A 54997-nucleotide genomic window follows, 5' to 3' on the forward strand; every position below is an offset into this window, starting at 1 on the left:
CGAGGCGGCTCGTCTTCAGTCATTCCCTGACGATTGGATGCTCTGCGGGCCAAAGACGATTCAGGGTCGTCAGATTGGCAACGCGGTCCCGGTAAACCTCGGCGAGGCCATAGGATTGCATCTCGCCGCTTTGCTGGAATCGCAGCACGCCCATGAGACCGTACTTGCCTGACAGCTCACCTAGTCCTGACCTGGCTATCGGTTTGCGAAGCCCGGTCGCCGAAGTCAAGTACCGCTGCGATTGAGTCCGCCACTTCTGCCGGATCCTCATGCTCCCAGAACCGGAGCACGGTCCATCCGGCAGCTCGCAGTAACTCATTTGTCTCTTGATCTCGGTCGCGATTTCGCTGAATCTTCGGTCCCCAGTACTCGACGTGGGAGCGGGGCATCGCGAGGTGAGTGGGACAGCCATGCCAGAAGCATCCGTCGATGAAGACTGCCACGCGTCGACGTGTGAAGACCACGTCTGCTGTTCGCCGGAGGGTCCGGTCAGGCCGGAAATTGGTGCGGTAACGCAGGCCGCGCGCGTGTAGCAGAGACCGGACTGCCAGCTCGGGGGCAGTGTCCCTTGAACGGTTCGCAATCATGGTTCGGCGTGCCCGTTCGCTCGTCGCCCACGAGTTCGTCACACTGACAGAGTACGTTAGAGATCTGGCGAGCCCAACCTCCTGGAGGCTCCAGAGCTGGGGTAACGTCTTCGGAGTCTCGGTTCCCCGCCCGTCCTTCGCTGTGGCATAGGACGAAGGCGGATACACGAAGTTTGCCCTCGGCGCCGAGTGAGGCGCATCGAGGCCCGTTGGCATCTTCGCGGGGCGCTCGGCTATTCGGCGACACTGCTGCCGCTAGCCACGGCTCTGGCTGTCGCCTCTACCAGTGAGATCGCCCGGCTGATCAGGGAGAAGCTCATGCGCCCATAGAATCGGTGCGAGGATAGTCCCGATCACGAAGCGGAAGCCGAGTCAGTCAAAGGAGCGCATGGACGAGTTGACTCGCTGGTTTACCGAGATGTCGCTCAACCTTATTCTCGGCATTGCTACTCTCGCGGCGTTGTGGGTTGCGCTGGTTCAGGTGAGGCACGCGCGATCGGAATCAGCAGCCGCCAAGATCGCAATTTCCCGTGAACGCCGCCTCACATTCGAATTGAGTCTTCTTTCGGATATCTACGAGCAGTGGAGTATGACGGACACTGCCCACTTGGCAGGGTACATCAACGCCCTGATTACCAATCAAGATGACGATAGGGATATTCCGCTTCTTCGTGTCGCGACGGGTGCGAAGTCACCATACCTGGATAGTTCCTTGCTCGACCAATATCCTCGAGACTCGGTGGCGTTCAAAATCCAGACCAGGTCAGAACTCGACGCAGCGATTCAGCGACGATTGGAGCGTGAAGGATGACCCAATCCGATTCGGAATTGGACGCCCATGTAAATGAAAATTGGGGTAACGCCGAACGACTGCTGGAGTACTTGGGTGATCGGCGACTATTGACCGAAGATCATGCTCGTGAAGATCCGGCATTCTGTGTGGAATCGGCCATTGCGATCCGTTCGACGATGGGTGTCCTGATGGGAGCGTCGACTGTGGGTCCTTTGAAGACGGCCCTTCGCGACATCCAGCGCTTCTGTCGTGAGTTCGTCAGCGCAGCTGGGCCGCACGGAGCGCACTTCCAGCAGGATTCAATTTCGTTCGCGACAAATCTTGTCGCGCTACGAATAGGCGTCGCGAGACAGGTTTACGAAGTCATAACACTCTTCAAGATTCATCCCAACCGAGAGATAAGTCTTCTCCTGCAGTTAATCGATTCCGACCGCCGCAGTCCGTAGCCCGCCGTTCGAACTCCGGTGGTAACCCGCAGCGATGGCGACTCGGATCTGGGGCGGCGAAACTCTGATGCCTCGTCGCTTCCGGTGAATGAGCAGAAGTGACTGTCCGTGGCTGAGACCCAGGGTGGTACTTGTAGTCGTAGTAGCGCGGCGGCTTCCGTGGGATGTGAGAGACGGCGCACTCGGCGATACCAGCGGGACGGCCACGAGCCTTAGCCGGCTGGTCCAGCTCTACATTAGGAGACAATTTGCGCACCGGTCTCACGCCTCACCCCGCAACGCGGCCGCTTGCCCCGCAGCACCCGCTGCTGCGCCGCATCGTGCACAGCGCCGCCGCCGTGAGAAGTTCGGCCCGCGCCTCGTCGACCCGCCTCAGCTGCGCGAGCAGCTCGCCGCGCACGCTCGGCACCAGGTGCGAGCCGCGCAGCGCACCCGACTCTTCGAGCTCGTCCACGATCGCCAGCGCCTCGCCCGGGCCCTGCGTCATCGACACCGCCACCGCCCGGTTCAGGTCCACGACCGGGTTCGGCGCCACCCGTCCGAGCACTTCGTACAGCGTGACGATCCGCGCCCAGTCCGTCTGAGCGACGCTCGCCGCCACGGCGTGGCACTGGGCGATCGCCGCCTGCAGCGCGTACGGGCCACGACCCGTGCCCCGCGCCGCAGCTGCGGCATCCGCCCGCTGCAGCAGCCCGATCGCACGCTGGATCTGCCCGCGGTCCCACCGCGACCGATCCTGATCGGCCAGCAGCACCGGCATCCCCGATCCGTCGACACGCGCCGCGAACCGCGAGCGCTGGAACTCCATGAGTACGAGCAGCCCCAGCGGCTCCGCTCCCGCGGCAGCAGGCCCGCCACGAGTAGACCGGGAATGCGGTTTCGAATGCGCGTCCGCTCAGCGTCCCGCGTCATACCCGAGCAGATCAGCGGCGACGCGGCGATCGCGCTTGTCAGTCACCCGTAGCGTGCGCATAATGACCGCGCTGTACAGTTTGCGTCGAGCGAGGTCGCTGCCGACTTCTCCCTTATGACCGGCGCGTCTCAGCCGCGAGCCAGCGGCGAGTAGAACGTGAGCCCGTTGCCCTGGCTGTCGTACCCGACCGCACGGCGTTCGTGCGCATCGTTGTACGGGCCCTTGGCGATCCCGCCGCCGTTGTCGTCGAGCGCCTTGGCATCGGCATCCACGTCATCGGTCTTGATGCCGACGACCACCTGACCCGGGATCGGGTGGTCGAGAGCGGTTGCCAGTGCGAGCGTGATCGTTCCGCCGTCGAGTGCCGCGAAGTGATTGCCGTCGCGGAACTTCAGCGGGAAGCCGAGTGTCTCGGTGTAGAACCGGATCGATTCGTCGAGATCCTCGGTCGAGAGGACGATCATCTTCACTTGGCGGTCGGTCATGACGACTCCTTCGGCCACGTGGTGCTCCCGACGCTACTCGTCGCCAAAGGTGCCCCGCCGCTGTCCGCATCATGAAGTGCACTCGGTCTCTCGGCCGAATACGCTGTGGCCGTGCACCAACCGTCAGACAAGGGCCCGTTCTACCACGGCACGAAAGCCGACCTTGAGGAGGGCGACGTCCTCTCCGCCGGATTCCGGTCGAACTATCGCCCGGACGTGGTGATGAACCACATCTACTTCACCGCGCTGCCCGATGGTGCGGGCCTCGCCGCGGAGCTCGCGCCGGGCGATGCTGCGCCTCGCGTCTACATCGTCGAGCCGACCGGGCCGTTCGAGGACGACCCGAACGTGACGGACAAGAAGTTCCCCGGCAATCCCACGCGCTCCTATCGCAGCTGCGACCCGCTCCGCGTGGTGGGCGAAGTCACCGACTGGACGCGGCTGACGCCCGAGGCGCTGCAGATGTGGAGCGATCGGCTGGCGGCGATTCGAGAAGACGTGCGGGGCGAGATCATCAACTGATTGACCGCGGACGAGCCGCTGTGCCCCTCACTCCATGGGCATCACGAGCGAGATCCGCTGCGCGGCGTCTTGTAGCGCCGGCAGCCATCGGTGCAGAGTGTCGACCGTCGCGCGGAATGCCGGCGCGGCAATCGAGATCGCCGCGCGGGCAAGGGGAACCGGGTCACGCATCACGGGCGCCGCGATCGCCCGGATGCCCACTTCATGCTCTTCGTCGGCGATGGCCCAGCCCTGCTGGGCGACTTTCGTCAGTTCGCGACGGAACTCTGCCCGGTCCGTGATGCTCTTCGCCGTGAACGCGGTCAGATCGAGGGTGTCGACGAGGTGGCGTTGGGTCTTCTCGGAGCTCATCGCGACGAGCACCTTGCCCTGGGCGGTGCAATGCAGCGGGCCGAGCGTACCGGGGCTGCCGGTGACGCTGACGGAGTGAGGACCGCGGACATAGTGCACATAGAGCTGATGGCTCCCGCTGAGCACCGCCATCAGCGTCGCCTCGCCGGTCTCCGCCGCCAGCTCCTCGAGAATCGGTCGCGCGACGCCCGTGAGCCCACGCGCCTGGGCCACGGTCTGGCCCAGCACGAACGTCTCGAGCCCCAGCGTGTACCGACGGGTGCGCTTGTCCAGCACGGTGTACCCGCGTTGTGTCAGCGACGTGAGCAGTCGGTAGGCGGTGCTCAACGGCACACCGCACTCTTCTGCGAGCTCAGCTGCCTGTCTGCCCGCGGCATCCACCGACACCGCATGCAGCAGATCAAGCGCCTTGTCTAGCATGTTGCGGTGGCCGCCCAGCGGCTGAGCACCCAGTTCAGTCATAGCTTCATAGCCTCAGAGAACCTTATCCAAGAACGCCTGCGTACGTTTGTGCTGCGGATGCTCCAGCACCTGCGCCGGGGTGCCCTGCTCGACGATGACTCCGTCATCCATGAAGACGACGCGATCGGACACCTCTCGCGCAAACCCCATCTCATGCGTGACGATCACCATGGTCATGCCCGCGAGTGCCAGATCACGCATCACGCCGAGCACTTCACCGATGGTCTCCGGGTCGAGCGCGGATGTCGGCTCGTCGAAGAGCATGAGCTCAGGATCCATTGCCAGCGCTCGTGCGATCGCCACCCGCTGTTGCTGACCGCCCGACAACTGCCGCGGGAACGCGTCCCCGCGCCCTTCGAGTTTGACCCTCGCCAGCAGCCGCTCGGCCTCCGCCTTCGCCTGGGCAGTGCCGATCTTCTTGACCTTGCGTGGCGCCAGCATGATGTTGTTGATCACCCGCAGATGGGGGAACACGTTGAAAGACTGGAACACCATGCCCATCTGCTCCCGCGCCGCACGCAAGTCAGTGCGGGACACTCCGATGTGATGGCCGAGCACCGTTACGGACCCGGAATCGAACGTCTCCAAGCCATTGAGGCAGCGCAGGAGCGTGCTCTTGCCCGAGCCCGACGGGCCGATCACGCAGACGACCTCGTTGCGGCGGACGGCGAAGTCGATCCCCTTCAGCACCTCCACGGAGTTGAAGGCCTTGCGCAGCTCGCGAACCGATATCGCGAACGTGCTGTCGCCCCCGGGTCGGGACACGATCGGCTCGTTCTTCATGCGAGCCTCCTTTCCAAGCGGCGGCCGAGCAGCGCAAGCGGGTACGAGATCACAAAGTAGAGCGCAGCCACGATCAGGAAGACCGTCAGCGGTTCGTTGTTGATCGTGCTCACGATGTGGCCCTCCGAGGTGAGCTCGGTGACGCCGATCACCGAGGCAAGCGACGACGCCTTCACCAGAGAGATGAGGAATCCGATTGCTGACGGCATCGCGATCTTCAGGGCCTGCGGCAGGATCACGTGGCGCATCTTGGTGGGATAGCTCATCGCCAGGATGTCCGCCGCCTCGGACTGGCCCTGCGGAATCGCGAGGATGCTGCCACGGAAGATCTCGCCGACGTAGGCCGCCGCGTAGATCGACAGGCCGATGATCCCCGTCGTGATGGCCGAGAGAGTCAAGGCCGGCAGTACCAGCGGCAGGGCGAAGTACATGAAGAACAGGATGATCAACGGGGGGATGCCGCGGATGACGTTCGTGTAGATGTTGCTGATCCAGCGGGCCACGGCCAGGGGCGAGGTCGCGGCGACACCCAGCAGCAACCCGACGATGCTGCCGATGATCGCCGATGCCACCACCAGGATCACCGTCAGCACCAGCCCGGTAAGCAGAGCGGGTATGACACTGACCAGGTCAGTCATGTGTCCTCACACCTCCCCGGTCACCAACGGAACAGCGTTCGCTCGGCCAGCCGCGATGCCCCCGCCAGGATGGCCGAGACCACGTAATACATAGCGGCCGCGAAGGCGAACAGCTCGATCGTCAGCTGGGTCTGCGACACCAGCTGGTTCACTTCGTTCGTCAGCTCGTTGAGCGATATCACCGACGCGACCGAGGAGAACAGGAACAGGACGATGAACTGGTTGGTCAGCGCCGGCAACACGTTGCGCAGAGCCGGCTTGAGTGACACATGCACGAGCGTCTGCCACCTCGACAGGCCCAGCACCGCCGCCGCCTCGTGCAGGCCGACCGGGACCGATTCCAGCCCGGCGCGGAAGATCTCCGCCGTGTAGGCGGCGTTGTTCAGCGTCAGCCCGAGAAGCGCCGAGGTGAACGGATCCAGGTTGATGCCGAGCTGCCCCAGCCCGAAGAAGAACAGGTACAACTGGACCAGCAGGGGCGTGTTCCGAAAGATCTCGATGTAGATCCTGCTGGCCCAGTTGGCGACCGGATTCCTTCCCGACTTCGCGACCGCGAGCGGTACACCCAGGATGGATCCCGCGATGAAGCCGACCACCGCGATGAGGACGCTCATTCCGAGCGCGCTCAACATCTGCGGCAGGTAGGTGGCGGCGATCGCGAAGTTCATCGTGACGGGTTACGGCTGGTTGGTGATGATCGCCGGCAGATCCTCGTGGAACCACTTCTGATAGAGCTGGGCGTCCTGACCGGAGGCGATGAGGTTGCGGATGAAGTTGTTCAGATAGTTCAGCCAGATCTGCTGATCGGGCAGGACGCCCATGGAGATGAGGTCCGGATCGATCGGCGGGATGTTCAGCGTCGCCAGGTCGGGGTTCTTCGCGGTGATGTCCTTGACGGTCGTCGACTCTTCCATCGCCACATCCGTCTTGCCCGACTTCAGGGCCTGGAGTGCGTCGGCGATGTTGTCGAAACGGACGGGCTTGGCCTTGGGGAAGCTGTTCGTGATGATCGTGTCGTTTGTGCTGCCTCTGGCCACAGCGACGGTCTTGCCGTCCAGATCCTTCAGGCTCGTGATCGGGTTGTTCTTGCGGAACAGCACGCCCGCGCCCTGCGCCTTGTAGGGGATCGTGAACGCGACCTTCTGGGCACGCTCGTTGGTCGCCGTGTACGACGAGATGTTGACGTCTGCCCGCTTGGACTGCATGGCGGAGAGCCGTGCCGTGCCATCGACCGGGACGAGCTGAGGTTTGACGCCGAGAGACTTCGCCAACGCTGCGGCGATGTCCGGCTCGTATCCCACGATCTTGCCGTCTGGCTGCTTCACGCTGCTGGGCGGAAAGTCCGGAAGCACGGCCACGCGCAGAGTGCCGCGTTTCAAGACCTGCTGGAGGGTGTTCGAGGCGCTTGGACCCGCTGCGGCACCGCTGCCGCCGTCTGCCGTGCACGCGGTGAGCGTCAGCGGAACGACGGCGAGGGTCAGCGCGAGCAGTGTGAGTCCGGTCTTATGTCTGATCTTCATCGATGACTCCTTCTCACAATGAGAGAGTGACTGTCACGTCACAAGAAAGAGTTTCCGCCGGTCCGCGCCGCATGTCAACGGGTCAGGATGCTGATCGGTCGATTCGGTTCTGGATCGTGCCGTCACCGCCCAAGGCGCGAAGGTTTCGTTCGATGAGGCGTTCAGCGCCGACCGGCCGACCGCCGGCGGCATGCGGCGTGATGATCAGATTGGGCGCATCCCACAGCGGGTCGGTCGTCGGCAGCGGCTCGGGAGTCGTGACATCCAGCGCCGCGCCGCTGATGGCGCCCGTGCGCAGGGCTGAGATCAGCGCACTCTGGTCGACGACGTCTCCGCGGCCGACACTGACGAAGAGTGCCCGCGTGGGGAGGGCGTCGAAGACGTCGGCGCCGACCACGCCGCGGGTGCTTTCGGTCGCGGGAAGAACGCTGATCAGCACGTCCGTGGCCGGCAGCTCGTCTTGCAGACGGCCGGCTTCGACGACGCCGAATCCGGCGCGTTCACCGGGGTGCCGGGCCACCCCGGTCACGGTCGCGCCGAGCGCGGTGAGGATGGGTGCGAGGGTCTGGGCGATGCTGCCGAATCCCCAGATCAGGATGCGGGCGTCCAGCAGCGTTGTGACCCGGTCGCCCGGGTGCAGCTTCTGGATGCCGCCGAGCTCGCGCGACCAATCGTGGCGCTGCTGATGCTCCAGTGCGGTCGGCAGTCGCCGGACAAGTGCGAGGAGGAGGGCCAGCGTGTGCTCGGCCACGGTCCGGTTGTGCAGGCCCGCCCCGTTCGCGATCACCGTCTCGGGCCGAAAGCCCCGGCGGAGAATCGCCTCGACGCCCGAGGACAAGGACTGCACGAGCTGCAGAGCGCGCAGATTCTCCGCCGCCGAATCAAGATGCCGGGCCGACGGACCCCACGTGGCCAGGGCGTCGGCATCCCAGTGCTGTCGGGGGATCTCCTCTGCGCTGTCGACGACGACCGCATCCCACCCGGCCGGCAGTTGTAAGGAGAGGGAGACCGTGTCGGGCAGGAGAAGCTTCATGGTCTCATGATATGGGAGCTGCTCTCGCAAAATCCGGGCGGGATTCGCCGTGCTGCGGGCCCGTAGCGGTCCCGGCGGTTTCACCTCGCGTCGCGCGATCAACCGTCGGGTGCTCGGAGCGCGGCGGCCTTACCTCTGAGCACTCGCTGCTGCGCCGCATTCGCGCATAGCGCCGCCGCCGTGAGCAGCTCGGCCCGCGCCTCGTCGACCCGGCCGAGCTGTGCGAGCAGCTCGCCGCGCACGCTCGGCACCAGGTGCGACCCGCGCAGCGCACCCGACTCTTCGAGTGCATCCACGATCGGCAGCGCCTCGGCCGGCCCCTGCGCCATCGACACCGCCACCGCTCGGTTCAACTCGACCACCGGGTTCGGCGCCACCCGTCCGAGCACTTCGTACAGCGTGACGATCCGCGCCCAGTCGGTCTCGGCGACGCTCGCCGCCACCGCATGGCACTGCGCGATCGCCGCCTGCAGCGCGTACGGGCCACGACCCGTGCCCCGCGCCGCAGCCGCGGCATCCGCCCTCGCCAGCAGCCCGACCGCCCGCCGGATCTGGCCGCGGTCCCACCGCGACCGATCCTGATCCGCCAGCAGCACCGGCATCCCGGAGCCGTCGACCCGGGCGGCGAACCGCGAGCGCTGGAACTCCATGAGCGCCAGCAGCCCCAGCGGCTCCGGCTCGCGCGGCAGCAGCCCCACCACGACCCGTCCCAGCCGGATCGCCTCGTCGGCCAGATCCGGCCGCACCCACCGATCGCCCGCGGTGGCCGCGTACCCCTCCGTGAACACGAGGTACACGACCCCGAGCACCGCGCCCAGGCGTGCCCTCCACTCGCTCGGATCGGGCGTCTCGAACGGCACCCGCGCGGCGGCCAGCGCCTTCTTCGCCCGGGTGATCCGCGCCTGCACCGTCGGGACGCTCGTCAGCAGCATCCGGGCTATCTCCTCCGTCGACAGCCCCGCGACCACCCGCAGCGTCAGCGCCACCTGCGACTCGCGCGACAGCGTCGGGTGGCACGCGGTGAACACCAGCCGCAGCACGTCGTCGTCGATCGGCTGCCACGCGTCGTCGGACGCCTCATCCAGTGTCCGCGCGATCGCCGCGTACCGCTCGTCCAGCCGCTCCCGCCGCCGCCACGCGTCGATCGCGCGGCGCTTCGCGACCGCGGTCAGCCACGCTCCCGGATTGTCCGGGATGCCGCTGCCCGGCCACGCCGCCAGTGCCTCGAGCACCGCCTCCTGCGTGACATCCTCGGCGAGGCCGAGGTCGCCGGTCATCTTGGCCACGGATGCCGTGATCCGCGGCCCTTCGATGCGCCAGACGGCCTCGAGCCTGCGCCGGGTGTCGTCGCTCATGGCGGGCTCACTCGGTGCCGAGCTGGGCGCGCCACTCCTTCTCCTTCTGCACGTACTCGTTGTCGGCGAACGCGTCGAAGTCGGCGTCCTCGTGCACGCGGCGGACCTCGAGCTTCGCGCCCGGGCCCAGCGGGCAGCGCTTCGCCCACTCGAGCGCCTCGTCGGCCGTCGCGGTCTGGATGATCCAGAACCCGTTGAACATCTCGTGCACCTCGCCGTAGGGGCCGTCGCTGACGACCGGCGGCTGGCTGCCGAAGTCGACCACGAACCCCGGCTCGTCGGCCAGGCCCTCCCCGGCCACCATCACGCCGGCCTTGATCATGGACTCGTTGTACGCGCCCATCGCGTTCAGCATTTCGTTGAAGTCGATCTGCTTGGACGCCTCGACCGCCTCGGCCGTGGCCCGCATGATCAGCATGTGCTTCATCTCGATACTCCCTGGTCGGTGGGGATCCATCATCCCCTCTCACTATCGCGTCGAACGGGCGGAAGCGGAATCGACATGACGTGCGACCTTTTTCGAGGCGGACACAGGCGGGCGCGACCGATCGAGGGCACGCAAGGGTGACGCGCGTAGTACCTATACTCGCAAGCCGCGTCTTCAGAGGTAATGGACCACATGATCGCGGGTAGCGTCAGCAGGCCGCAAACGTCGTGGCGTTCCACCCCTGCGGACGTGCACGACGGTATCCTCCTGACGTCGAGTCGTCCCGGGGGAAACATGGAATTTCAGGATCGTGTCGCTGCGCTCGCGACGAAGGTGGCCAATCAGGCATCCGCGATCGGCACGGAAGAGGCGACGAAGAATGCCTTTGTCATGCCGTTCATCTCCACGATTCTCGGGTACGACGTCTTCGACCCGCTCGAGGTCGTTCCGGAGTTCACCGCCGACGTCGGCGTCAAGAAGGGCGAGAAGGTCGACTACGCCATCATGCGGGATGGCGAAGTGCAGATCCTGATCGAGTGCAAGGCGTCGACCGGCGTACCCCGGATCGAGCACGCTTCACAGCTGTTCCGCTATTTCGCAACGACGAATGCGCGCATAGCGGCGCTGACCAACGGAGTCGTCTGGCAGTTCTTCACCGACCTCGATGCGCCGAACCTCATGGACGCCAAGCCGTTCCTCGTCCTGGATCTGCTCGACATCGACGAGACGCTGATCCCCGAAGTGCAGAAGCTGAGCAAGGGAAGCTTCGACCTCGACTCCATCATCAGCGCCGCAGAGGAACTGAAGTATGTCGGAGCGCTCAAGCGTGAGATCGCTTCCCAGTTCCGGGAACCGACCGACGAGTGGATCAAGTTCTTCACGCAACGCGTATACGACGGTTCGTACACTGCTCGTGTCCGCGAGCAGTTCACGGCACTGGTGACGAAGGCGACCCGCCAGTTCCTTACCGAGAGCGTAAACGCCCGGCTCAAGACCGCTCTGGGGGCCGGCATCAGTATTCCCGGGGATGGTGACGGGCAGGATGTCACGAGCCACCCGGTCGTGGCGAAAGACCTGAATCGTGACACGGAGATCGAGACCACGCTCGATGAACTCGAGGGGTACCAGATCGTCAAGGCGATCGCGTGTCGTGAGGTCAAGCCGCATCGGATCACCCAGCGGGATGCGAAGAGCTACTTCGCGGTGCTCCTCGACGACAACAACCGGAAGCCGATCGCCCGCCTTCACTTCAACGGCCGGCAGAAGTACCTCGGGCTGATGGACGCCGAGAAGACAGAGACGCGGCATCCGATCGACACACTTGACGAGATCTATCTGCACGTGGAGGAGATTCGCGAGGCCGTGCTCCGCTACGCCTGACCCGGCCCGAAGGGGGGCGCACTGCGCCCTGCTCTGTGCCCGAACCCACCCCGTGCTGCCGAGCCCACCCGCTATATCCGGTGGGTTCGGCAATGACGGGTGGGTTCGGCGCGCCGCGAGGGGCGCGGGATGTCGCCGCTCGCGCGCTGACGCGGCGGCGGAGTGGACGCGATTCCACGTCCCGTAGGTGTCCGGTGTGGGATGTCGCCCACTCTGCGGGGCTTGACACTCGCATCCCGTGGCGGCTACCGTGATGGAAACGGTTCCATGGAATCGATTCCATTGCAGGACTCCCGCCCGCACGAAGAGGTGAAGATGCCGACGACGCCGTCCGAGCGCCGCCATGCGGTCACGATCGAAGAGGTCGCCGCGCGCGCGGGGGTCTCCAAGGCCACGGCATCCCGCGTGCTGTCCGGGCATCCCGCGACCTCCGAGCAGTCCCGCGCCCGCGTCACCGCGGCCGCCCGCGAGCTGGACTTCCAGCCGAACGCGCAGGCCCGGTCGCTGCGCTCCGCGCGCACCGGCACCATGGGAGTGCTCATCCCCGACGTCCGCAACATGTTCTTCGCCGAGCTCGTGCACGGCGTCGAGCAGGAGGCCCTGGCCCGCGGCTACGTGAACGTACTCGGCAACGCCGACGAGAGCGTGTCGCAGCAGGACGCGTTCCTCGAGGCGCTCATGCGCCAGCGCGTCGACGGCGTCATCATCGCCCCCATCGGCGACGGCAGCGGCGCCATCACCCGGCTGCTGAGCCGGCGCATCCCCGTCGTCTTCGTCGACCGGGTCCTCCCCGGCGTCGGCGGCGCGGTCCCCGCGATCACCACCGACAGCGCCCAGGGCCTTGGCGAGGCCATCGCACACCTGCGCGCGCACGGGCACCGCCGGATCGGGTTCATCGCCGGTCCGCAGGCCACCTCGACCGGCCGCGAGCGGCTCGAGCTGTTCCGCCGCCTGATGGCCGAGAACGCGTTACCGCTGCGCGAGGACCACATCGTCATCGGCGACTTCCAGCCCGCCAGCGGCGCGCGGGGCATCGACATCCTCCTCGGCACCGCCGAGGCGCCCACCGCGATCATCACCGCCGACAGCCCGATGACGGCCGGCGCGGTCTCGCGCCTGCACGAGCGCGGGATGCGCCCCGGCCACGACATCGACCTGGTCGCGTTCGACGACATCGACTGGTTCGCGCTGCTCGACCCGCCGCTGAGCGTCATCGCGCACTCGGCGCCCGAGATGGGCCGCCGCGCCGTGCAGGCGCTGTGCGATGTGATCGAGGGCCGCACCCCCGACTCGCACGTCCTGCCCAGCACGTTCATCGCCCGCGGCCCGCTCGCCGAGGCCCCCACCGGGAAGGCGCACTGATGGCCGAGCTCCCGACGCCGGTGGTCTCGGTCCGGTCGGTGAGCAAGTCGTTCGGCCCGGTGACCGTGGTGCGGGATGTCTCCTTCGACCTGCACGCCGGGAAGGTGCAGGTGCTGCTGGGCGAGAACGGCGCCGGCAAGTCCACCATCATCAAGATGATCGCCGGGGTGCACGAACCCGACAGCGGGCAGATCCTGCTGGACGGCGTGCCCGTGCGCATCCCGCACGCCCGCGCCGCCGAGGCGCTCGGGATCGCGACGATCCACCAGGAGCTGAACCTGGTCCCCTCGCTCAGCGTCGCCGAGAACGTCCTGCTCGGCCGCACCCCCGAGCGGCTCGGCATGGTCGACCGGCGCGAGCTGCGTCGCCGCGCCCAGGCCGCGCTCGACAAGATCGGGCTCACCGTCGACCCGGCCACCCCCGTCTCCGATCTCGGCATCGCCCAGCAGCAGCTCGTCGAGATCGCCAAGGCGCTCAGCGTCGACGCGCGCGTCCTCATCCTCGACGAGCCGACCGCGGCGCTGACCAAGCACGAGACCGCGCAGCTGTTCCGCGTCATCGGCGACCTGCGCGCGCACGGCGTGGCCATGCTGTTCATCAGCCACCACCTCGAGGAGATCGCGCAGATCGGCGACAGCGTCGTCGTCCTCCGGGACGGCGAGCGGGTCGCCGAGGTGCCCGGGTCGACCCCCGAACCCGAGCTCGTGCACCTCATGGTCGGCCGTGACATCGGCGACCAGTTCCCACGTCGTCGCCCCGACCTCACCGCCGCCGCCCCGCTGCTGCAGGTCGAGGGCCTGTCCGCCGCAGGCCGGTTCACGGACGTCGACCTCACCGTGCACGCCGGCGAGATCGTCGGCATCGCGGGCCTGGTCGGCGCCGGACGCACCGAGCTGCTGCGCGCGATCGCCGGGATCGACGCGTACGACGCCGGCGCCGTGACCGTCGACGGCCGGACTCTGAAGCCCCGACGCATCCGGACCGCGATCCGGTCCGGCATCGGCCACGTGCCGGAGGACCGCAAGCGCCAGGGGCTCGTGCTGCAGGCCTCCGTCAACGACAACCTCGGCTTCGCCACGCTCGCCTCCACTGCCCGCGCCGGACTCGTCGACTTCGCCGGGCAGCGCCGCCGCGCCGCCGCGGTCGCCGAGAAGCTGCGCGTGCGCATGCACGACATCGGCCAGGACGTGGCATCCCTGTCCGGCGGCAACCAGCAGAAGGTCGTGTTCGGCCGTTGGATCATGGCCGGCTCGCGCGTGCTGCTGCTGGACGAGCCTACCCGCGGGGTGGATGTCGGCGCGAAGGTCGAGATCTACGAGCTGATGAACGCCATCACCGACGCCGGCGGCGCGGTGCTCATGGTGTCCAGCGAGCTGCCCGAAGTCCTCGGGATGAGCGATCGCATCCTCGTGATGCGCGGCGGTCGCATCCGCGGGCAGTTCTCCGCCGGCGAGGCGACGGAGGACACGATCATGGATCTCGCCGCGCGCGGCGGGGACGAGCGAAGGACGATGCAATGACAACCGCAACGGCGACCAAGCGCTCCACCGGCCGGTTCAGCACGAAGAAGTTCCTCGCCGAGAACGGCGCCCTCGTGGGCCTGGTCGTGCTCAGCCTGCTGCTGTTCATCGCCACCCCCGCGTTCTTGACCGGGCAGAACATCCTGAACATCGGCATCCAGGCCTCCACCGTCGCGATCCTCGCGTTCGGCTCGACGTTCGCGATCGTCGCGGCCGGCATCGACCTGTCCGTCGGCTCGGTCGCGGCCCTGGGCGCGATGGCGTCGGCGTGGATGTTCGCCGACGCGCACTTGCCGGGCTGGCTCGCCCTGATCGCGGGCCTTGCCACCGGGCTCGTCGTCGGCGCCGTGAACGGCATGGCGAACGCGTACGGCAAGCTGCCCTCGTTCATCGCGACGCTGGCCATGTTGAGCGTCGCGCGCGGGCTGACGCTGGTCATCTCCGACGGCATCCCGATCAAGACCCCGCCGATCGTCTCGTTCCTCGGCGGCAGCATCGGCCCGGTGCCGGTGCCGATTCTCGTGCTGATCCTGGCGGCGCTGGTCGCCTCGTTCATCCTGAACCGCACCGTGATCGGCCGCAGCATGTACGCGGTGGGCGGCAACGCCGAAGCCGCCGAGCTGTCCGGCATCAACGTGCGCCGCGTCCGGGTGATCGTGTTCGCCCTGTCCGGCCTGTTCGCCGCGGTGGCGGGGCTGCTGCTGGCCGGCCGGCTGGATTCCGCCCAGCCGCAGGCCGCCGTCGGCTACGAACTGGATGCCATCGCCGCCGTCGTGATCGGCGGAGCGTCGCTGATGGGCGGCTACGGCAAGATCTCCGGCACGTTCATCGGCGCGCTCGTGCTCGTCGTCATCCGCAACGGCCTGAACCTGCTGAATGTCAGCTCGTTCTGGCAGCAGGTCGTGATCGGCATCGTGATCGCCCTCGCCGTCGGATTCGACGTCATCCGCCGCAAGACCCGCAGCAGCTGACCGCCGCGTACGACTCGCGCATGCTGAGCGCCGCGCACCCTGTATCACCCAACAAATCCGAGAAGAGAGTTCCCATGAAGTCCGTGACCAAGATCACCCTGGCCAGCCTGTCCACCGCGCTGCTGGTGGTCGGTCTGTCCGCCTGCAACCGCGGCCCGTCCACTGACAGCGCCGCCGCTCCCACGCAGAAGATCACGCTGTCTCTGTCGACGCTGAACAACCCGTTCTTCGTCGAGGTGCGCGACGGCGCGAAGGCCGAGGCGCAGAAGCTCGGCGTGCAGCTGGACATCCTCGACGCGCAGAACGACTCCGCGACCCAGGCCAACCAGCTGCAGACCGCCGCCACGAACGGCTCGAAGGCCGTCATCATCAACGCCGTGGACTCGGATGCCGCCGGCCCCGCCGTCACCGCGCTGAACAAGGCCGACATCCCCGTCGTCGCCGTCGACCGCACCGTCAACAACGCGAAGCTCGCCTCGTTCATCGCCAGCGACAACGTCGCCGGGGGCACGCAGGCCGCGCAGCTGCTGGCCGAGGCGATCGGGCAGAAGGGCAAGATCCTCGTGCTGCAGGGCGTCGTGGGCACTTCGGCCAGCCGCGACCGCGGCCAGGGCTTCACCGAGGGCCTGAAGGCGTTCGCCGGGATCTCGGTGGTCGGCAAGCAGACCGCCAACTTCGACCGCGCCACCGCGCTGAACGTCACGACGAACCTGCTGCAGGCGCACCCCGACATCGTCGGCATCTTCGCCGAGAACGACGAGATGGCGCTCGGCGCGATCCAGGCCCTCGGCGACCGCGCCGGCAAGGACGTCAAGGTGGTCGCGTTCGACGGCACCGACGACGGGCTGAAGGCCATCAAGGCCGGCACCATGGTGGGCACGATCGCCCAGCAGCCCGGTGAGCTCGGCAAGCTCGCCGTCGACCAGGCCGTGAACGCGCTGACGGGCAAGAGCGTCGAGGCGACCGTCCCGGTCAAGGTGGTCTCGGTCACGGCGAAGAACGTCGACGAGTTCCTGAAGTGACATCCGCTCACGCGGACAGTGCCGTACCGGCGGGGGATGCCCCCGCCGGTACGGCCGGGGGCGGTGGCGGCGGCTCGCGCTCGGCTGGCGTCACCGTCGTCGGCTCGATCAACGTCGACGAGATCGTCGTCGTGCCGCGGCATCCCGAGCCCGGGGAGACGCTGTTGGCGACCTCGTCGGCGCTCGCGCCCGGCGGGAAGGGCGCGAACCAGGCCGTCGCCGCCGCGCGGCTGGGCGCGGACGTGCACATGGTGGGCGCCCTCGGCGACGACGACCGTGCCGCCGTCGCGCTGAGCCTGCTCGCCGACGCCGGCGTCGACCTCGCGGGCGTGTCCCGCGCCGACGCGCCCACCGGCATCGCCCGGATCACCGTGGACGCCGGCGGTGAGAACACGATCATCGTGATTCCCGGCGCGAACGCGCGCGTCGATGCGGCTTTCGTCGCCGCGCACGAGCAGGCGATCGCCGCGGCGGCCGTCGTGGTGCTGCAGGGCGAGATCCCCGCCACCGGATCCGCGCGCGCAGCCGAGCTGGCGACCGGCCGGGTGCTGCTGAACCTCGCGCCCGTGGTCGAGATGCCCGACGCCGTGCTGCGTACCGCCGACCCGCTCGTGGTCAACGTGCACGAGGCGCGGCTGCTGCTGACGGCGTGGGGCGATGACGGGGGCGATCCCGACGACGGAGAGGCTGCCGGGCGGCTGCGCCGGCACGGGATCCGCTCGGTCGTGCTCACTCGGGGCGAGCACGGGGCGGTGTGTGTGGATGCCGCGGGCGTGACATCCATCTCGTCACCGCGCGTCGCGGCGGTCGACACATCGGGCGCTGGCGATGCCTTCGTGGGGGCGCTCGCGGCGCGACTGGCCGCGGGCGACGACCTGCGCACGGCGGCGGCTTTCGCCGTGCGGGTCGGCGCGTTCGCGGTGCGCGGCGCCGGGACACAGCCGTCGTATCCGTGGGCGGGCGACGCTTTGCCGGAGTCTGGCGAGGCCGCGCAATGAGGAAGCACGGCATCCTCAATGCCGAGCTGGCCGCGGCGGTGTGCAGGCTGGGCCACACCGACACGGTCGTCGTCGCCGATTGCGGACTCCCTCGCCCGGCCGGCGTGCCGGTCGTCGACCTCGCCGTCGTGTTCGGCGTGCCGCGATTCGTCGACGTGCTCGATGCGCTGATCGCCGAGTGCGCGTTCGAGGGCTGCACCGCGGCATCCGAGTCCCGCGGCTCCGCCGTCGAGGACGTCGTGCTCGCGCGGTTCTCGGATGCCGCGTTCGTGCCGCACGAAGAGCTCAAACAACTCTCGTCCACGGCCACGCTCATCGTGCGCACTGGGGAGGCGACCCCGTTCGCGAACGTGGTGCTGCGCTGCGGCGTCCCGTTCTGAGGGTCGTTCGGTGGGTGTGGCGCAGCCACGTGCAGTGGCTCGCGCGGCACGACTTGGCATCCGCGCCACGGAAAGACGGACGCGGCGTGCCGCCCTGCTGTCGCGCTACACGTTTCTGCATTCGCGCCAGTGGATGAGTAGCGCGGACGCGGAACCGTGTAGCGCGACGGCCACCGCGGGCTCGTGATCGGTGTGCAGGCAGCCGCTGGCGCGACTGACGCTGATGGGGTGCAGCGTTGGTTCGGCACGCCCGACGGCGGGGGTCGATGGACTCGCGCTGCACTTTTCCGTGTCCGCGCCACGGAAAGACTGGCGCGGATGTCGAATCGTGCAGCGCGACGGTGATGGCCGGCCCGCGGCCTGCTCCGATTTTCCCGGTACAATCGGGGATAATCTTGCGCCGCCCTGCCGCGCCCGTCCGCGCGGTACCGACCCGAACGCATGAGGTGACAGATATGCTCCGTGACGATGCGCGGCGCACCCGCGCCACCGTCCTCCGCTCGGTGTGGCAGCTGATGAGCGACACCGGCACCGCGAAGATCAGCGTGGACGACATCGCCGGCCGCGCCGGGGTGAGCCCCGCCAGCGTCTACCGGCATTTTGGCAGCAAGCAGGCGCTCATCGACGAGGTCTCGGTCGACCGCTGGCGCCGCGCCGCGTCGTGGGCCGCCGGGTCCGGCAAGCCCGAGCGCGCCCTCGCCGACATCGTCACCACGCTCGACCGCTTCTCGCTCATGGTCACCGACGACGCCGAGTTCATCGCCGCCGCCGGCGTGGATGTCGGCCAGACGCCGGCCGCGATCCTTCCGGTCCGGCAGGAGTTCACGCAGCGCTTCCAGGCGCTGTGGGCCACCGCGTCCGCCGCCGGCCACGTCGTGCCGTGGGCCGAGCCGATGGACATCATGGACCTCGTCGGCGGCATCCGCGACAAGGGCCGCCGCATCCCGAAGATCATGACCGTGATCAACGGGTTCTGCGCCCCCCGTATCGACGCCCAACACCTCGCGCACGCCGTCCTCACCCGCTGACGCACGACCCCAGCCGCGCAACTGCGAGGAACCGGCCGCATTCCTCTCATTTCGCCGTCGACGCGCTCGCCGTTTTCGTACGGTGTGCGCATGGCGCATCCCGACACCCACCCGCTCGACGCGGGACTTCACGTCCTGAGCACCAGACTGCGCACCGGTGAGCTGACCGCGGCCGACCTCGCCCAGGCGATGCTCGACCGCATCGCCGACCGCAACGGCGGCGCCCCCTCGTACGACGGCGCCCCCGACGCCGTCAACGCGTGGGCGCACCTCGACCCGGACGCCACGCTGCGGCAGGCCGCGGCCGCCGACCGTCGGATCGCCGCGGGCGACGCGTCGCCGCTGTGCGGCATCCCGATCGGCGTGAAGGACCTCTTCGCCGTCGCCGGCCAGCCGCTGACCGCCTCCAGCCGCGTGCTCGACAGCGAACCCGCCCCGCACGACAGCGCCCCCTGGGCGGCGCTGGCCGCGGCCGGCGCCGTGTACGCCGGGCACACCCACACGCACGAGTTCGCCGCCGGCGGCACCACCGACCAGGTCGGCAACCCGTGGAACCTCGCCCACAGTGCGGGCGGCTCCTCCGGGGGCGCGGGCGCGGCCGTCGCCGCGGGCATGGTCCCCGCCGCGATCGGCACGGACACGGCGGGCTCGGTGCGCATCCCCGCGGCCCTGTGCGGCGTCTCGGCGTTCAAGCCCAGCTACCATCGCGTCCCGATGGACGGCGTCATCCCGCTCTCGCCCACCCTCGACCACGTCGGCCCGATCGCACCCACGCTCGCCGACTGCGCCGTGCTCGTCACCGCCCTGTCGGCGGCGCCGGCCACGCGCGACCCGTGGGGCGTGTTCGGGGGACCGGCCATCGCACAGCCCGAGCGGGTCACGCTCGCCGGCGCCCGCATCGCGATCACGTCCCGTGCCGACCGTGCCGAGGTCGACGACGACGTGCGTGCCGGATACGAGCGCATGCGTGACCTGGCGCGTGACCTCGGCGCCGAGCTCGTCGAGCTGCCCGCTCCCGACGATCTGCCCGCCGCCGACTACGACACGATCCTCATCGCCGAAGCCCGCACGTACCACGCGCAGCACCGGGATCGCCTCGACCGGTACCGGGCGTCGGTGCGCGCTTTCGTCGACCCGGATGCCGCGCCGCTACCGGTCGACGCGTACCTGCGCGCGCAGGGCCGGCGTCGCGCGGTGACCGCGCGGTGGGACGCCTGGTTCCGCGAGCACCGGATCGATGCCCTCCTCGAGCCGACCAGCGCGATTCCCGCACCGCTGCGCGGCACCGGCTACGACGCCGGCAAGCCCGCCGGCGGCACCGACCCGCTCACCGTGTTCACCGCCACCTGGAACGTCACCGGCTTCCCGGTCGCGGCCATGCCCGCCGGTGTCGGCGCGCGTTCGGGCCTCCCTGTCGGGGTGAGCCTGATCGGCGCCCCCGACACCGACGCCCGCCTGCTCGCCCTGGGCATCGCCCTGCAGGATGCCGCCCCGCCGCCCGGCCGCGACGTCGACAGCGCCCGGCAAGGCGCCACTGCCTAAGACACCGCACCGGCGCGTGCGCCGGATCGCGGCATCCCGACCCCGCATCACCCGAGAGGAATCACCAATGAACACGAAACGACGCGCACGGGCGCTGATCGGCGCCGTCGCCGTGGCCTCGGCCGCCGCCCTCGTCCTGGCCGGCTGCGCCCGCACCGACACCGGCGGACGCGGCGGCGCCGCCTCGCCCGGCATCACGGACGACACCGTCACGATCGGCATCAGCTCCCCGCTCAGCGGCCCGGTCGCCGGCCCCGGCACGTGCACCGCCGACGGTGCCATCGCCTACTTCGGCGGCAAGAACGCCGACGGCGGCGTCGCGTTCGGCGACGGCAAGACCCGCAAGGTCAAGGTCGTCGCGCTCGACGACCAGTACGACCCGCAGAAGGCCAAGGCCAACTACGACCAGTTCAAGGGCAGCGCGTTCGCTATCGCGATCGGACTCGGCACGCCCACGAACCGCGCGTTCCGCGACGCGGCGATCGCCGACGGCGTGCCGCAGGTGCTCACCGGCACCGGCGACCCGCTGTTCAGCGACCGCACCAAGTCGCCGATGCAGCTGGACGCGTTCCCCACGTACGTCGAGGAGGGCCGCGCGTTCGGCGAGATGCTCGTCGCCTCCGGCACCCACAAGGTCGCCGTGCTGTCGCAGAACGACGACTACGGCAAGGACTACCTCACCGGCTTCAAGGAGGCGGTGAAGGATGCTCCGAACGTGACGATCACGAAGGAGCTCACCTACGAGGTGCCCGACACCTCGCTCGACGCGCAGATCACGACGCTCGCCGCCACCGGCGCCGACGTCATCTTCAACGCCGTCTCGCAGCCGCACCTGACCGTGTCGGCGATGAGGAAGGCACAGACCCTCGGCTGGCTGCCGGACTGGTTCCTGCCGTCGAACACGTCCGGCGTCGCCCCGATCCTGAAGCCCGCGGGCGCGGATGCCTTCCCCAACGTGTACACGATCGGCTACCACAAGACACCCGACGACCCCGCGTACGCCGGCGACGCCGATGTGAAGCGGTTCCTCGCCGACATCGCCGCGCACACGAAGCAGCCCGAGATCCCCGAGTTCCCGCACTGCATGTGGGGCTACATGGCCGCGGCGATCCTCGACAAGACGTTCCAGCAGATGACCGAGCCGACGCGTGCGGAGTTCATGACCCAGCTCCTGCAGATCAAGGGCTATCAGACCCCGCTGATGCTCGCCGGGGCCGAGGTGGACACCACGATCGCCGGCGAGCCCGCGATCTCGTCGGTGATCCTCGAACGGTTCACCGGCACCGGCTACGCGCCGATCGGCTGAGCGGAGGATGCCGCGGCCCGGTGACCCGGCCGGGCCGCGGCATCCTGATCCAGGCGTATCGTGCACAGGAGACCCCGCACCTGAGGAAAGGGGAGGTCACCATGGGCACAGGCTCCCGGATACGGCTGCGCGACATCCCGACCCGGCTCGCCACCGGCGCCTACATCCTGCACTCGGGAATCACGAAACTGAAGGCGGGACCCGAGCAGGCCGCGGGCCTGCACGGCGCCGCGGCCGGCGCGTTCCCGGCGCTCAAGCGCATCGCGCCCGAGCGGTTCGTGCGCTCGCTCGCGATCGCGGAGATCGCGGTCGGCTCGCTGCTGCTCGTGCCGTTCATCCCCACCGCGATCGCCGGTGCCGCGCTCACGGCGTTCTCGTCGGGCCTGGTTGGGATGTACCTGCGCACCCCGATGTTGCGCAAGCCCGGAAGCGTCTGGCCGAGCCAGGCCGGAACCGCGATCAGCAAGGACTCGTGGATGCTGGCGATCGGCCTGGGGATGCTGCTGGGCGCCGCAGACGACGACCGGCGCTGACGGCGCGCACGTCGTCACGCGGCCCCCTATCCCTCGGCGCGCCGACTGGGTAGCGTTGCGGCATCGACCGGCCTGCGCCCGTCGTGGACGGACGCCGGTGAGGTCATCCCGCGACAGGAGGGCATCATGCGTGCAGTGGTTTTCGAGCAGTGGAAGACACCGCCCACCCTGAAGGACGTCGAGAGACCCGCACCCGGACCGGGGGAGGTGCTGCTGAAGATCGCCGGTGCCGGCGCGTGTCACTCGGACATCGCGGTGTTCCATGACTATGACGAGAGCATGGGGATGCGGCAGCTGAACCCGAGCTACGTGCTCGGCCACGAGAACTCCGGGTGGATCGAACAGATCGGTGAGGGCGTCACCGGACTGGAGGTCGGCGACGCGTTCCTCGTGTACGGCCCGATCGGGTGCGGGCACTGCCCGGCGTGCTCCCGGGGCCAGGACACGTACTGCCAAAACGTCGCCGATATGCCGTACCTGGCCACCGGTCTCGGCCGCGACGGCGGGATGGCCGAGTACATGACCGTGCCGGCGCGCAACCTCGTGCCGCTCGGCGACGCCGACCCGTACGCGGCCGCACCGCTGGCCGACGCCGGGCTCACGCCGTATCACGCGATCAAGCTGTCGCTGCCGAAGCTGGCGGGCGGCGGCAAGTCGGCGCTCGTGATCGGCCTGGGGGGCCTCGGCCTGGTCGCCGTGCAGATCCTGCGCGCGATCACCGGCGCCACGGTGATCGCCACCGACATGAAGCCCGAGGCGATGGCCCGCGCCGAGGAGTTCGGCGCAGTGACCGTGCCCGGCGGCGACGGGCAGGCCGAGCGGATCCGCGAGCTGACCGGCGGCGACGGGGTCACCGCCGTCTTCGACTTCGTCGGCGTCGCTCCCACGATCGCGCTGGCCGCGGCATCCGTCGCCCGCCAGGGCCGGGTCACGATTGTCGGGATCGCCGGCGGCGTGTTCGAGTGGAGCTTCTACAAGGTGCCGTACGAGGTCGACTTCACGAGTACCTACTGGGGCACGATCGAGGAGCTGCACGAGGTCGCCGCGCTCTACCGGGCCGGCCAGATCGCGCCGGACGTCGAATACTTCGCGATGGATGACGCGCTCGAGGCGTATCAGAAGCTGCAGGACGGGCAGATCGCCGGACGCGCGGTCGTCACACCGAACGGGCGGTGACGGTCGCGGCGCGGTCTTGACCGGGACGCTGATCCGCGCGGGGGATGTCGCTCGCGCTGCACTTTTCAGCGTTCGCGTCATCGATTGTCTGGCGCGAATGCGGATTCGTGTAGCGCGAGCGAGAACGCCGGCGGCCCTTACGCCCGATGCGCCCGCTCCGGCGGGAAGCCGGACTCGGCCTCGGTCGCCGCCAGCACGAGATCCCGGAACCACAGCAGCGAGCTCGCCTCCTGGTGCGCGGAGCGCATGTACAGCCGCACCTCCACTGGGTCGAACGGGAACGGCAGGTCGCGCAGCACGAGCGGCCACTCGCGCGCCCACCACACCGCGAGGCTGTACGGCATCGTCGCGATCAGGTTCGTGGCGCACAGCATCGGCGGCAGCGCCGCGAAGTGGTTCATCACGGCCACCGGCTCGCGGGAGCCGCCCAGCCCCTCCACCGCCCGCTCGATGTTGGAGTGCCCCGACTCGCCGGTCACCACGGCGTGCGCGGCCGCCCGGTAGGTGTCGAGGTCGAGCTCGCGGGATGCCAGAGGGTTCGACTCCGCCATCACGACGACGTACCGCTCGCGCTTGAGCGTCCAGGTCTGGAACCCGCCGGGCACTATCGCCGAGTTGATCGCGACATCCACCACCCCGCGCGCGAGTGTGTCGGCCATCCCGACGGGGTCGAGCTGGATGACGTCCACGCTCAGCCCGGGTCCTGCCGCGCGCACCCGCTCCACGATCCCGGCCAGCCAGTGCATCTCGCCGAGCTCCGACAGCGCGATCCGGAACCGCCGCGTCGAGGTCAGCGGATCGAACGCCTGCGCCGACACCGCGTTCTCGATGCGTCCGAGCGCGTCGCGGATCACCGGGAACAGCTCCAGCGCGTACGGGGTCGGCAGCATCTCGCGGCCGGACCGGTAGAACAGCTCGTCCGCGACATCCCGCCGGAGCCTGGCCATCGCCTGGCTCACCGCCGACTGTGTCACGTGCAGCGCCGATGCCGCTCCGGTCAGGCTGCGCGCCTCGTACACGGCCATGAACGTGCGCAGCAGATTGAGGTCCATGACCCCATATTGACGGTCCTTCACGATCACGACGTGGGAACCGCACCCGTCCGTGCCATCAGCTGGCTCGACGCCTTGATGTTCTTGTAGATGTGCGCGCGCATCTCGCCGAACTCCGGCAGCTGCTTGGTCAGCAGCTGGTCGCGCGGCTTAGGCAGCGCCACCTCGACGTCCTCATCGATGAACGTGGGCCGCGGCCCCATCACGAGCACCCGGTCGGCGAGGTAGATCGACTCGTCGATGTCGTGCGTGACGAACACGATCGTGACGTCGAACTCGTCGCGCACGGTCATCACCAGATCCTCCAGATCCGCGCGGGTCTGGGCATCCAGCGCCCCGAACGGCTCGTCCATCAGGAGGATCTTCGGCTGATACGCCAGGCCCCGGGCGATCGCCACCCGCTGCTGCATCCCGCCGGACAGCTGCCACGGATACCGGTCGGTGAACCCGCTCAGGCCCACCGATGCCAGCGCGTGCGCGACCCGCTCACGCTTCTCGGCGCGGGCCAGCTTGATCCGCCGCAGCGGGAACGCGACGTTGTCGGACACCGACATCCACGGGTACAGCGAGTTCGCGTAGTCCTGGAACACCAGCGCTATCTGCTCGGGGGGACCGGACACGGCCCGCCCGTCGACCTCGACCGTGCCGGATGTCGGCGCCAGCAGCCCCGCCATCAGCTTGAGCACCGTGGTCTTGCCGCAGCCGGACGGGCCGACGATAGTGACGATCTCGCCCCCGCCGATCGTGAACGACAGGTCCTTGACGGCGAGCGTGCCGTCGGCGGCGTCGCCGTAGCGCTTGCTCACGCCGGTCAGTGTCAGCATGACGTTCCTTTCACCGCGCCGCAGCGCGGGCCCCGCGGTGCCAGGCCAGCACGCGGCGCTCGATCAGTGTGAACACGAGATTCAGCAGGTAGCCGAGCAGCCCCAGCAGCAGGATGCCCGACCACATGTCGGCCAGCGCGAACGTGCGCTGCGCCTGCAGCACGAAGTAGCCGAGGCCGTCGGTCGAGGCCACCATCTCGCTGATGACCATCAGGATGATCGCCAAGGGCAGCGCCGTGCGCATGCCCGCGAAGATCTGCGGCGATGCCGCGCGCAGCTGCACGTGCAGCAGGTCGTCGGATGTCGGGATGTGGTACACCCGCGCCGTCTCCGACATCGTCGGCTCGATGCCCGAGACGCCGTCCATCGTGTTCAGCAGGATCGGCCAGATGCACACGAACGCGATCAGCGCCACCTTCGCGGACGAGTCCACGCCGATCGCCACGATCGTGAACGGCAGCAGCGCGGGCGGCGGGATCGCGCGCAGGAACTCGATGATCGGCGACGCCTGCCGGCGCAGCCACGCCACCCGCCCCAGGAGCACACCCAGCGCCACGCCCAGTCCGGCCGCGATCAGGTATCCGCTGAGCAGCCGCACGAGCGACGGCACGAGATCCAGCGGGATCCGCGCGAACAGCCAGTTCTTCTGGAACGCGATCAGCACGTCCTGCAGCGGCGGGAAGTAGAAGCCGCCACCGGTGTTCGTGAACACCAGCACGCCCAGCACGACGAGCACCGGCAGCAGCACTTCGGCGGCGATGTACAGGCCGTTGCGCTTCGCGCGGTTCATGACTGCGCCTTCCGGTGCGAGGGATGCCATCTCAGGACGCGCTTCTCGAGCCACGCGAACAGCGCGTTCAGCAGCAGGCCGAGGATGCCGGACAGGACGACGAACGCGTACATCACGTCCACCGCGCTGCCTTCCCGGGCGAGGTTGATCTGCTCGCCGATGCCGCCGGCGTTGATCACTATCTCGCCGGTGAGCACGAGGATCAGCGCGACCGTGGAGGCGATCCGGATGCCGGTGGCCAGGTAGGGCACGGCGCTGGGCAGCACGACCCGCAGTGCGATGTCGCGGCGGCGGATCTGGAACGAGCGGGCCGTGTCCAGCTGCGTGGGCAGGACGTTGCGCACCCCGTAGATCGTCTGGATCAGCAGCGGCCAGATCGCCGCGAACGTGGCCAGGAAGATCTTGCCGTCGCCGAGGTTGCGCCCGAACAGCAGGAACACCAGCGGGATCAGCGCGACCGACGGCACCGGCCGCAGGAACTCCACGATCGGCCGGGTCGCGCGGTAGGCGAGCTCGCTGGAGCCCAGCAGCAGACCGAACGGCACCGCGATCAGGATCGCCAGTCCCAGGCCGATCGCCCAGCCGCGCAGCGTGTCCAGGATCGCCCACCATGCCACCGGGCTGCCGAGCTCGCCGATCAGCGTCGTGAACACGACCGACGGCGGGGGCAGGAAGCGGCTGGGCAGGATCTCGAGCCGGGTCAGCAGCTCGGCCAGCGCCAGCACGACGACGACGCCGCCGAGCGAGCCGATCCCTCTACCTGCGCGTCGCAGCAGGGGGACCGGCCCGCCGGCCGCGGGGCGGGTGATCACCGTCACGATGTCCTCGAGGTCAGGGCTTGTAGATCAGGTCGGCGACCTTCAGGTCCTTCTCCAGCGTGCCGTACTTCTTCGTGTAGCCGACGAGCTGCTGCATCAGGTCCTGGTTCAGCTCGGGGTTGAACACGGGAAGCCGGATGGCGTTCGCCATCTCCGCCTTCACGGACGTGTACGTCGGGATGATCTTGCGCACCGCGTCCGGGTTGTCACGCGCGTACTCCACGGACTTGATGATCGCGCGGGTGAACGCGGCCACCGTGGCAGGATCGCGGTCGATCACCTGCTGCGAGGTCTCCCAGGCGCCGTTGGGGAAGTTCTCGCCCATCACGACATACGGGGTGTCCACGACACGGCCGCCGGCGTTCAGCACCGCCGTCACGAACGGCTCGGGCACGAGCGCGGCATCCACCCGTCCCTGCTCGAGTGCGACCGGCATCTCCGGGAACGGGATCTCGGTGAGCTTGATCTTCGACTGGTCGATGCCCTGCTTCTCCAGCGACGCGCGCACCTGCACCTCGGCGACGCCCTTGAGCGCGTTCACGGCAATCGTCGCGGTGGCGAGGTCCGCGGGCGTGTGCACAGGGCTGTTCTTGCCGGCCACGACGATCTGCCAGTCCTTGTCGGCCGTGTTCGCGCCGGTGTCGTTGCCGGCGAGGAACTTCAGTGGCAGGCCCTGGGACTGCGCGGTGAACACCGGCACGTAGCCGGCGGCGATGAAGTCGAACGAGCCGCCCAGCACGCCGGTGATCATCTCGCTGCCGGACTGCACGTTCTGGATCGTGACATCCAGCCCCTCGTCCTTGAAGAAGCCCTGCTGCTGGCCGAGCTGCACCGATGCGAGGTTCGCGGTGGGAAGCGACGCGACCGTGATCGCGACGGGCTTGCCGTCCTTGTGCTCGGTCGGGGTGCTCGGGGCGGATGAGCACGCCGTGACGACGAGGGCGGATGCCGCGAGCCCCGCCGCGGCGAGGATCAGGCGGGTACGGACTGAGGACATCGTTGTCTCCTTCGGGGGGTGGAGGGTTCGGTACTCCGGGGGTGGGGTCGGTTCTCGGGGGTGGGGTGGTTCTTGGGGTGGGGGGTCAGTTCTCGTCCATCGAGTGGCCGAGCAGCCACGACGGGAAGGCCGCGGTCTTGGCGTCGATGACGAAGGGGCGGGTGCGGGGGCCGTCCAGCCAGTCCTGCAGCGGCGCGATGTCGGCCTCGGACCGCACCGTGATCGCCTCGCAGCCGTAGCCGCGGGCAAGGGCGGCGATGTCCGTCTCCGGGAACGAGACGATCTCGAGCTGGTCGGTGACGTGCTTGAAGTGCTGCACCTCGGCGCCGTACGCGTTGTCGTTGTAGACCAGCACGAGCAGGCCCAACTGGAGCCGCACGGCGGTGTCCAGTTCGACGTGGCTCATCATGAAACCGCCGTCGCCGATCCCGGCGACCGGGATGCGGTCGGGGTGCGCGAGGCCCGCGCCGATGGCGCTGGCAAGGCCGAGCCCGATCGACTGGAATGCGAGCGGGACGCTGTAGCCGTGCACGTCGGGGACCTGCAGGTACGCGCCGGGGTACCCGTTGAAGTTGCCGCCGTCGGGCACGACGATGCGGCGCAGCGGCACCATCGCGTCCACGGCGTTCGTGAACGTGCGCGGGTCGATGTGCGTGTCGTCGCCGCGGTCTTCGAACGGCTGCTCCCGCCACAGCAGCGTGTCGATGAGCTTCGTCTCGACCTCGTCGGTGCGGTATCCGCGCTGCTGGACGCCGGCGGCGTCGAGCCGGTCGGCGACGGCCTCGGCCACCGCGGCGGTGTCGCCGAGGATGCCCAGGTCGATGCGGGTGTGACTGCCGAGGGCGTCGGCGGTGTCGTCGATCTGGACGATCGTCTTGTCCTTCAGGAGCGTGCCGTTGCGGCTCGTCCAGCGGTTGAGGCTCGCGCCGAACGCGACCAGCAGGTCGGCGCCGGCGATCAGCTCGGCGCCGCCGTCGGTGGCGAACCCGCCCATCACGTCGATGTGCCACGGGTCGTCGTGGAAAAGGCCGCGCGCGGCGGCGGAGGTCGTGAGCAGGGCGCCGACGGATGCCGCGATCCGCCGGATCTGCGCCTTGGCGTGCCATCCGCCGCGCCCGGCGACGAGGACCGGCCGCTCGGCGCGCGCCAGGAGGTCCGCGAGTTGCTCGATCGAGGCGCCGCCGGCGCCGGCGCCGGTAACGGCGGGCACGGCGGGCACGGCATCCTCGTCCCAGTCCACGAGCGCGGTCTGCAGGTCGATGGGCACCGAGAGCACGACGGTGCGGCGGTCCTTCACCGCGTGCACGTAGGCCCTGTACGTGTCGGCGACGGCGGTCTCGGGGCGGTGCACGCGCATAGCGGCGGCGCCGAGCGCGGCGACAGCATCGTCCTGGTCGATGTAGAAGTTCGAGGTCTTCGCGAACCCGGGGGTGTCGCCGGTGAGGACGATGATCGGGGTGCGCGCCTTGGCGGCCTCGGTGATGCCGGTCATCGCGTTGGTCAGGCCGCAGCCCTGGTGCAGGCTCACCACCGCGACCTCGCCGGTGGTGCGGGAGTAGGCGTCGGCCATGCAGGTCGCGCCCATCTCGTGCCGGGCGGCCACGAACGGCATCCCGCCGCTGAGCAGGGCGTTCGTCATGTGGAAGTTGCCGCTGCCGACGACTCCGAACACGCGGCTCACCCCGAGGCGGGCGAGCGTGAGCCCCACTGCTTCGGCGACCGTGACCTGACCCATGCTGATGCCTCCCGCGTCGTTGCGTGTGCCTCCGAGCCTGGCAACGCCTGGCGCATAAGTCGACTGAAAGTTGCTTTGCCTCTCCATCAGCTGGGCTAATGGATGTCGCGTTTCGGCTCTTTCGCTCGCGCTGCAGTTTTCCGCGTGCGCGTCACGGATTTACAGGCGCGGATGCCGAATCGTGCCGCGCGAACGCCAAGCCCGCGCGAAACTGTGGCGCGGATGCCGGTTTGTGGCGCGGATGCTGAATGGTGGCGCGGATGCTAAATGGGCGAGGGCCCGCGCGGCCGCGCCCTGTGTGGATGTCAGGCGTCCGCCGAGCACGAGACCTCGCACACCGCTGCATGCGGTGGCGGCATCCCTCACCGCACGAGCGTGAGCGAGAACTCGATGGCGCCGGCGTCGTCCACGCGGACGAAGCCGAGGCTCGGGGCGTGGATGCCGTAATCCGCGAGCGTGATCGGGATGCTGCCCGCCACCTGCGCGCGCTCGCCGTCGAACACGGCATCCAGCGTCACCGTCACGCTGCGGGTGGTGCCGGCGAGCGTGAGGTCGCCGGTCGCCGCCACCGTGTGCTTCGCGCCCAGGCGTGGCGCGGGTGCCGCCGCCACCGGCTCGGTCAGCGTGAACGTCGCCGTCGGGTACCGGAACGTCTGCATCGTCGTGCTGCGGAAGTACGAGTCGCGGCTGCCCTGATCGGTCGTGATTGAAGCGACGTCGACGGTGAACGATGCCGCCGTCAGCGTATCGCCGTCGACCGTCAGCATCCCGTTCACCGTGTCGGTGCGGCCGACGACCGTCGCCTCGGCGCCATTGAGCACCTCGTGGATGCGATATCCGGCGTATGACCCGTCGGCGACCCGCCACGCGCCCTGCACGGCGGCCGGGTCGACGGCGGGACCGGATGTCGCGGCGACCGTGAGCGTCGGCACTGGCGCCGCGTGACCCACGATGACGTCGCGGTAGAACGCCGGGCCGGCCAGGGCGGCGACCGCTCCGGCCACTACGACGCCGGCGACGATCACGACGGTGAGGGTGCGCTTGCTCATCCCTTCCACCGTAGGCGGTGCCGACCGAGGGGCGGCGCGGGGCTGCCGAAGCCGTCCGCGCCGGTGCATGCTGGAGCCATGAGTGAGAGCGGCCGCCGCGCTGCGGCGCAGCGCGCATTCGACCCCGTCGCCCGAATCCTGGCCGGGCGGCGCTGGTTTCCGCTGTGGGCGGTCATCCACCATCGCGGGCGCCGCAGCGCCACCGCGTACGCGACACCGATCGCCGTCATTCCGACCGTCGACAGGGATGTCGTGCTCATCGGACTGCCATGGGGAGTGACCACGAACTGGGCCCGCAACGTCGTCGCCGCCGGAGGCGCGAGCCTGACGTGGAAGGGCCGCGACCGGCAGATGACCGCGCCGCGCATCGTCGGCGGGGGCGAGGCCGCGACGCTCGCGAGGCGGGCGTTCCGGCCGGTGGTGCGCCGGATGCCGGGTGCGATAGTGCTGCACCTGGAGGCGTAGTTCGCCCGCGCGCCGGGTGTCGGATTCCGTCGGCGCCACGCCGCCACGGCTGCGTGGCGCCCGGCGTGTCGGGCCCGATCTCCGACGCTGGGCACGCGGCGGGCGAGGGACGCCGGGCCGCCGCGGTGGCGGGATGCGGCATCCCGCACGAGGATGGAGGCATGAGCAACACGGAGGTCGACCCGCAGGAGGTCGTGTGCCGCGATGGCGGGCTGCCCGGGCCACGATCGGAACGCGCTGAGGGCGCGCCCGTCGAGATCATCGAGGCCCGCGAGGTGCCGCTCGGCGGCCCGCGCGCGATGACCGTGCGGCGCACCCTGCCGCAGCGCCAGCGCTCCATGATCGGCGCGTGGTGCTTCGCCGACCACTACGGCCCCGACGATGTGTCGGCGACGGGTGGGATGGATGTCGCCCCCCACCCGCACACCGGCTTGCAGACCGTGAGCTGGCTGTTCGAGGGCGCCATCGACCACATTGACTCGGGCGGGAACACCGGCCGGGTGCTCCCCGGCCAGCTGAACCTGATGACGGCTGGGCACGGCATCTGCCACAGCGAGGTGTCCACCGCCGAGACGACGATGCTGCACGGCGTCCAGCTGTGGCTGGCCCTGCCGGACGCCGTCCGCGACGCCCTGCCGCGCCGCTTCCAGCACTACGAGCCGGCGCCGGTCGCGTTCGACGGCGGCTCGGCGCTCGTGTTCCTGGGCGACCTGCTGGGCGCGGTATCCCCGGTCGACGTGCACTCGCCGCTGGTCGCCGCCGAGATCCGCCTCGACGCGGCCGCGACCTTCGAGCTCGCCGTCGACCCGGGGTATGAGCACGGCGTGCTCGTGGATGCCGGGGATGTCACGCTGGAAGGGGTGCCGGTGCCGCGCGCGGCGATCGGGTACACCGGGATCGGCAGCGACCGGCTGCGGATCCGCAACGAGGGCACCACTCCGGCGCGAATCGTGCTGATCGGGGGCGCGCCGTTCGGCGAGGACATCGTGATGTGGTGGAACTTCGTCGGCCGCGACTCGGACGAGATCGCCCGCTACCGCCGGGAGTGGCAGGACGAGGGCGAGCGGTTCGGCCGCGTCGACGGGTATGTGGGCCACGACCCCCACGGGCTCACCCGACTGCCGGCCCCGGCGCTGCCCGGTGTGCGGCTGCGCCCGCGGCAGAACCGCCCGCCGCACGTGCAGGGGTAGCCCGGCGCGGCAGCGGACCGGCGACTCCTCAGGCCGGGGCCGACTCGTCAGGCCGCGGCATCCCCAGCCGGCTGCCGGGCGAACCGCAGCGCGGCCATCGCGGCGCGGCGGCCGGCGCGGGTCGCGCCCAGGGTCGAGGCGGAGGCGCCGTATCCCGCGAGGAAGAGCCCCGGCATCCGCGGAACGGTGACGCCGTCATCCCCCATCAGGATGCCGCCGGTGCGCTCGCGGACACCGAGGCCGCGCAGGTGCGGCACGTGCGGACGGAACCCGGTCGCCCACAGCACCGTGTCGATCGGGGTCTCCCAGAGCGCGTCTCCGCCCGTCCCGGTGCCCGGCGCGTCGCCGTCCCGGGTTTCCTCGGCGACCCGGATGCGCCGGGCGCCGGGGCGACCGGGCAGGGTGGCCGGCTGCCCGGCGAGCCGGTCCGCCGGACCCTGGCTCGGGTAGCCGGTCCCGTCCGGTCCCGGCCCGTCGAGCACGGCGCCGTGCGCGGTGAAGTGCACGAGCGGGCCGCGGCTCACGAGCAGTCCCGACGCGATGTCGGGGGCGTACAGGTCGTGCAGCGGGATGCCGGTCGCCGCCGACACCGACAGCGGTGGCAGCCCCTGTCGCGTGCGCGCCGACACCGAGCGCTCGACATCCAGCCCCCACTGCGCGTCGAACCTCCGCGCGGTCCACTGGGGTGTACGCCGGGTCGTCCACACCGGATCGGCGCCGTGTGCGGCCAGCTGCTGGATGAACTGGAGCGCCGAGGTGCCCCCGCCCACCACCAGCACCCGTTCGCCGCGGAACTCCTGCGCCGACCGGAAGTCGCGGGTGTGCAGCCGGCGCCCGAGGAACCGGTCGATGCCCGGGTAGTGCGGGATGTACGGGCTGTCCCACGTCCCGGTCGCGCTGATCACGGATGCCGCGGCCACCCGTCCCCGATCGGTCACCACCGCGAACCCGTCGACGTCGTGTGTGACCGCGGTCACCCGAACCGGGCGCAGCACCGGCAGCGCGAACCGATGCTCGTAGGCGCCGTAGTAGCGGGGGACGATCCGGTTCGCGGGCTCCGCCGGGTCGGGGTCGTCCAGCGGCGCGGCCGGCAGCGGGTGGATGCCGTGCGCTCCCCCGAAGGTCAGCGAATCCCAACGGTGGCGCCAGGCGCCGCCCGGCCCGTCGTTCGCGTCGAGGACGACGAAGTCCTCCCACGGGACGAGGCCGCGGGCGGAAAGGTAGTAGGCCGCCGACAGTCCGGCCTGTCCTGCGCCGATCACGACGACCCGCAGCATCCGTCCGTCGAACACGTCGTCCATGCCGACGACAGCGTCCGCGGACTACTTTTTATTCCACTGAATACATTTCAGCGCCGCCGCTTGGGGCGCAGGATGATGCCCAGGAACCAGTTGATCAGCGTGATGATCAGCGCCGCGACCACGCCCCACCAGAACGACTCGATCCGCAGCCCCCAGTCCCACCAGTGCGTGAGCCACGCGGTGATCCACAGCAGCAGACCGTTCACGACGAGCGAGATGAGCCCGAGCGTGATGATGTACAGGGGGAAGGCGACGATCCGGATGATCGTGCCGATGATGGTGTTCACGATCGCGAAGATCGCGGCGACGGCCAGCAGCGTGAGGATCAGCTGCAGCGTCTCGCGGGGGGCGAACGGGATGACGGTCACGGTGAGGGCCGGGATCAGCGTCACGACCCAGATCGCGAAGGCATTGATCACGACGCGGATGAGGAATCGCATCCGGTCAGTCTGGCACGGCGCACGTTGCCGCGGCTACGGCTGTGCGCGGAGCGGCGGGCAGGGGCGGGTGCCCTCGTAGACTCGGGGGGTGACCGAAGACGTTCCCGTCCGCATCCGCCCCGAGATAGCCGCGCTGCCCCCGTACCGGCAGGGCAAGCAGGCCGGCGCCGATGCGTTCAAGCTCTCCAGCAACGAGAACCCGTACGAACCGCTGCCCGCGGTGGTCGAATCGCTGCGCCGCACCGTCGGGGTCAACAGGTATCCGGATGCCACGGCCGCCCGCCTGCGGCAGCGGCTCGGCGAGCGGTTCGGCGTGCAGCCGGACGAGGTGCACATCGGCGCCGGCAGCGTCTCGATCCTCTCGCAGCTGATGCTGGCGGCCGCGGGGCCCGGCGACGAGGTCGTCTATGCCTGGCGCTCGTTCGAGGCCTACCCGGGGCTTGTCCTGATCGCCGGCGCGACCCCCGTCGAGGTGCCGCTGACCGCCGACGCGCGCCACGACCTGGACGCCATGGCGGCGGCCGTCACCGAGCGCACCCGCGCCGTCATCGTGTGCAGCCCGAACAACCCGACCGGCCCGATCGTCACGCAGGCCGAGTTCGACACGTTCCTCGCGAAGATCCCGCGCGACCTGCTCGTTGTGCTCGACGAGGCGTACGCCGAGTTCGTCACCGACCCGGGTGCCGTCGACGGCCTGGTCAAGCTCGGCCGCGACGACCACCCGAACGTCGTCGTGCTGCGCACGTTCTCCAAGGCGTACGGCCTGGCCGGGCTGCGCGTCGGCTACGCGATCGGGCACCGGCGGATCCTGGACGCCGCCCGGGCCACCGCTGTGCCGCTGTCGGTCACCGCGCAGTCCGAGGAGGCGGCGCTGGCGAGCTTGGATGCCGAGGCCGAACTCCTCGCCCGCGTGCGCACCATCGGCGAGCGCCGGGACCGGCTCGCCGCGGCCCTGCGCGCGCAGGGGTGGGACATCCCGGTCGCGCAGGGGAACTTCGTGTGGCTGCGCACCGGAGCGCAGACGATGGATGTCGCGGCGCGCTTCGAGGAGGGCGGCTGCATCGTGCGACCGTTCGCCGGGGACGGCATCCGGATCTCTGTCGGCGAAGAGGAGTCTGTAGACCGCGTACTACGAATAGCGCAGACCGTTGTGGGCGGTCTTGCAGAGGGTCGCGCGGGAGGCCGGTTAGCGTAGAACGGTGCTCTCCACCGACGACGCCACGGCTGCCGACTCCACGGACGCCGATCCGACCGGCCCGGCCGAGCCCGGACTGGTCCGGATCCTGACCGCGGACGGGACGTTCGCGCCCACGGCCGCCGCCGAACCGTATCTCGACCTCGTCGGCCGGCTCGCCGACGCCGATCTCGAGCAGTTCTACCGCGACATGGTCGTGGTGCGGGCGTTCGACACCCAGGCCACGAACCTGCAGCGGCAGGGGCAGCTCGCCCTCTGGCCGCCCAGCCGCGGGCAGGAGGCGGCGCAGGTCGGCTCCGCCCGCGCCGCGCGCGCCCAGGACCACGTCTTCCCGTCGTATCGCGAGCACGTCGTGTGCACGATCCGCGGCGTGGATCCGCTGGACATCATCCGGCTGATGCGCGGCATGACGCACGGCGGGTGGGATCCGTACGACCCCGCCCGCGGCAACACGCACCTCTACACGCTCGTGCTCGGATCGCAGACCCTGCACGCCACCGGCTTCGGGATGGGCCTCGTCTTCGACGGGCGCACCGGGACGGGGGATGTCGACAGCGACGAGGCCGTCATCGTCTACTACGGCGACGGCGCGTCCAGCCAGGGCGACGTGCACGAGGCGATGGTGTTCGCAGCCAGCTACCAGGTGCCGCAGGTGTTCTTCCTGCAGAACAACCAGTGGGCGATCTCGGTGCCCGTCGCGACGCAGGCGCGGGTGCCGCTCGTGCACCGCGGTGCCGGGTACGGCATCCCGTCCATCCGCGTGGACGGCAACGACGTGCTCGCCAGCTACGCGGTGACCCGGCGGGCACTGGACGAGGCGCGCAGCGGCGCCGGCCCCCGCGCGATCGAGGCGGTCACGTACCGGATGGGCGCCCACACCACGAGCGACGATCCGACGAAGTACCGCACCGGCGACGAAGAGGCATCCTGGGCGCAGCGCGACCCGATCGCCCGGATGCGCGCGTACCTGCGCGGGCGCGGCGCGTCCGACGCCTTCTTCGACGAGGTGGATGCCGAGGCCGCGGCGGGCGCGGCATCCATCCGCGAGCGCACCACGGCCCTCGGCGCGGTGCCCACCTCCACGATGTTCGACCACGTCTACTCCGAGCCGCACCCGCTGGTCGAGCGGCAGCAGCAATGGCTCGCCGACTACGAGGCATCCTTCCAGGAGGGCACCCGATGAGCGGGACATCCACCGCCACGTCCGTCGGCGAGCCCACCGACCAGGCGCCGGGGGCCGTGACGATGCCGTTCGCGAAGGCGCTGAACGAGGGCCTGCGCCGTGCGATGACCGACAGCGACCGCGTGCTGCTGATGGGCGAGGACATCGGGCGGCTCGGCGGCGTGTTCCGGGTCACCGAGGGGCTCCAGGCCGCGTTCGGCGAGCGTCGGGTGCTGGACACGCCGCTGGCCGAGTCCGGGATCGTCGGCACCGCGATCGGGCTGGCGATGGCGGGATTCCGTCCCGTCGTGGAGATCCAGTTCGACGGCTTCGTGTTCCCCGCGTTCGACCAGATCACGACGCAGCTGGCCAAGCTCACGAACCGGCACGGCGGTGCGGTGCGGATGCCGGTCGTCATCCGGATCCCGTACGGCGGGCACATCGGCGCCGTCGAGCACCACCAGGAGAGCCCGGAGACGTACTTCGCGCACACGCCCGGGCTGCGGGTCGTCTCGCCGTCGACGCCGCACGACGCGTACTGGATGATCCAGGAGGCCATCGCCAGTGACGACCCGGTGATCTTCCTCGAGCCGAAGGCGAAGTACTGGCAGAAGGGCGAGGTCGACACCGCCGCGCCGGCGCTGCCGCTGCACGCGTCGCGCATCGTGCGCCGCGGCACGGATGTCACCCTCGTCGGCCACGGCGCGATGGTGACGACGCTGCTGCAGGCCGCCGCGCTCGCCGAGGGCGAGGGCACGTCGTGCGAAGTCGTCGACCTGCGCTCGCTGTCGCCGGTCGACTACGGGCCGCTGCTGGACTCGATCCGCCGCACCGGCCGGATGGTGTACGCGCAGGAGGCGCCGGGCTTCGTCTCGGTGGGCAGTGAGGTCGCCGCCACCGTGATGACGGAGGCGTTCTACGCGCTGGAGGCGCCCGTGCTGCGGGTGTCGGGCTTCGACACGCCGTTCCCACCCGCCAAGCTGGAGGGCGTGTACCTGCCCGATCCGGACCGCATCCTCGAGGCCGTCGACCGCGTCCTCGCCTACTGACCCCGCACGATGACCACCCCCACCCCCCACCGCCCGCCCCACCGCCCGTCCGACCGCTCGCCCGACCGCTCGTCCGACCGCGAGAGAGCATCTGGCGGACGAGGGTGCGGGAAATTACCACCCTCTCGTCCGTCAGATGCACTCTCGCCGTGATAGCGCGGGGTGATGAAGGGAACGACATGAGCCCCCAGACCTTCCTGCTGCCGGATGTCGGCGAAGGACTCACCGAGGCCGAGATCGTCACATGGCGCGTCGCGCCCGGCGACGACGTCGCCGTCAACGACGTGCTCGTAGAGATCGAGACCGCCAAGTCGCTCGTCGAACTGCCCTCGCCGTTCGCCGGCACGGTCGGCGAGATCCTCGTGAGCGAGGGGACGACGGTGGATGTCGGGACGCCGATCATCACGATCGCGACGGGCGCGGCATCCGGACCGGATGTCACGGTCGGGCAGAGCGAGCACGGCGAACCCGAGTCCGAGCCGGCGTCCGAGGGCTCCGTCCTGGTGGGCTACGGCACCGGCGGACCCGTCGCGTCGCGGCGCCGCAAACCCGCGGAGCGGCCGGTTGCGGCATCCATCGGCGTCGTCGCGAAGCCCCCGATCCGCAAGCTCGCCCGCGACCTCGGCGTCGACCTCGCCGACGTCACGCCCAGCGGGACCGCCGGCGAGGTCACCCGTGACGACGTGCTGCGGCACGCGTCGCAGGCCAGCGTCTTCCGCAACATCGCCACGCCGGAGTGGCCGACCGTGCGCGAGGAGCGCATCCCGGTGGACGCCGCGCCCGGCGCCGCCGCATCCGACTCCGCCGACGACGCGCACCGGGTCGAGACGATCCCCGTCAAGGGCGTGCGCAAAGCGACGGCCACCGCGATGGTGGGCTCGGCGTACAGCGCCCCGCACGTGTCGGTGTGGACGGATGTCGACGCCACCCGCACGATGGAGCTCGTCAAGCGGCTCAAGGCGTCGCCGGACTTCGCCGACATCAAGGTGTCGCCGCTGCTGATCATGGCGCGCGCCGTGATCTGGGCCGTGCGCCGCACGCCGATGGTCAACGCCGCGTGGGTCGACGGAGAGGCCGGGGCGGAGATCCGCGTGCGCCACTACGTCAACCTCGGGATCGCCGCGGCCACCCCCCGCGGGCTGCTCGTGCCCAACATCAAGGACGCTCAGAACATGTCTATGCGCGAGCTGGCCCGCGCGCTCGAGAAGCTCACCCTGACCGCGCGCGACGGCAAGGCGACGCCCGCCGATCAGCAGGGCGGGACGATCACCATCACGAACATCGGTGTGTTCGGGATGGACGCCGGCACCCCGATCATCAACCCCGGCGAGGCCGGCATCGTCGCGATGGGCACGATCCGGCAGAAGCCGTGGGTCGTCGACGGCGAGGTGCGCCCGCGGTACGTGACCACCGTGGCGGGATCGTTCGACCACCGCGTCGTCGACGGCGACGGGATGAGCCGGTTCATCGCCGACGTCGCCTCGATCCTCGAAGAGCCCGCGCTCCTCCTCGACTGACGGCCCGCCGGCGCGGCTCGGCCGTCTCGCCCGTCGAGCCGCCGACCCTTCGAGCCGCCGGCCCTTCGGACCGCGAGAGTGCATCTGACGGACGAGAGGGTGGCTTTTTACCGCATCCTCGTCCGTCAGATGCACTCTCGCCGGGAAGGGGAGCCGGCGTGGTGAGAACGGTTCTCATTAGGCGGTAGGGTGGGGTGATGAGAGCGCGGGGGATCGTCGTGGGGCTGGTCGCGGCATCCCTGCTCGCGCTCGCGGGATGCTCCGGGACGTCGGGGGATGCCGCGGACGGGCGGATCCGGGTCGTCGCGTCGACGAACGTGTACGGTGCCATCGCGGCGGCGGTCGGCGGCGACCGGGTCGAGGTCAGCTCGCTCATCGAGTCCGCCGCGCAGGACCCGCACGAGTACGAGGCCAGCGTCCGCGACCAGCTGCGCGTCGCCCGGGCCGATCTCGTGATCGCCAACGGCGGCGGCTTCGACCCGTTCATGGACGGACTTGTCCACGCGTCGCACACGACGGCAACAGTCATCACCGCCGCGACGCTGTCGCCCGAGTACCCGGCCGACGGCAACGCCCACGCCGACCACGACCATCCCGCCGGGTTCAACGAGCACGTCTTCTACGACCCCGCAGTGATGGCCACGCTCGCGCAGCGCATCGCCGCCGACCTCGGAGAGATCGACCCGGACGGACAGGCGGCCTTCACCGCCAACGCGACGACGTTCGCCGCCGGCGTCGACAGTATCGAGGCGAGCCTCGCGCGGTTGAAGGCCGCCCACGAGGGCACCGGCGTGTTCGTCACCGAGCCGCTGCCGCTGTACCTCACCGACGCCGCCGGACTCGAGGACAGGACGCCGCCCGCCTTCAGCGAGGCCGTCGAGGAGGGCCAGGATGTCGCTCCCTCCGTGCTGCTGCAGGCGCTGAAGACGATCTCGGCGAAGCACGTGGCGCTCGTGATAGTGAACGCGCAGGCGGGCGGGCCGGAGACGGACCGCGTCGCGCAGCAGGCGGTGGATGCCGGCATCCCGGTGCTGCGCTTCTCCGAGCTGCTGCCGGAGGGCAAGACATACCTGGCGTGGATGGACGAGAACGTCGCCCAGCTCGCCCGCGCGCTGGGCTGAGTGGCGCCGTCCGCGCGTGACGCGTAGGCATTGAGAACCGTTATCACTAAGGTGGACTGGTGGATTCCGAGCAGACCGGCGCTCCCCTCGTCGTCGAGCACGCCGCGCTGCGGCGCGGATCCCGTGTGCTCTGGTCCGGCCTCGACCTCACGGTGCGGCCCGGCGAGCTGATCGCGGTGCTCGGCCCGTCCGGCTCGGGAAAGACCACGCTGCTGCGCGCGATCCTGGGCCTGGACCGGCTCAGCGACGGCCGCATCGTCGCGCTCGGCGAGGACGTGCACCGTGCCGGCAGCCGCCGCATCGGCTACATCCCGCAGCAGCGCCCGCTCCCCCGGGACACCGCGATGCGCGCCCGCGACCTCGTGCAGCTGGGCGTGGACGGGCATCGCTTCGGCCTGCCGATCCCGCGCCGCGGCGACCGGGCCCGCGTCGACGGGCTGTTGGCGGCGGCGGGGGCGGCCGACTTCGCCGACCGCCCCGTCGGCATGCTCTCCGGCGGTGAGCAGCAGCGGCTGCGGGTCGCGCAGGCGCTCGCCGACGATCCGAAGCTGCTGCTGTGCGACGAGCCGCTGACGAGCCTCGACCTGGCCAACCAGGAAGCCGTCGTGCGGATGATCGACCGGCACCGCCGCGAGCGGCAGGCCGCGGTGCTGCTGGTCACGCACGACATCAACCCGGTGCTCGGCAAGGTCGACCGCATCCTCTACCTCGCCGGCGGGCGGTTCACGCTGGGCACCCCGCGCGACGTGCTGCGCAGCGACGTCCTCACCGACCTGTACGGCGCCGCCGTGTTCGTGATGCGCGCCGGTAACCGGCTCGTCGTCGTGGGCGCCCCGGATGCCGAGGAATCCCACCACCACCACGAAGGCGAGCACGAATGAGCTGGGGGGATGTCTGGAACGCGATGTTCGGCGGCGCCGCCGACTACGGCGACATCCTCGCGCTCGTGTCCAACTCGGTGTGGGCGGGCGCCGTGCTGGGCCTGGTCGGCGGGCTCATCGGCGTGTTCGTGATGCAGCGCGACATGGCGTTCGCCGTGCACGGCATCAGCGAGCTGTCGTTCGCGGGAGCGGCGGCCGCGCTGCTGGTGGGGATGGATGCCGTCACCGGCTCGATCATCGGGTCGATCATCGCCGCGGCCCTGATCGGGTGGCTGGGCGCCCGCGCGCGCGAGCGCAACTCGATCATCGGCGTGCTGATGCCGTTCGGGCTGGGCCTGGGCATCCTGTTCCTGTCCCTGTACCCCGGCCGCAGCGCGAACAGGTTCAGCCTGCTGACCGGCCAGATCGTCACGGTGCAGAATGCGCAACTGGGGTGGCTGATCCTCATCGGTGGCGTCGTGCTGGTGGGGCTGCTGCTGATGTGGCGCCCGCTGCGGTTCGACTCGCTCGACCCGCAGGCGGCCGCCGCGCGCGGTGTGCCGGTGCGCTGGGTGTCGCTGGGGTTCATGCTGCTGCTGGGCCTGATCGTGGCCGTCGCGGTGCACATCATCGGGGCGCTGCTGGTGATGGCGCTCGTGGTCACGCCCGCCGCGAGCGCGATGCGGGTGGCCGCCGGGCCCGTGGCGGTGCCGGCGCTCGCGGCGGCGTTCGGGTTCGTCGCGGCCGTCGGCGGCATCCTGCTCGCCGTGATGGGGGAGCTGCCGGTGAGCCCCTACATCACGACGATCTCGTTCGCGATCTACCTCGTCTGTCGCGCCGTCGGCGCGCGCCGCGACCGGGTGACGCGCGCGGTGTGACGGTGGCGGCGGCGTTTGCACTGCCGCATCTGAGACGTTCCTGAGAGGACGCGGCGCACGCTCGCGCCATGGTCATCTTCGACCGTGTCCCGCGCGTGGCCGCCGGCGCCGTCGCATCCCCTCGGCGGCGGCTGGCCCTGGCCGCGGCGGGGGTGGCCGCCGGCGCCGCGCTGCTCGCGATGGCCGGGTCGTGGATCCCGTCGCTGTGGGGCGATGAGGCGGCCAGCGTCCTGTCGGCCAGCCGGCCGGTGCCGAGCCTGCTCACGATGATCCTGCACATCGATATCGTGCACGCCGCGTACTACCTGGCCCTGCACGCCTGGGTGGGACTGTTCGGGTCGAGTCCGTTCTCGGTCCGATTCCCGTCGGCGCTCGCCATCGGGGTCTGCGCCGCGGCGATCACCTGGATGTGCGGCCGGGCCGCCACGCTGGGCTTCGGCGTGCTGGCGGGATCGCTGGCGGCGATCCTGCCGCGGCTGACCTACGCGGGGGAAGAGGCCCGGTCGTACGCGTTCGCCGCGGCACTTGCCGCGATCCTGTGTGCGCTTGTCGTCGAGATGGTGCTGCGCGGTCCGTCCCGCGGCCGGTGGATCGCCTACACCGTGGTGCTGACCGTCGCCATCTACGTGTTCCTGTATCTTGCCCTGCTGACCCTCGCGGTGGGGGCGGCAGTCGCGGTGATCCCGGTCCTGCGGTCGCAGGTGCGCCGCTGGATTCTGGCGTCGGCCGCGGCATCCGTCCTCGCCCTCCCGCTGGTCGCGGTGGCTGTCACGCAGATTGCGCAGATCGGCTATCTCCGGAAGGGGGATCCCGCGGGACCCGCCCCGGTGCTCGTCCAGATGTGGTTCTCCACTCCGGTGTTCGCGGTGATCGCCTGGTCGCTCATCGGCGTCGCTGCTGCCGGCCTCACCCGGGACGTCGTCGTGCGGCACTCCCCTGTGGGCCCGATCGCCGCACTGGAGATCCTGGCGCTGTGCTGGCTGATCATCCCGATGGGCATCCTCATCGCGGCGGCCCCGATCATGGCCGGGTACACCGCGCGCTATGGCACGTACGCCGCGCCCGCCGCCGCCGTGCTGATGGCCTCAGGCATCCGCCGGCTCGCGCAGCTTCCGCTCCGCCGCGGCGCCGGTCCCGTGATCGCCACGGTCGCGGTCACGGCCGTGGTCGCCGCCGCGGCTCCGGTGTGGGCGTCCCAGCGGACCCCGTTCGCGAAGAATCAGTCGGACTGGGACCAGATCGCGGAGGTTATCGGGAGCCGGGCTCGCCCCGGCGACGCAATCGTCTTCGACGACGGCACCCGCCCGTCCCGGCGCCCCCGGCTGGCGATGGACACGGATCCCGCCCCGTTCGCCGTCGTCAACGATGTCACCCTGGCCGTGCCGTACCCGAACCAGGACACGTGGTACGACGCCACGATGCCGGTGGATGTCGCGGCCCGCGACGGTCGGTTCGACGGCGTGCGCCGAGTATGGCTGGTCGAGTACCGGATCGGCGACGCCGTCGACACGTGGGGCGTCGCCGCACTGCACCGCCTCGGCTTCCGTGAGCGCCAGCAGATCCTCGACCACCGCAGCGTCATTGCGCTGTACACGCCGTGAGCTCATCCGCGCCTCGCCCGGGGCAGGGCGATGGTGATGGTGGTCCCGGCCGGCGAGGTGTCGGTCACCTCCACCCAGCCGCCGGCCCGGCCGGCGGTGTCCTGCACGAGGGACAGCCCGATCCCGAACCCGGGGCGGCTCCCGGCACCGGGGCTGCCGGGGATGGGTCCGCCGGCATGCGCGAACCGGTCGAAGACCCGCTCGGGCGGGATGCCGCGGATGCCGGGTCCGTGATCGCGGACGGCGATCCGCACCCGCGAGCGTTCGGCGACCACGGTGACCTCCACCGCCTGACCGGCGGTGGAGTTCTTCACGGCGTTGTCGATCACGGCGACCAGGGCGCGCTGCAGGCTGGTCTCGGGCACCGGAACCCGCACGTCCGGCGCGACCGCGCCCGCGGTGACGCGCACGCCCCGGTCCTGTCCGAGCATCCGCATCGACGACACCACCACCTCGATGATCGGCGCGAGTTCGACGGGAGGCTGCCGGCCGGGCGAGGCGACGTCGACCGCGTCGAGCAGATCGGCCACGACCGCGATCAGCGCGCGCGAGTCCGCGCGCAGCTCACCAACGATCCGGCGATGAGCGTCCTGTGGGGCCAGCGACCGCTCGAGCACCTGCAGCCGCGCATCGAGCACCGCCAGCGGGGTGCGCAGCTCGTGCGAGGCATCGGCGACGAAGCGGCGCTGCCGTGCCAGCGCATCCACGAGCGGGGCGACAACGCGCCGCGTGGCGACGAGGCTCAGGGCACACGCGAGAACTATCGCGATCAGCCCGATCACGACGATCCCGGTCAGGGCGTCAAGGCCTCCGACATCGATGAACTCCTCGTGGTGTCGCCGATCCAGCAGGTGGGACAGCGGGATCTGGCCGAGCACTATCGAGGACGCGGCCACCAGCACGGCGACCACCAGCACGGTCGCGGCGACGGTCATCCACGCACCCACCCGCCATGCGGTCCGCCGAACCAGCCGGGCGTCCGCGTCCAGGCGGGCATGTCCCCGTGGGCGCGTCGTCGTCACAGCATTCCCAGCCGGTAGCCCCGACCGCGCACGGTCGTGATGATGTCGCGGTCTGTCTTGCGCCGTACATAGTGCACGTACGTGTCGACCGTGCCGGGAGTGTCCGTCGCGTCGAAGACGGCGGCGAGGATCTCTCCCCGACTGAACGTCCGGCGCGGGTGCAGTGCGAGCAGTCGCAGCAGGTCGCTTTCGCGATCGGTGAGGATCGCGCGGCCGTCATAGGGCGAGTAGATCGCCCGCGACTCGGGGTAGAACTCCCAGGTGCCGATGCGCACGAACGGTCCTTCGTCGTCGTCCGCCCGGCGGATGGCCCGCAGCCGGGCGAACAGCTCGTCGAAGTCGAATGGCTTGACCAGATAGTCGTTTGCTCCGGCATCCAGCCCGCTCACCTTGTCCTGTACGGTGTCCAGCGCCGTCAGGATCAGCGCGGGGGTGCGTACGCCGGCACGGCGCAGGTGCTGGACGATCTGCAGACCGTCCAGCCCGGGGAGACGCCGATCGATCACGGCGACGTCGAACATCCGCTCCATGGCGGCCGCGAGCGCGTCTGCGCCATCGGGGATGAGGGCGACGTCGTAGACCTCCTCGAGCACCTGCGCCATGAGCGGGCCGAGCTGCGGGTCGTCCTCGGCGAGCAGCATCCGCGGCCGGTCACCGGTCATCGCGTGGATCCCATCACGGTCGTCCTCCCCGAGCACGTGCGCGGCTCCTGTCAGAAAGATACGTCCGACCTCGCGCGCGCGTCATCGGGCCGATGCCGATCGCTGGGCGATTTCTTAGTCCGCGGCGTCCAGTCTCGTCGTCGTGAGCGCGCGGATTCCTGTGGCCCGACCGGTGATCCGAGTAGCCGTCCCCTCGGTGGTGTTCTGGGTCACGAAGGGCGTGTCCACCGCGCTGGGCGAGGCGCTCTCGGACTTCTCGATCCATGTGATGCCACCGGTCGTGGCGGTGCTGCTCGGATTCGCGCTGTTCGTCGGTGCCCTCGTCCTGCAGCTGACCCGGCGCCGGTACGTCGCCGGGATCTACTGGCTGACGGTCGCGATGGTGGGGGTGTTCGGGACGATGGCGGCCGATGTGGTGCACGTCGTGCTCGGGGCGCCCTATGCCGTGTCCGCCATCGCGTATGCCGTGCTGCTGGCGCTGGTCTTCGCCGGTTGGCGGGCGATCGAGCGCACCCTTGACGTGCACGAGATCACCACGACCCGCCGCGAGCTGTTCTATTGGGCGGCCGTCGTGGGAACGTTTGCGATGGGCACCGCCGTGGGCGACCTGACCGCCGTCGGACTCGGGCTCGGCTACGCCCCGTCGATGGCGCTGTTCGCATTGCTGATCCTCATCCCGGCGTTCGGATACCGCCTGCTGCACTGGAATGGCGTGTTCGCGTTCTGGTTCGCGTATGTGCTGACCCGTCCGCTCGGCGCGTCGCTCGCGGATTGGCTGGGCAAGCCCGTCGGCGAGGGCGGGGTCGGCCTGGGCGCAGGCTGGGTATCGCTCGGGTTCGCGGCGGTGATGCTGGGTCTGGTGGTGTCGGCCGGCCTGCGTGCGCCGGCGGGCGCGGTCCTTCCAAAGACGGCATCCGCGATCCCGCCGCAGCCGTGACCGGTATCCGCGTTCCGAACGGCGTCGCCGATGTGCGGCCGCGGTTTTAGGCTCGCGGTGTGAACATCCCGCCCGACATCGCCCCGACGCTCATCGGCGTCGCGGTGCTGGCCGCGGTCACCACCGGGGTGCTCTTCGCGTTCCGGGTGCCGGGGGTGTGGTCGCCACTGCTGGCGATAGTGCGCGGAGCGGTCCAGCTCGCGGTGATCAGCGTCATCCTCACCGGGATCATCTCGGAACCGGGGTGGATCGCCCTCGCGCTGTGCGTGATGTTCGCCATCGCGGCGTCGGTGGCGACCGGGCGGGTGGGCTGGTCGCGGCGGTCGGCGCTCATGATGAGCACGGCGATCGCCAGCGGCATCCTGCTGTCCGGGGTCATCGTGTTCGGCACCGGGGCGCTCGAGCTCACCCCGCGCTATGCGCTGGCGATCGGCGCGATCATCATCGGCAACGCGATGACGATCGCGACCCTGACCGGGCGGATGCTCACCACCTCGGTCGTCGACCACTGGGACGAGGTGGAGGGGTGGCTCGCCCTGGGGGCGACCCCGCGGCAGTCGACGATCCAGCTGGCCCGCCGTGCGGTGCGCGATGCGCTGGTTCCGACGATCGACCAGACCCGCACGACGGGGCTCGTGGTGCTGCCCGGTGCGTTCGTGGGCGCTATCTTCGGCGGCATCTCGCCGCTGGAGGCCGGTCGGTTCCAGATCGTCGTGCTGGGCGGGATCATGGCCGCCGGCGCGCTGACCGCCGTGCTCGTGGCCACGTGGATGGGCGACGTCCGGGTCAAGCCCGCGCCCGTGCGGTGAGGGATGCCGCGCCGCTCGCGTCGATTTGCCGTCCCGTTGTGTCACTTCGGCGCGCCGAGGCGACAGTGCGGGACGGGGGGTTGCCACCCCCTGGGGATTGCGGTCCCATGGTGTCGCGTCATCGCGGGGAAGCGACATCATGGGACGGGGATGCCGCCCGGCAGCGATCCGCGCCCGGCAGCCGCGACAGGTCCGCGCCCGGCAGCCGCGACAGGTGCGCGCCCCTCCCAGGTCTCGTTACGGTGGCCCGACCTAGACTCGAGGCATGGCGCAGCGGAACACCTGGCAGCGGGAGCGCGTGCGCGAAGCCCTGACCGATGCGGCCGGCTTCGTCAGCGCGCAGTCCCTGCATGCGACCCTGCGCGACGAGAACACGGGCATCGGACTGGCCACCGTCTACCGCGCGCTCGCCGACATGGCATCGCTGGGCGACGCCGACTCCCTGCAGAGCCCGGAGGGCGAGAGCCTGTACCGGGCGTGCACGAGCCCCGGCCACCACCACCACCTGATCTGCCGCTCGTGCGGACTGACCGTCGAGATCGCCGCGCCCGACGTGGAGGTGTGGGCACGCGCCACCGCCGCGAGCCACGGGTTCACTCAGGCCGAGCATGTCGTGGACGTCTTCGGTCTCTGCCCCGACTGCACGGCCCGTCGCCAGACGACCGAGCGTGACCGCCGAGGCGCGAGCTGACGTGACGCGGACACAGGACCGGGCATCCGGTGCCCGCCTGCGGCTCGCGACCGCCCGAAGCCCGCGGCGCGCTGTCGCGCTCGGCCTCGGCGCTGCGGCGATCGCCGCGCTGTTCGCGATCGACGCTCTCGTCCCGGGCCTGATGCCGGGCGTCCCGAACCGCGCTCAGGACGCCCTCACCCTCGCGCTGAGCGTGCTCATCGAGTCCCTGCCGTTCATCGCACTCGGGGTCGTGCTGTCGATCGTGGTGCAGGTGTGGATCCCGCCCGGGGCGATCGAGCGATGGATGCCGCGGCGCGCATGGGCGCGCCGGGCGGTGCTGTCGCTGCTGGGCATGGTCATCCCGGTGTGCGAGTGCGGCAACGTGCCGTTCGCACGCGGCCTGCTGATGCGCGGGTTCACGGTGCCCGAGACGCTGACGTTCCTCATCGCGGCGCCCATCGTCAACCCGATCGTCATCATCACGACCCATCAGGCGTTCGGATTCGGCGACGGGATCCTTGTCGCGCGGCTCGTGGGCGGATACCTGATCGCGAACCTCATCGGCTGGATCTACAGCCGCCACCCCGACCCGGACGGCCTGCTCACCGAGCGGTTCCGCGACACGTGCGAGCTCGTCACGCACGAGCCCGGCGACCGGTGGCGGCGCAGCCTCGCCCAGTTCGTCGTCGAGCTGCGGGCCGTGATGCCGGCGCTGATCATCGGCTCGGCCGTCGCGGGCGCGGTGCAGGTGCTCGTCCCGCGCGATGCACTGCTGGCCATCGGCTCGAACCCCGTGTTCTCGATCGTGGCGATGGTGATGCTCGCCATGATCGTGTCGATCTGCTCGAACGTCGACTCGTTCTTCGCGCTGTCGTTCGCCTCGACGTTCACGCCCGGGTCGATCGTCGCGTTCTTGCTGGTCGGCCCGCTCGTCGACGTCAAGATGCTCGCGCTGCTGCGGACCACGTTCACGGCGCGGGTCCTCGCCGGCATGGTGGTCACCGTGGTGCTGGCGGCGTTCGCGATCGCGGTGGGGGTGAACCTTGTCGCGTAGCGCGGGGGCCTGGAACCGCTGGCTCGGAGTCGGGCTCGCGTCGTGCCTGGCCGTCGTCACTCTCGGGCTCGCGCTGACCGGGCGTCTCGCCCTGTACATCAACCCCTCGTCGAACTGGTTCGCGATCCCGATGGCCGTCTTGCTGCTGGTGGGCGCGGGGGCGAGCTTCCTCCTGCCGCTCGGCGCCGAGGAGGATCACGGCCACGATCACGGCGGCGCGCACGACCACGCCCCGGCAGGCGCGGTGCGCCGAGACCGGACGATCCCGTCGAGTCCACACGCCGCGCCCCGCGCGGGCGCCGTGATCACCGCGACCGGCGGGGTCCTGGCATCCGCGGTCTCGCTGTCGGTGCTCCTGCTGCCGCCGGCGGCCCTGTCGGCCGAGATCGCGCAGACCCGGGACGTCGGGGCGGCGCCGCTGTTCGCGGGCGCCGACATCCTGAATCTCGCCACTCACGGCGATACCGCCGCGTTCGGCGTCGGCGACTGGGCGAGCGTGTTCGCCACGGCCACGAACCCCGACGCGTTCGACGGTGACGCCGTGACGCTCACCGGCTTCGTCACCCCCGGCGAGAGCGGCGCGTTCGACCTCACCCGCCTGGTGATCACGCACTGCGTCATCGACGCGCAGCCGGCGAGCGTCCCGATCGCGGTCGCCGACGGGCGGCTGGCGACGGGGACCTGGGTCGAGGTGATCGGCACTGTGAAGTCCACGGCATCCGGGGCGCTGCAGATCGCGGCGACGAGCGTGAAGCCGATCCCCCAGCCCAAGGATCCGTATGAGTACTGACGCCGGCACCCGTCGCGGCGCGTCCCGGCGCCGACGCGGGCGGCTGTTCGCCGCCACGTTCGCGGGCGTCGTCGGCGTGCTCGCGGTGCTGGGCCTGGCCGGCGCGGCTGCCAGCGGTGTGCAGGGGCCGCGCGTCACCACCGTGCAGATGGATCCGGATGCCGCCGCCACCGCGTCCGGCGCCCGGCTCATCGTCACGATGAACCAGTCGCTGCACGCGATCCGGTCCGCGCAGGTGACGGTCACCCCCGACGCCGAGTTCACGGTGGACACCGCCGGTCGCGTGATGGGCGTCCGGTTCACCCTGCCGCTGCACGACGACACCGAGTACACGGTCCGCTTCACCGGCGTCACCGGGCTCGGCGGCGGCCCCGCCGCGACAGTGACCGAGCGGTTCCGCACCCCGAAGCTGCGGGTGTTCCTGCTGCAGCGGGGCGACGGTGAGGACCGGATCCTGCACACCGATCTGCACGGCGCCGATCCCGAGCCGGTGTTCCAGCACGCGCACATCGAGGACTTCCGCGCGACCAGCGGGCACCTCGTCGTCTCGACACTCGACGACCGCGGAAAGGCCGCGCTCGTGGTCACAGACCTCGAGGGGCGGCACCGCCGCGACCTGCCGCTTCCGGGCGACGGCACGGTCGCGTCGCTGCAGAGCGCCGACCGCGGCGAGCTCATCGGCTACACCTACTCGGACGCGAACCTCGGCCAGCCCGGTGCCCGCGAGAGCCGGCTCTACACCGCGTCGCTGAAGGACTCGGCCGCACGCGCCGAGCCCACGGCGGTGGCCGTCACCGGCAAAGAGCAGCGGGTCGCCGACTGGCACTTCGTGCCCGACAGCGACAGCATCCTGGTCCTCACCTACGAGGGACGGATGCTGCTGAGCAGCGCATCGGGCGAGGGTGCGGCGGATCTCGGCACCGGCGTCGCCATCGACGGCATCGGCCGGGGCTCGTCGGTGGCGGTCGTGGAGCGCGCCGACGGCATGGTGGCCGTCGACCTCACCGACGGGTCGCAGCAGCCTCTCGTGACCGCTCGGGCCGGTGCTCGGCCCGTGCCGGGCCGGATGGGCGTGGTGGTCCCCGCCCCGGGCAGGGCAGGAGGCTCGGTGCGCCCCTACACCGTGCTCGACGTCGCCGGCGGCAGCGGCGCGGGCGAGGGCGTGCCGGAGGGGACCACGGTGTACCGCGTGGCGGCGGACGGCGCGGCGGTACCGGTCTTCGACATCCCGCCGACGACCGCCATCCTGCAGACGTGCGTGTCGCCGAGCGGCCAGTACGCCGCGGTGTCCGTCGCTCCAGACACCGTTTCGAACCCGTACGACCGGTACCTGCTGCCCATGCCGACCCGGGTGGTCACCCACGTGATCGCGCTGGCCGAGGGCCGCCAGGTGCACGCCTTCAGTGGATTCGGCATCTCTTGGTGCCAGGTTCCGCCCCCACTCGGCCAGTGATCGCGCCCGCGTCAGCCTGGTGCCCGCGGCGCGTTCGATCCGCGTCCCGACGGCGTCAGGCGCCGAGACGGGCGAACGCACGCAGCATCCGCCCCGGCTCGGTGACGGATGCCGCCAGCACTCGCTGTGCGATCTCGGCATACTCCGCGGCGGCGAAATACCCGCCGTCGCGGTAGAACGCCATCCGCTCGGTGAACGGCAGCGGCGTCGACTCCGGGTGGAACTGCGTCGCGTACAGGCGCTGGCCGACGCGGTACGCCTGCACCGGGCACGCCTCGTTCGTGGCCAGGAGCACGGCCGACGGCGGCGCCTCGCCCGAGCCCTCCTTGTGCGCCGACAGGGCTGTGAACCGTGTTGGCAGCGCGCCGAGGATCGGGTCGCCCGCGGCCGCATCCGTGAGCCGCACCTCGGTGGGCCCCGTCGGCTCGGGATACGCGCGGCTCACGGTTCCTCCCAGCATCCGGGTCACCACACCGATCCCGTAGCACGTGAACAGCGCGCTCACCCGGGCGTCGACGGCTGCCCCGGCGACGCGCTCGAGATCGGCCTCGACCCGCTGCTGGATGCCGGACTTGTCCTGGTCCCGATCGGACACGTTGAACGGACTGCCGCCCACGAGGAACCCCGACCAGCGCTCGAACGCGTCCGCGGGCAGCGGTTCGCGGGTGAGATCGAGCATCTCCAGCTGCTCCTGGTCGAGCTGCGCCCCCGCGCGGAACGACGCGGATTCGGCGCGGGCCGCCTCCGCCTCGGGGCGCACGCACAGATAGACGAGCGGCATGGCGCGATTCTAGGCGCCGACCCACCGCGAGACGCCGGTGCCCTGCCGGAATGGCGGTCCCGTGCTGTCGCGTCGGGGCCGGGATGCGGCATCCCGGGACGGAAAGTCCCCGCCTTGCCCCGCGCACCCCGCCACCCGCGGCGTATCGTGGAGCCAGGCGCCGGCCCGCACGCGCCGCCCGCACGACATGACAGACACGACATCCGACGCCCCGGCGACCACATCCCTGCGCCCGGCCACCCGCACTGAACTCTTGGCGCTGCCTGTCGACGTCGCGCCGCGCCTGCTCGGCGGAGTGCTCACGGTGACCGTCGACGGCGAGACCGTCGCCCTGCGGATCACCGAGGTCGAGGCCTACCACGGCAAGGGCACCGGACCGGTTCCGGACCCGGGCTCGCACGCCCGCATGGGCTACACGAAACGCAACGCCACGATGTGGGGCGATCCCGGCCACCTCTACGTCTACCTGAGCCACGGGATCCACTCCTGCGCCAACGTCGTCTGCGGGCCGCAGGGTGAGGCCGGCGGAATCCTGCTGCGCGCCGGCGAGATCGTCGACGGCCTCGACATCGCCCGCCGACGCCGCCCCGCCGCGCGCACCGACCGCGAACTGGCCCGCGGTCCGGGCCGGCTCGGGGATGCCATGGGCCTGCGCCATGCGCTGCACGACGGCATCGATGTCGTCGACCCGACGCCGTTCGGCGGCGCCGTCGCGTCCCTGCAGCTGCCCTCGATCCCGCTGGAGACGGTGGCATCCGGTCCCCGCGTCGGCATCGCCGGTCTGGCCGGAACCGACGCGTTTCCGTGGCGCTACTGGGTCCCCGGCGACCGCTCCGTGTCGCCGTTCCGCTGGGGTCGCGGAGCCGCCGAGGCGGCGCTTGCCGCACGGACGTGACATCCCCAGCGAACTGGACTAAGGTCGGCCGGACTACCGCCAGCTGTGAAAGGGGAAGCGAGTATCACCATGGCTGATAAGAGCAACGCCAAGAAGGCCCCGCAGGCCAGTCTCAAGGAGAAGCGCGCGCAGAAGAAGGAGCGCGCGCAGGAGTCCACGGTCAAGGCGCGCAAGCGCTGATCGATTGCGCGGGATGCCTCGCGTCGGCCAGTGGGACGGCCGAGGCGGGGTTCCCGCCCGCCCCTCCGTCCAGCCGGCACGCCCCGCCGTGCTAAACTGACTCCTTGTCTGCGCGCACTCCAGCGTGCAGTTCGCGCCCCATCCTCGATCGTCGACCGGAAACGGTCGGGTTCGTGCTGGAGTGCAGACAAGGGATCTTGGGTGGCGCCGTCCGGCGTCACGGTACAGAGGGAGACATCACCATGGCTGCAGTGTGCCAGGTGACCGGCGCGGTTCCCGGCTTCGGTCACAACATCTCGCACTCGCACCGTCGGACGAAGCGCCGCTTCGACCCGAACGTGCAGAAGAAGACCTACTTCGTCCCGTCGCTGGGTCGTAAGGTCACCCTGAACGTGTCCGCCAAGGGCATCAAGGTGATCGACGCGCGCGGCATCGAGTCGGTCGTGAAGGACCTGATCGCGAAGGGTGTGAAGCTCTGATGGCCAAGAAGGCTCAGGACGTCCGTCCGATCATCAAGCTGCGTTCGACCGCGGGCACGGGGTACACCTACGTGACCAAGAAGAACCGCCGCAACAACCCCGACCGCATCGTGCTGAAGAAGTACGACCCCATCGTGCGCAAGCACGTCGACTTCCGAGAGGAGCGCTGATCGCATGGCGAAGAAGAGCAAGATCGCGCGCAACAACCAGCGCGCAGAGGTCGTGGCCCGCTACGCCGAGAAGCGCGCTCAGCTGAAGAAGCAGCTCATCGACCCGAACGCGAGCGACGAGGAGCGCGAGGCCGCCCGCGTCGGCCTGCAGAAGCTCCCGCGCGACGCGTCGCCGGTGCGCCTGCGCAACCGCGATGTCATCGACGGCCGCCCGCGCGGCCACCTGTCGAAGTTCGGCATCTCGCGCGTGCGCTTCCGCGACATGGCGCACCGTGGCGAGCTGCCCGGCGTGACCAAGTCGAGCTGGTAAGCACCACTCATCCGGATGGCCGGAGTCCCTCGGGGGCTCCGGCCATCCGTGTCTGCGCACGGCGGCAGCCTGCCGCCTCGTTCGTCCGGCCGCGAGGGCTCAGAGCAAGGCGCTGGTGGACCCGGATGCCACTCCCGTCACATCCGTCACAGAATAGGCCGCGACACGCCGGTGAAGATCGCGCCGGACGCCGGGAAATCCGCGTGATTCCGCGGATTCTTGGTACATTCGTCGCGGTCGATCCGACCAGCCGGGGGGCACACCGTCCTTCGGTCCGCACAGAACGACGGCGGTCCGCCGTCTGGAGGACACACCCACATGGCTGACAAGTCCATCACCAAGACCGAACTCGTTGCGAGCATCGCCAGCGCGACCGGCCAGAGCCAGGCCGTCGTCTCGGGCGTCCTCGACTCCCTCTTCTCTACCGTCTCCGCGGCCGTCGCCAAGGGCAGCAAGGTCTCGATCCCCGGCTGGATCGCGTTCGAGCAGGTCGCCACGGCCGCCCGCACCGGCCGCAACCCGCAGACCGGCGCCGAGATCAAGATCCCGGCCGGCAAGCGCGTCAAGGTGACCGCGGGCTCCAAGCTCAAGGCCGCCGTCAAGTAACGCCGAGGACCACCTCGTCGAGAGGGGGATGCCGCACCAGCGGCATCCCCCTCTCGACACTGCGCAGCCTCGCCCCGCAGGGTCGAACCCGCTTAGGCTTGAAGGGTGATCCCCACTCCCGCGCCCCGGGGCGCTGCCGCGCCGCGCGGCGCGTCGGAGCGTGCGGTCCCCTCCCGCTCGCTCCGGGCCGTCGGTCCCGCGCTCCTGGTCGTGGCCGCGCTGGTCACGGCGGTCTGGGCGCTCGCGTACGGCGGAGGAGCGGCGCCGCTGCAGCTCGGCGATCCCGGTCCCGCCGTCCGGTGGGGGCTGCCCCTGGTCACGCTGGTCGTGAACCTCTCCGCCGCGGGCATGTGCGGCAGCCTCGTGGTCGCCCTTTTCGCCCTGCGTGCGGGGGAGAAGCCGTTCGACCTGGCACTGGTCACGGCATCCATCTCCGCCGCCGTGTTCACGGTCGCGGCGGGGATCACCGGGTTCCTCACGTTCGTGCTCACGTTCAATCCGACGGTGGGCCTGGACAACACGTTCGGGTCGCAGTTGGGCAGCTGGCTGACGACGACCGAGTCCGGCCGCACCTGGCTGATCACGACGCTCGCCGGCGC

Annotated in this window: 61 protein-coding genes (2 of these 61 only partly in view); 38 read left to right on the top strand and 23 right to left on the bottom strand. The window is 70.1% G+C overall.

What is annotated here, in order from left to right:
• Positions 1-172, top strand: the final stretch of a protein-coding gene (locus GH740_RS03755) for a DNA cytosine methyltransferase (protein ID WP_153744682.1). 803 nt of this gene lie to the left of the window's left edge; the window shows 172 of its 975 coding nt (coding positions 804-975); its start codon lies beyond the left edge, outside the window; it ends in the stop codon at positions 170-172.
• Positions 173-176: 4 nt separating this feature from the next.
• On the opposite strand, the gene GH740_RS03760 is transcribed toward GH740_RS03755, so the two are convergent.
• Positions 177-803, bottom strand: coding sequence for a very short patch repair endonuclease (locus GH740_RS03760; RefSeq protein ID WP_153744683.1), 627 nt, complete (start codon positions 801-803; stop codon positions 177-179).
• A 172-nt stretch (positions 804-975) separates the two neighbouring features.
• Between GH740_RS03760 and GH740_RS03765 the strand changes: the two genes are divergently transcribed.
• On the top strand, positions 976-1398 hold the full coding sequence (locus tag GH740_RS03765) for a hypothetical protein (RefSeq protein WP_153744684.1): 423 nt from the start codon (positions 976-978) through the stop codon (positions 1396-1398).
• Positions 1395-1826 (top strand): hypothetical protein, encoded by a 432-nt coding sequence (locus GH740_RS03770; protein ID WP_153744685.1) that lies wholly within the window; start codon positions 1395-1397, stop codon positions 1824-1826. Before GH740_RS03765 ends, GH740_RS03770 begins: the two co-directional genes overlap by 4 nt.
• Before the next feature lie 268 nt (positions 1827-2094).
• Here GH740_RS03770 and GH740_RS03775 read toward each other — a convergent pair whose 3' ends face one another.
• Both GH740_RS03775 and GH740_RS03780 read right to left on the bottom strand, forming a co-directional pair.
• On the bottom strand, positions 2095-2634 hold the full coding sequence (locus GH740_RS03775; protein WP_216644891.1) for a DUF6596 domain-containing protein: 540 nt from the start codon (positions 2632-2634) through the stop codon (positions 2095-2097).
• 233 nt (positions 2635-2867) lie between these two features.
• Positions 2868-3224, bottom strand: a complete 357-nt coding sequence (locus GH740_RS03780) for a VOC family protein (RefSeq protein WP_153744686.1) — start codon at positions 3222-3224, stop codon at positions 2868-2870.
• A 111-nt stretch (positions 3225-3335) separates the two neighbouring features.
• On the opposite strand from GH740_RS03780, the gene arr reads away from it, so the two are divergent.
• The gene (gene arr / locus GH740_RS03785; RefSeq protein WP_367640550.1) at positions 3336-3746 is read left to right on the top strand and encodes an NAD(+)--rifampin ADP-ribosyltransferase; all 411 of its coding nucleotides are present in this window, start codon (positions 3336-3338) and stop codon (positions 3744-3746) included.
• A gap of 27 nt (positions 3747-3773) precedes the next feature.
• Here arr and GH740_RS03790 read toward each other — a convergent pair whose 3' ends face one another.
• The 8 genes from GH740_RS03790 to GH740_RS03825 all read right to left on the bottom strand — a co-directional run bounded on the left by GH740_RS03790 (position 3774) and on the right by GH740_RS03825 (position 10315).
• Positions 3774-4559, bottom strand: a complete 786-nt coding sequence (locus GH740_RS03790) for an IclR family transcriptional regulator (protein WP_153744687.1) — start codon at positions 4557-4559, stop codon at positions 3774-3776.
• 12 nt (positions 4560-4571) lie between these two features.
• Positions 4572-5342, bottom strand: a complete 771-nt coding sequence (locus GH740_RS03795) for an amino acid ABC transporter ATP-binding protein (protein WP_153744688.1) — start codon at positions 5340-5342, stop codon at positions 4572-4574.
• Entirely contained in the window at positions 5339-5980 is a 642-nt protein-coding gene (locus tag GH740_RS03800) for an amino acid ABC transporter permease (protein ID WP_153744689.1), read from the bottom strand. Before GH740_RS03800 ends, GH740_RS03795 begins: the two co-directional genes overlap by 4 nt.
• 20 nt (positions 5981-6000) lie before the next feature.
• Positions 6001-6648: an amino acid ABC transporter permease gene (locus GH740_RS03805; RefSeq protein ID WP_153744690.1), complete on the bottom strand. Its 648-nt coding sequence runs from the start codon at positions 6646-6648 to the stop codon at positions 6001-6003.
• A 9-nt stretch (positions 6649-6657) separates the two neighbouring features.
• Complete coding sequence (locus tag GH740_RS03810) at positions 6658-7500, bottom strand: transporter substrate-binding domain-containing protein (protein WP_153744691.1); 843 nt, start codon at positions 7498-7500, stop codon at positions 6658-6660.
• Between the two features lie 82 nt (positions 7501-7582).
• Positions 7583-8533: an NAD(P)-dependent oxidoreductase gene (locus tag GH740_RS03815; protein ID WP_153744692.1), complete on the bottom strand. Its 951-nt coding sequence runs from the start codon at positions 8531-8533 to the stop codon at positions 7583-7585.
• 98 nt (positions 8534-8631) lie between these two features.
• Positions 8632-9888, bottom strand: a complete 1257-nt coding sequence (locus tag GH740_RS03820; protein WP_153744693.1) for an RNA polymerase sigma factor — start codon at positions 9886-9888, stop codon at positions 8632-8634.
• A gap of 7 nt (positions 9889-9895) precedes the next feature.
• The gene (locus GH740_RS03825) at positions 9896-10315 is read right to left on the bottom strand and encodes a YciI family protein (protein ID WP_153744694.1); all 420 of its coding nucleotides are present in this window, start codon (positions 10313-10315) and stop codon (positions 9896-9898) included.
• Between the two features lie 294 nt (positions 10316-10609).
• On the opposite strand from GH740_RS03825, the gene GH740_RS03830 reads away from it, so the two are divergent.
• The 12 genes from GH740_RS03830 (at position 10610) to GH740_RS03885 (ending at position 23533) form a co-directional block, all read left to right on the top strand.
• Entirely contained in the window at positions 10610-11695 is a 1086-nt protein-coding gene (locus GH740_RS03830; RefSeq protein ID WP_153744977.1) for a type I restriction endonuclease, read from the top strand.
• 267 nt (positions 11696-11962) lie between these two features.
• Positions 11963-13057, top strand: a complete 1095-nt coding sequence (locus GH740_RS03835; protein WP_216644892.1) for a LacI family DNA-binding transcriptional regulator — start codon at positions 11963-11965, stop codon at positions 13055-13057.
• The gene (locus GH740_RS03840) at positions 13057-14577 is read left to right on the top strand and encodes a sugar ABC transporter ATP-binding protein (protein ID WP_153744695.1); all 1521 of its coding nucleotides are present in this window, start codon (positions 13057-13059) and stop codon (positions 14575-14577) included. The genes GH740_RS03835 and GH740_RS03840 overlap by 1 nt, the downstream gene beginning before the upstream one ends.
• Positions 14574-15548, top strand: coding sequence for an ABC transporter permease (locus GH740_RS03845; protein WP_153744696.1), 975 nt, complete (start codon positions 14574-14576; stop codon positions 15546-15548). The genes GH740_RS03840 and GH740_RS03845 overlap by 4 nt, the downstream gene beginning before the upstream one ends.
• 74 nt (positions 15549-15622) lie before the next feature.
• A complete protein-coding gene (locus GH740_RS03850; protein ID WP_153744697.1) occupies positions 15623-16570 on the top strand; it encodes a D-ribose ABC transporter substrate-binding protein in 948 nt (315 codons plus the stop codon).
• Positions 16567-17568, top strand: a complete 1002-nt coding sequence (locus GH740_RS03855; RefSeq protein ID WP_367640556.1) for a ribokinase — start codon at positions 16567-16569, stop codon at positions 17566-17568. The genes GH740_RS03850 and GH740_RS03855 overlap by 4 nt, the downstream gene beginning before the upstream one ends.
• Positions 17565-17948: a D-ribose pyranase gene (gene rbsD / locus GH740_RS03860; protein ID WP_153744698.1), complete on the top strand. Its 384-nt coding sequence runs from the start codon at positions 17565-17567 to the stop codon at positions 17946-17948. The genes GH740_RS03855 and rbsD overlap by 4 nt, the downstream gene beginning before the upstream one ends.
• Positions 17949-18403: 455 nt before the next feature.
• Entirely contained in the window at positions 18404-18976 is a 573-nt protein-coding gene (locus GH740_RS03865; protein ID WP_172978277.1) for a TetR/AcrR family transcriptional regulator, read from the top strand.
• A 90-nt stretch (positions 18977-19066) separates the two neighbouring features.
• A complete protein-coding gene (locus GH740_RS03870; protein ID WP_153744700.1) occupies positions 19067-20518 on the top strand; it encodes an amidase in 1452 nt (483 codons plus the stop codon).
• Positions 20519-20585: 67 nt separating this feature from the next.
• Positions 20586-21824 carry an ABC transporter substrate-binding protein gene (locus GH740_RS03875; RefSeq protein WP_153744701.1) on the top strand — a complete coding sequence of 413 codons (1239 nt, stop codon included), beginning with the start codon at positions 20586-20588 and terminating at the stop codon, positions 21822-21824.
• Positions 21825-21844: 20 nt separating this feature from the next.
• Positions 21845-22357, top strand: a complete 513-nt coding sequence (locus tag GH740_RS03880) for a hypothetical protein (protein WP_367640560.1) — start codon at positions 21845-21847, stop codon at positions 22355-22357.
• A 126-nt stretch (positions 22358-22483) separates the two neighbouring features.
• Positions 22484-23533 (top strand): NAD(P)-dependent alcohol dehydrogenase, encoded by a 1050-nt coding sequence (locus GH740_RS03885; RefSeq protein ID WP_153744703.1) that lies wholly within the window; start codon positions 22484-22486, stop codon positions 23531-23533.
• 137 nt (positions 23534-23670) lie between these two features.
• On the opposite strand, the gene GH740_RS03890 is transcribed toward GH740_RS03885, so the two are convergent.
• From GH740_RS03890 to GH740_RS03920, 7 genes are all read right to left on the bottom strand, one after another.
• A complete protein-coding gene (locus GH740_RS03890; protein ID WP_153744704.1) occupies positions 23671-24585 on the bottom strand; it encodes a LysR family transcriptional regulator in 915 nt (304 codons plus the stop codon).
• A gap of 26 nt (positions 24586-24611) precedes the next feature.
• Positions 24612-25409: an ABC transporter ATP-binding protein gene (locus GH740_RS03895; RefSeq protein ID WP_153744705.1), complete on the bottom strand. Its 798-nt coding sequence runs from the start codon at positions 25407-25409 to the stop codon at positions 24612-24614.
• 10 nt (positions 25410-25419) lie between these two features.
• The gene (locus tag GH740_RS03900) at positions 25420-26199 is read right to left on the bottom strand and encodes an ABC transporter permease (protein WP_153744706.1); all 780 of its coding nucleotides are present in this window, start codon (positions 26197-26199) and stop codon (positions 25420-25422) included.
• Complete coding sequence (locus GH740_RS14020) at positions 26196-27017, bottom strand: ABC transporter permease (RefSeq protein WP_216644893.1); 822 nt, start codon at positions 27015-27017, stop codon at positions 26196-26198. Before GH740_RS14020 ends, GH740_RS03900 begins: the two co-directional genes overlap by 4 nt.
• A gap of 13 nt (positions 27018-27030) precedes the next feature.
• On the bottom strand, positions 27031-28014 hold the full coding sequence (locus tag GH740_RS03910) for an ABC transporter substrate-binding protein (RefSeq protein WP_153744707.1): 984 nt from the start codon (positions 28012-28014) through the stop codon (positions 27031-27033).
• Between the two features lie 85 nt (positions 28015-28099).
• Entirely contained in the window at positions 28100-29749 is a 1650-nt protein-coding gene (locus GH740_RS03915; RefSeq protein WP_153744708.1) for a thiamine pyrophosphate-binding protein, read from the bottom strand.
• Positions 29750-30111: 362 nt separating this feature from the next.
• Positions 30112-30798, bottom strand: a complete 687-nt coding sequence (locus GH740_RS03920) for a YceI family protein (protein WP_153744709.1) — start codon at positions 30796-30798, stop codon at positions 30112-30114.
• Between the two features lie 78 nt (positions 30799-30876).
• On the opposite strand from GH740_RS03920, the gene GH740_RS03925 reads away from it, so the two are divergent.
• Complete coding sequence (locus GH740_RS03925) at positions 30877-31263, top strand: nitroreductase family deazaflavin-dependent oxidoreductase (protein WP_153744710.1); 387 nt, start codon at positions 30877-30879, stop codon at positions 31261-31263.
• 161 nt (positions 31264-31424) lie between these two features.
• Complete coding sequence (locus GH740_RS03930; protein ID WP_153744711.1) at positions 31425-32453, top strand: pirin family protein; 1029 nt, start codon at positions 31425-31427, stop codon at positions 32451-32453.
• 47 nt (positions 32454-32500) lie between these two features.
• Here GH740_RS03930 and GH740_RS03935 read toward each other — a convergent pair whose 3' ends face one another.
• Together GH740_RS03935 and GH740_RS03940 are read right to left on the bottom strand one after the other, a co-directional pair.
• Positions 32501-33754 (bottom strand): FAD-dependent oxidoreductase, encoded by a 1254-nt coding sequence (locus GH740_RS03935; RefSeq protein ID WP_253941167.1) that lies wholly within the window; start codon positions 33752-33754, stop codon positions 32501-32503.
• Positions 33755-33801: 47 nt separating this feature from the next.
• Complete coding sequence (locus GH740_RS03940) at positions 33802-34194, bottom strand: phage holin family protein (RefSeq protein ID WP_153744712.1); 393 nt, start codon at positions 34192-34194, stop codon at positions 33802-33804.
• Between the two features lie 88 nt (positions 34195-34282).
• On the opposite strand from GH740_RS03940, the gene GH740_RS03945 reads away from it, so the two are divergent.
• The 8 genes from GH740_RS03945 (at position 34283) to GH740_RS03980 (ending at position 43577) form a co-directional block, all read left to right on the top strand.
• Entirely contained in the window at positions 34283-35389 is a 1107-nt protein-coding gene (locus tag GH740_RS03945; protein WP_367640566.1) for a histidinol-phosphate transaminase, read from the top strand.
• Between the two features lie 76 nt (positions 35390-35465).
• Positions 35466-36572 (top strand): thiamine pyrophosphate-dependent dehydrogenase E1 component subunit alpha, encoded by a 1107-nt coding sequence (locus GH740_RS03950; RefSeq protein ID WP_153744982.1) that lies wholly within the window; start codon positions 35466-35468, stop codon positions 36570-36572.
• 62 nt (positions 36573-36634) lie between these two features.
• Entirely contained in the window at positions 36635-37600 is a 966-nt protein-coding gene (locus GH740_RS03955; RefSeq protein ID WP_253941249.1) for an alpha-ketoacid dehydrogenase subunit beta, read from the top strand.
• A 179-nt stretch (positions 37601-37779) separates the two neighbouring features.
• Complete coding sequence (locus GH740_RS03960; RefSeq protein WP_153744714.1) at positions 37780-39117, top strand: dihydrolipoamide acetyltransferase family protein; 1338 nt, start codon at positions 37780-37782, stop codon at positions 39115-39117.
• A 197-nt stretch (positions 39118-39314) separates the two neighbouring features.
• Positions 39315-40238 carry a zinc ABC transporter substrate-binding protein gene (locus GH740_RS03965; RefSeq protein ID WP_153744715.1) on the top strand — a complete coding sequence of 308 codons (924 nt, stop codon included), beginning with the start codon at positions 39315-39317 and terminating at the stop codon, positions 40236-40238.
• Positions 40239-40297: 59 nt separating this feature from the next.
• A complete protein-coding gene (locus GH740_RS03970) occupies positions 40298-41119 on the top strand; it encodes a metal ABC transporter ATP-binding protein (protein WP_367640569.1) in 822 nt (273 codons plus the stop codon).
• Positions 41116-41976, top strand: coding sequence for a metal ABC transporter permease (locus tag GH740_RS03975; RefSeq protein WP_153744717.1), 861 nt, complete (start codon positions 41116-41118; stop codon positions 41974-41976). The genes GH740_RS03970 and GH740_RS03975 overlap by 4 nt, the downstream gene beginning before the upstream one ends.
• 68 nt (positions 41977-42044) lie before the next feature.
• Positions 42045-43577 (top strand): hypothetical protein, encoded by a 1533-nt coding sequence (locus tag GH740_RS03980; RefSeq protein WP_153744718.1) that lies wholly within the window; start codon positions 42045-42047, stop codon positions 43575-43577.
• A 2-nt stretch (positions 43578-43579) separates the two neighbouring features.
• On the opposite strand, the gene GH740_RS03985 is transcribed toward GH740_RS03980, so the two are convergent.
• Together GH740_RS03985 and GH740_RS03990 are read right to left on the bottom strand one after the other, a co-directional pair.
• A complete protein-coding gene (locus GH740_RS03985; protein ID WP_153744719.1) occupies positions 43580-44512 on the bottom strand; it encodes a sensor histidine kinase KdpD in 933 nt (310 codons plus the stop codon).
• Between the two features lie 83 nt (positions 44513-44595).
• Positions 44596-45261, bottom strand: a complete 666-nt coding sequence (locus GH740_RS03990) for a response regulator transcription factor (protein WP_153744720.1) — start codon at positions 45259-45261, stop codon at positions 44596-44598.
• Between the two features lie 142 nt (positions 45262-45403).
• On the opposite strand from GH740_RS03990, the gene GH740_RS03995 reads away from it, so the two are divergent.
• The 6 genes from GH740_RS03995 to GH740_RS04020 all read left to right on the top strand — a co-directional run bounded on the left by GH740_RS03995 (position 45404) and on the right by GH740_RS04020 (position 50977).
• Positions 45404-46198, top strand: coding sequence for a hypothetical protein (locus GH740_RS03995; RefSeq protein ID WP_216644894.1), 795 nt, complete (start codon positions 45404-45406; stop codon positions 46196-46198).
• A gap of 59 nt (positions 46199-46257) precedes the next feature.
• Positions 46258-47007, top strand: a complete 750-nt coding sequence (locus GH740_RS04000) for an ABC transporter permease (RefSeq protein ID WP_367640572.1) — start codon at positions 46258-46260, stop codon at positions 47005-47007.
• Positions 47008-47272: 265 nt separating this feature from the next.
• Positions 47273-47698 carry a Fur family transcriptional regulator gene (locus tag GH740_RS04005; protein WP_153744721.1) on the top strand — a complete coding sequence of 142 codons (426 nt, stop codon included), beginning with the start codon at positions 47273-47275 and terminating at the stop codon, positions 47696-47698.
• Position 47699: 1 nt separating this feature from the next.
• Complete coding sequence (locus GH740_RS04010) at positions 47700-48734, top strand: permease (RefSeq protein WP_367640574.1); 1035 nt, start codon at positions 47700-47702, stop codon at positions 48732-48734.
• Positions 48724-49524: a TIGR03943 family protein gene (locus tag GH740_RS04015; RefSeq protein ID WP_153744723.1), complete on the top strand. Its 801-nt coding sequence runs from the start codon at positions 48724-48726 to the stop codon at positions 49522-49524. The genes GH740_RS04010 and GH740_RS04015 overlap by 11 nt, the downstream gene beginning before the upstream one ends.
• A complete protein-coding gene (locus GH740_RS04020; protein WP_153744724.1) occupies positions 49514-50977 on the top strand; it encodes a hypothetical protein in 1464 nt (487 codons plus the stop codon). Before GH740_RS04015 ends, GH740_RS04020 begins: the two co-directional genes overlap by 11 nt.
• Before the next feature lie 55 nt (positions 50978-51032).
• Here the strand turns inward: GH740_RS04020 and GH740_RS04025 are convergent, their stop codons facing one another.
• Positions 51033-51758: a GMP synthase gene (locus GH740_RS04025; RefSeq protein WP_153744725.1), complete on the bottom strand. Its 726-nt coding sequence runs from the start codon at positions 51756-51758 to the stop codon at positions 51033-51035.
• A gap of 187 nt (positions 51759-51945) precedes the next feature.
• Between GH740_RS04025 and GH740_RS04030 the strand changes: the two genes are divergently transcribed.
• From GH740_RS04030 to GH740_RS04055, 6 genes are all read left to right on the top strand, one after another.
• On the top strand, positions 51946-52653 hold the full coding sequence (locus GH740_RS04030; protein ID WP_153744726.1) for a DNA-3-methyladenine glycosylase: 708 nt from the start codon (positions 51946-51948) through the stop codon (positions 52651-52653).
• A gap of 422 nt (positions 52654-53075) precedes the next feature.
• Positions 53076-53312, top strand: a complete 237-nt coding sequence (rpmB, locus tag GH740_RS04035; protein ID WP_039402457.1) for a 50S ribosomal protein L28 — start codon at positions 53076-53078, stop codon at positions 53310-53312.
• Positions 53312-53482, top strand: a complete 171-nt coding sequence (rpmG, locus tag GH740_RS04040; RefSeq protein WP_153744727.1) for a 50S ribosomal protein L33 — start codon at positions 53312-53314, stop codon at positions 53480-53482. Before rpmB ends, rpmG begins: the two co-directional genes overlap by 1 nt.
• A 4-nt stretch (positions 53483-53486) precedes the next feature.
• Positions 53487-53792: a 30S ribosomal protein S14 gene (rpsN, locus tag GH740_RS04045; protein ID WP_153744728.1), complete on the top strand. Its 306-nt coding sequence runs from the start codon at positions 53487-53489 to the stop codon at positions 53790-53792.
• Between the two features lie 318 nt (positions 53793-54110).
• Positions 54111-54398, top strand: coding sequence for an HU family DNA-binding protein (locus tag GH740_RS04050; protein ID WP_153744729.1), 288 nt, complete (start codon positions 54111-54113; stop codon positions 54396-54398).
• A gap of 105 nt (positions 54399-54503) precedes the next feature.
• Positions 54504-54997, top strand: the 5' portion of a protein-coding gene (locus GH740_RS04055; RefSeq protein ID WP_367640579.1) for a cytochrome c oxidase assembly protein. Its footprint extends 1558 nt past the window's final position; only the first 494 of its 2052 coding nucleotides appear in the window; it begins with the start codon at positions 54504-54506; its stop codon lies off the right edge, out of view.

It is taken from the genome of Microbacterium sp. SYP-A9085 (assembly GCF_009649635.1).
Lineage (GTDB): Bacteria > Actinomycetota > Actinomycetes > Actinomycetales > Microbacteriaceae > Microbacterium.

Excerpts from the sequence above, each read along its gene's own strand:
- GH740_RS04020 (WP_153744724.1), top strand. The coding sequence starts at position 49,514 with ATGAGTACTGACGCCGGCACCCGTCGCGGCGCGTCCCGGCGCCGACGC.
- GH740_RS03870 (WP_153744700.1), top strand. The coding sequence starts at position 19,067 with ATGGCGCATCCCGACACCCACCCGCTCGACGCGGGACTTCACGTCCTG.
- GH740_RS04030 (WP_153744726.1), top strand. The coding sequence starts at position 51,946 with ATGACAGACACGACATCCGACGCCCCGGCGACCACATCCCTGCGCCCG.
- GH740_RS03875 (WP_153744701.1), top strand. The coding sequence starts at position 20,586 with ATGAACACGAAACGACGCGCACGGGCGCTGATCGGCGCCGTCGCCGTG.
- GH740_RS03830 (WP_153744977.1), top strand. The coding sequence starts at position 10,610 with ATGGAATTTCAGGATCGTGTCGCTGCGCTCGCGACGAAGGTGGCCAAT.
- rpsN (WP_153744728.1), top strand. The coding sequence starts at position 53,487 with ATGGCGAAGAAGAGCAAGATCGCGCGCAACAACCAGCGCGCAGAGGTC.
- GH740_RS04025 (WP_153744725.1), bottom strand. The coding sequence starts at position 51,758 with ATGCCGCTCGTCTATCTGTGCGTGCGCCCCGAGGCGGAGGCGGCCCGC.
- GH740_RS03910 (WP_153744707.1), bottom strand. The coding sequence starts at position 28,014 with ATGTCCTCAGTCCGTACCCGCCTGATCCTCGCCGCGGCGGGGCTCGCG.
- GH740_RS03805 (WP_153744690.1), bottom strand. The coding sequence starts at position 6,648 with ATGAACTTCGCGATCGCCGCCACCTACCTGCCGCAGATGTTGAGCGCG.
- GH740_RS03980 (WP_153744718.1), top strand. The coding sequence starts at position 42,045 with ATGGTCATCTTCGACCGTGTCCCGCGCGTGGCCGCCGGCGCCGTCGCA.
- GH740_RS03960 (WP_153744714.1), top strand. The coding sequence starts at position 37,780 with ATGAGCCCCCAGACCTTCCTGCTGCCGGATGTCGGCGAAGGACTCACC.
- GH740_RS03925 (WP_153744710.1), top strand. The coding sequence starts at position 30,877 with ATGAGTGAGAGCGGCCGCCGCGCTGCGGCGCAGCGCGCATTCGACCCC.
- GH740_RS03795 (WP_153744688.1), bottom strand. The coding sequence starts at position 5,342 with ATGAAGAACGAGCCGATCGTGTCCCGACCCGGGGGCGACAGCACGTTC.
- GH740_RS03935 (WP_253941167.1), bottom strand. The coding sequence starts at position 33,754 with ATGGACGACGTGTTCGACGGACGGATGCTGCGGGTCGTCGTGATCGGC.
- GH740_RS03815 (WP_153744692.1), bottom strand. The coding sequence starts at position 8,533 with ATGAAGCTTCTCCTGCCCGACACGGTCTCCCTCTCCTTACAACTGCCG.
- GH740_RS03835 (WP_216644892.1), top strand. The coding sequence starts at position 11,963 with ATGGAATCGATTCCATTGCAGGACTCCCGCCCGCACGAAGAGGTGAAG.
- GH740_RS03840 (WP_153744695.1), top strand. The coding sequence starts at position 13,057 with ATGGCCGAGCTCCCGACGCCGGTGGTCTCGGTCCGGTCGGTGAGCAAG.
- rpmB (WP_039402457.1), top strand. The coding sequence starts at position 53,076 with ATGGCTGCAGTGTGCCAGGTGACCGGCGCGGTTCCCGGCTTCGGTCAC.
- GH740_RS03965 (WP_153744715.1), top strand. The coding sequence starts at position 39,315 with ATGAGAGCGCGGGGGATCGTCGTGGGGCTGGTCGCGGCATCCCTGCTC.
- GH740_RS03770 (WP_153744685.1), top strand. The coding sequence starts at position 1,395 with ATGACCCAATCCGATTCGGAATTGGACGCCCATGTAAATGAAAATTGG.
- GH740_RS03940 (WP_153744712.1), bottom strand. The coding sequence starts at position 34,194 with ATGCGATTCCTCATCCGCGTCGTGATCAATGCCTTCGCGATCTGGGTC.
- GH740_RS04005 (WP_153744721.1), top strand. The coding sequence starts at position 47,273 with ATGGCGCAGCGGAACACCTGGCAGCGGGAGCGCGTGCGCGAAGCCCTG.
- GH740_RS03845 (WP_153744696.1), top strand. The coding sequence starts at position 14,574 with ATGACAACCGCAACGGCGACCAAGCGCTCCACCGGCCGGTTCAGCACG.
- GH740_RS03825 (WP_153744694.1), bottom strand. The coding sequence starts at position 10,315 with ATGAAGCACATGCTGATCATGCGGGCCACGGCCGAGGCGGTCGAGGCG.
- GH740_RS04050 (WP_153744729.1), top strand. The coding sequence starts at position 54,111 with ATGGCTGACAAGTCCATCACCAAGACCGAACTCGTTGCGAGCATCGCC.
- GH740_RS03760 (WP_153744683.1), bottom strand. The coding sequence starts at position 803 with ATGCCAACGGGCCTCGATGCGCCTCACTCGGCGCCGAGGGCAAACTTC.
- GH740_RS03915 (WP_153744708.1), bottom strand. The coding sequence starts at position 29,749 with ATGGGTCAGGTCACGGTCGCCGAAGCAGTGGGGCTCACGCTCGCCCGC.
- GH740_RS03975 (WP_153744717.1), top strand. The coding sequence starts at position 41,116 with ATGAGCTGGGGGGATGTCTGGAACGCGATGTTCGGCGGCGCCGCCGAC.
- GH740_RS03790 (WP_153744687.1), bottom strand. The coding sequence starts at position 4,559 with ATGACTGAACTGGGTGCTCAGCCGCTGGGCGGCCACCGCAACATGCTA.
- GH740_RS03850 (WP_153744697.1), top strand. The coding sequence starts at position 15,623 with ATGAAGTCCGTGACCAAGATCACCCTGGCCAGCCTGTCCACCGCGCTG.
- GH740_RS03920 (WP_153744709.1), bottom strand. The coding sequence starts at position 30,798 with ATGAGCAAGCGCACCCTCACCGTCGTGATCGTCGCCGGCGTCGTAGTG.
- GH740_RS03775 (WP_216644891.1), bottom strand. The coding sequence starts at position 2,634 with ATGGAGTTCCAGCGCTCGCGGTTCGCGGCGCGTGTCGACGGATCGGGG.
- GH740_RS03885 (WP_153744703.1), top strand. The coding sequence starts at position 22,484 with ATGCGTGCAGTGGTTTTCGAGCAGTGGAAGACACCGCCCACCCTGAAG.
- rbsD (WP_153744698.1), top strand. The coding sequence starts at position 17,565 with ATGAGGAAGCACGGCATCCTCAATGCCGAGCTGGCCGCGGCGGTGTGC.
- GH740_RS03990 (WP_153744720.1), bottom strand. The coding sequence starts at position 45,261 with ATGACCGGTGACCGGCCGCGGATGCTGCTCGCCGAGGACGACCCGCAG.
- GH740_RS03900 (WP_153744706.1), bottom strand. The coding sequence starts at position 26,199 with ATGAACCGCGCGAAGCGCAACGGCCTGTACATCGCCGCCGAAGTGCTG.
- GH740_RS03765 (WP_153744684.1), top strand. The coding sequence starts at position 976 with ATGGACGAGTTGACTCGCTGGTTTACCGAGATGTCGCTCAACCTTATT.
- GH740_RS03955 (WP_253941249.1), top strand. The coding sequence starts at position 36,635 with ATGCCGTTCGCGAAGGCGCTGAACGAGGGCCTGCGCCGTGCGATGACC.
- GH740_RS03930 (WP_153744711.1), top strand. The coding sequence starts at position 31,425 with ATGAGCAACACGGAGGTCGACCCGCAGGAGGTCGTGTGCCGCGATGGC.
- GH740_RS03865 (WP_172978277.1), top strand. The coding sequence starts at position 18,404 with ATGCTCCGTGACGATGCGCGGCGCACCCGCGCCACCGTCCTCCGCTCG.
- GH740_RS03800 (WP_153744689.1), bottom strand. The coding sequence starts at position 5,980 with ATGACTGACCTGGTCAGTGTCATACCCGCTCTGCTTACCGGGCTGGTG.
- GH740_RS03895 (WP_153744705.1), bottom strand. The coding sequence starts at position 25,409 with ATGCTGACACTGACCGGCGTGAGCAAGCGCTACGGCGACGCCGCCGAC.
- GH740_RS03780 (WP_153744686.1), bottom strand. The coding sequence starts at position 3,224 with ATGACCGACCGCCAAGTGAAGATGATCGTCCTCTCGACCGAGGATCTC.
- GH740_RS03985 (WP_153744719.1), bottom strand. The coding sequence starts at position 44,512 with ATGACCGTCGCCGCGACCGTGCTGGTGGTCGCCGTGCTGGTGGCCGCG.
- rpmG (WP_153744727.1), top strand. The coding sequence starts at position 53,312 with ATGGCCAAGAAGGCTCAGGACGTCCGTCCGATCATCAAGCTGCGTTCG.
- GH740_RS03810 (WP_153744691.1), bottom strand. The coding sequence starts at position 7,500 with ATGAAGATCAGACATAAGACCGGACTCACACTGCTCGCGCTGACCCTC.
- GH740_RS03890 (WP_153744704.1), bottom strand. The coding sequence starts at position 24,585 with ATGGACCTCAATCTGCTGCGCACGTTCATGGCCGTGTACGAGGCGCGC.
- GH740_RS03820 (WP_153744693.1), bottom strand. The coding sequence starts at position 9,888 with ATGAGCGACGACACCCGGCGCAGGCTCGAGGCCGTCTGGCGCATCGAA.